This window comes from Priestia sp. YIM B13489 (genome assembly GCF_042787645.1).
Classification (GTDB): Bacteria; Bacillota; Bacilli; order Bacillales; family Bacillaceae_H; genus Priestia; species Priestia megaterium.
This window is the reverse complement of the sequence record NZ_JBHZOQ010000036.1, coordinates 319,939-376,446: the sequence shown is the minus strand read 5'-3', so window position 1 is coordinate 376,446 and position 56,508 is coordinate 319,939. Positions and strand designations below refer to the sequence as shown.

63 protein-coding genes, 1 other RNA gene and 1 other annotated feature (1 of these 65 only partly in view) are annotated in these 56,508 nt (G+C 37.8%); of the genes, 28 read left to right on the top strand and 36 right to left on the bottom strand.

Annotated elements, in window-relative coordinates; genetic code table 11:
- Positions 1-135: 135 nt before the first annotated feature.
- A complete protein-coding gene (locus ACFX4W_RS03785; protein WP_098524887.1) occupies positions 136-717 on the bottom strand; it encodes a TetR/AcrR family transcriptional regulator in 582 nt (193 codons plus the stop codon).
- 330 nt (positions 718-1,047) lie between these two features.
- Here ACFX4W_RS03785 and ACFX4W_RS03780 point away from each other — a divergent pair, with 330 nt between their 5' ends.
- Both ACFX4W_RS03780 and ACFX4W_RS03775 read left to right on the top strand, forming a co-directional pair.
- Entirely contained in the window at positions 1,048-1,707 is a 660-nt protein-coding gene (locus ACFX4W_RS03780) for an SDR family NAD(P)-dependent oxidoreductase (RefSeq protein WP_028408948.1), read from the top strand.
- A gap of 843 nt (positions 1,708-2,550) precedes the next feature.
- The gene (locus tag ACFX4W_RS03775; RefSeq protein ID WP_043978993.1) at positions 2,551-3,906 is read left to right on the top strand and encodes a purine-cytosine permease family protein; all 1,356 of its coding nucleotides are present in this window, start codon (positions 2,551-2,553) and stop codon (positions 3,904-3,906) included.
- Positions 3,907-4,220: 314 nt separating this feature from the next.
- Here the strand turns inward: ACFX4W_RS03775 and ACFX4W_RS03770 are convergent, their stop codons facing one another.
- From ACFX4W_RS03770 to ACFX4W_RS03755, 4 genes are all read right to left on the bottom strand, one after another.
- Complete coding sequence (locus tag ACFX4W_RS03770) at positions 4,221-4,901, bottom strand: deoxynucleoside kinase (RefSeq protein ID WP_013054832.1); 681 nt, start codon at positions 4,899-4,901, stop codon at positions 4,221-4,223.
- Positions 4,901-5,536, bottom strand: coding sequence for a deoxynucleoside kinase (locus ACFX4W_RS03765; protein WP_043977092.1), 636 nt, complete (start codon positions 5,534-5,536; stop codon positions 4,901-4,903). The genes ACFX4W_RS03770 and ACFX4W_RS03765 overlap by 1 nt, the downstream gene beginning before the upstream one ends.
- 143 nt (positions 5,537-5,679) lie before the next feature.
- Entirely contained in the window at positions 5,680-6,981 is a 1,302-nt protein-coding gene (locus tag ACFX4W_RS03760; protein WP_043977089.1) for a glycoside hydrolase family 18 protein, read from the bottom strand.
- A gap of 56 nt (positions 6,982-7,037) precedes the next feature.
- Positions 7,038-7,580 carry a cysteine hydrolase family protein gene (locus ACFX4W_RS03755; protein WP_043977087.1) on the bottom strand — a complete coding sequence of 181 codons (543 nt, stop codon included), beginning with the start codon at positions 7,578-7,580 and terminating at the stop codon, positions 7,038-7,040.
- Between the two features lie 79 nt (positions 7,581-7,659).
- On the opposite strand from ACFX4W_RS03755, the gene tadA reads away from it, so the two are divergent.
- The 7 genes from tadA (at position 7,660) to ACFX4W_RS03720 (ending at position 11,893) form a co-directional block, all read left to right on the top strand.
- Positions 7,660-8,130: a tRNA adenosine(34) deaminase TadA gene (tadA, locus tag ACFX4W_RS03750; protein WP_080781572.1), complete on the top strand. Its 471-nt coding sequence runs from the start codon at positions 7,660-7,662 to the stop codon at positions 8,128-8,130.
- Between the two features lie 102 nt (positions 8,131-8,232).
- Positions 8,233-8,497: signal recognition particle sRNA large type (gene ffs / locus ACFX4W_RS03745), an RNA gene on the top strand.
- Between the two features lie 130 nt (positions 8,498-8,627).
- On the top strand, positions 8,628-10,316 hold the full coding sequence (dnaX, locus tag ACFX4W_RS03740; RefSeq protein ID WP_043977084.1) for a DNA polymerase III subunit gamma/tau: 1,689 nt from the start codon (positions 8,628-8,630) through the stop codon (positions 10,314-10,316).
- A gap of 19 nt (positions 10,317-10,335) precedes the next feature.
- A complete protein-coding gene (locus ACFX4W_RS03735) occupies positions 10,336-10,656 on the top strand; it encodes a YbaB/EbfC family nucleoid-associated protein (protein ID WP_013081327.1) in 321 nt (106 codons plus the stop codon).
- 15 nt (positions 10,657-10,671) lie between these two features.
- Positions 10,672-11,268 carry a recombination mediator RecR gene (gene recR / locus ACFX4W_RS03730; protein ID WP_013054839.1) on the top strand — a complete coding sequence of 199 codons (597 nt, stop codon included), beginning with the start codon at positions 10,672-10,674 and terminating at the stop codon, positions 11,266-11,268.
- A 14-nt stretch (positions 11,269-11,282) separates the two neighbouring features.
- Positions 11,283-11,507: a YaaL family protein gene (locus tag ACFX4W_RS03725; protein ID WP_013054840.1), complete on the top strand. Its 225-nt coding sequence runs from the start codon at positions 11,283-11,285 to the stop codon at positions 11,505-11,507.
- Between the two features lie 116 nt (positions 11,508-11,623).
- Positions 11,624-11,893: a pro-sigmaK processing inhibitor BofA family protein gene (locus ACFX4W_RS03720; protein WP_043977073.1), complete on the top strand. Its 270-nt coding sequence runs from the start codon at positions 11,624-11,626 to the stop codon at positions 11,891-11,893.
- A gap of 394 nt (positions 11,894-12,287) precedes the next feature.
- On the opposite strand, the gene serS is transcribed toward ACFX4W_RS03720, so the two are convergent.
- The 5 genes from serS to guaB all read right to left on the bottom strand — a co-directional run bounded on the left by serS (position 12,288) and on the right by guaB (position 18,546).
- A complete protein-coding gene (gene serS / locus ACFX4W_RS03715) occupies positions 12,288-13,565 on the bottom strand; it encodes a serine--tRNA ligase (RefSeq protein ID WP_013054831.1) in 1,278 nt (425 codons plus the stop codon).
- Between the two features lie 52 nt (positions 13,566-13,617).
- Positions 13,618-13,830: a binding site (T-box leader), on the bottom strand.
- Between the two features lie 57 nt (positions 13,831-13,887).
- Complete coding sequence (pdxT, locus tag ACFX4W_RS03710) at positions 13,888-14,475, bottom strand: pyridoxal 5'-phosphate synthase glutaminase subunit PdxT (RefSeq protein WP_013081320.1); 588 nt, start codon at positions 14,473-14,475, stop codon at positions 13,888-13,890.
- Between the two features lie 21 nt (positions 14,476-14,496).
- Positions 14,497-15,384, bottom strand: a complete 888-nt coding sequence (gene pdxS / locus ACFX4W_RS03705; RefSeq protein ID WP_013054829.1) for a pyridoxal 5'-phosphate synthase lyase subunit PdxS — start codon at positions 15,382-15,384, stop codon at positions 14,497-14,499.
- Between the two features lie 190 nt (positions 15,385-15,574).
- Positions 15,575-16,930 carry a serine hydrolase gene (locus ACFX4W_RS03700; protein ID WP_028410382.1) on the bottom strand — a complete coding sequence of 452 codons (1,356 nt, stop codon included), beginning with the start codon at positions 16,928-16,930 and terminating at the stop codon, positions 15,575-15,577.
- A gap of 149 nt (positions 16,931-17,079) precedes the next feature.
- The gene (guaB, locus tag ACFX4W_RS03695) at positions 17,080-18,546 is read right to left on the bottom strand and encodes an IMP dehydrogenase (RefSeq protein WP_013081319.1); all 1,467 of its coding nucleotides are present in this window, start codon (positions 18,544-18,546) and stop codon (positions 17,080-17,082) included.
- 116 nt (positions 18,547-18,662) lie between these two features.
- Between guaB and ACFX4W_RS03690 the strand changes: the two genes are divergently transcribed.
- Entirely contained in the window at positions 18,663-19,628 is a 966-nt protein-coding gene (locus ACFX4W_RS03690) for a YaaC family protein (RefSeq protein WP_043977100.1), read from the top strand.
- Between the two features lie 261 nt (positions 19,629-19,889).
- Positions 19,890-20,324, top strand: coding sequence for an HIT family protein (locus ACFX4W_RS03685; protein ID WP_014461670.1), 435 nt, complete (start codon positions 19,890-19,892; stop codon positions 20,322-20,324).
- A gap of 102 nt (positions 20,325-20,426) precedes the next feature.
- On the opposite strand, the gene ACFX4W_RS03680 is transcribed toward ACFX4W_RS03685, so the two are convergent.
- The 3 genes from ACFX4W_RS03680 to ACFX4W_RS03670 form a co-directional block, all read right to left on the bottom strand.
- Positions 20,427-22,322: an acyltransferase family protein gene (locus ACFX4W_RS03680; RefSeq protein WP_043981713.1), complete on the bottom strand. Its 1,896-nt coding sequence runs from the start codon at positions 22,320-22,322 to the stop codon at positions 20,427-20,429.
- Positions 22,323-22,625: 303 nt separating this feature from the next.
- Entirely contained in the window at positions 22,626-23,069 is a 444-nt protein-coding gene (locus ACFX4W_RS03675) for a GNAT family N-acetyltransferase (protein ID WP_013081678.1), read from the bottom strand.
- A 17-nt stretch (positions 23,070-23,086) separates the two neighbouring features.
- Positions 23,087-23,641: a PadR family transcriptional regulator gene (locus tag ACFX4W_RS03670; RefSeq protein ID WP_025752934.1), complete on the bottom strand. Its 555-nt coding sequence runs from the start codon at positions 23,639-23,641 to the stop codon at positions 23,087-23,089.
- Positions 23,642-23,894: 253 nt separating this feature from the next.
- Here ACFX4W_RS03670 and serC point away from each other — a divergent pair, with 253 nt between their 5' ends.
- Both serC and ACFX4W_RS03660 read left to right on the top strand, forming a co-directional pair.
- Positions 23,895-24,992, top strand: coding sequence for a 3-phosphoserine/phosphohydroxythreonine transaminase (gene serC / locus ACFX4W_RS03665; RefSeq protein ID WP_043981712.1), 1,098 nt, complete (start codon positions 23,895-23,897; stop codon positions 24,990-24,992).
- A gap of 124 nt (positions 24,993-25,116) precedes the next feature.
- Entirely contained in the window at positions 25,117-25,647 is a 531-nt protein-coding gene (locus ACFX4W_RS03660) for a tryptophan transporter (protein ID WP_043981711.1), read from the top strand.
- Positions 25,648-25,904: 257 nt separating this feature from the next.
- On the opposite strand, the gene yhzF is transcribed toward ACFX4W_RS03660, so the two are convergent.
- On the bottom strand, positions 25,905-26,078 hold the full coding sequence (yhzF, locus tag ACFX4W_RS30695; RefSeq protein WP_472797451.1) for a membrane protein YhzF: 174 nt from the start codon (positions 26,076-26,078) through the stop codon (positions 25,905-25,907).
- 118 nt (positions 26,079-26,196) lie between these two features.
- On the opposite strand from yhzF, the gene ACFX4W_RS03655 reads away from it, so the two are divergent.
- Both ACFX4W_RS03655 and ACFX4W_RS03650 read left to right on the top strand, forming a co-directional pair.
- A complete protein-coding gene (locus tag ACFX4W_RS03655; RefSeq protein WP_013055314.1) occupies positions 26,197-26,592 on the top strand; it encodes a YtxH domain-containing protein in 396 nt (131 codons plus the stop codon).
- A gap of 113 nt (positions 26,593-26,705) precedes the next feature.
- Entirely contained in the window at positions 26,706-27,302 is a 597-nt protein-coding gene (locus tag ACFX4W_RS03650) for an HTH-type transcriptional regulator Hpr (protein WP_014461677.1), read from the top strand.
- Between the two features lie 3 nt (positions 27,303-27,305).
- Here ACFX4W_RS03650 and ACFX4W_RS03645 read toward each other — a convergent pair whose 3' ends face one another.
- The gene (locus ACFX4W_RS03645; RefSeq protein WP_013081673.1) at positions 27,306-27,650 is read right to left on the bottom strand and encodes a DUF1878 family protein; all 345 of its coding nucleotides are present in this window, start codon (positions 27,648-27,650) and stop codon (positions 27,306-27,308) included.
- A 476-nt stretch (positions 27,651-28,126) separates the two neighbouring features.
- Here ACFX4W_RS03645 and ACFX4W_RS03640 point away from each other — a divergent pair, with 476 nt between their 5' ends.
- A complete protein-coding gene (locus tag ACFX4W_RS03640; protein ID WP_013055312.1) occupies positions 28,127-28,306 on the top strand; it encodes a hypothetical protein in 180 nt (59 codons plus the stop codon).
- A 35-nt stretch (positions 28,307-28,341) separates the two neighbouring features.
- Here the strand turns inward: ACFX4W_RS03640 and ACFX4W_RS03635 are convergent, their stop codons facing one another.
- Positions 28,342-28,437, bottom strand: coding sequence for a YjcZ family sporulation protein (locus tag ACFX4W_RS03635; protein WP_016762974.1), 96 nt, complete (start codon positions 28,435-28,437; stop codon positions 28,342-28,344).
- Positions 28,438-28,473: 36 nt separating this feature from the next.
- A complete protein-coding gene (locus ACFX4W_RS03630) occupies positions 28,474-28,563 on the bottom strand; it encodes a YjcZ family sporulation protein (protein ID WP_016762973.1) in 90 nt (29 codons plus the stop codon).
- 307 nt (positions 28,564-28,870) lie between these two features.
- Between ACFX4W_RS03630 and ACFX4W_RS03625 the strand changes: the two genes are divergently transcribed.
- A complete protein-coding gene (locus ACFX4W_RS03625) occupies positions 28,871-29,794 on the top strand; it encodes a peptidylprolyl isomerase (RefSeq protein WP_013055311.1) in 924 nt (307 codons plus the stop codon).
- A 42-nt stretch (positions 29,795-29,836) separates the two neighbouring features.
- Here ACFX4W_RS03625 and ACFX4W_RS03620 read toward each other — a convergent pair whose 3' ends face one another.
- The 4 genes from ACFX4W_RS03620 to ACFX4W_RS03605 form a co-directional block, all read right to left on the bottom strand.
- A complete protein-coding gene (locus ACFX4W_RS03620) occupies positions 29,837-30,019 on the bottom strand; it encodes a sporulation YhaL family protein (protein WP_013055310.1) in 183 nt (60 codons plus the stop codon).
- A gap of 65 nt (positions 30,020-30,084) precedes the next feature.
- Positions 30,085-31,026 carry a 3'-5' exoribonuclease YhaM gene (gene yhaM / locus ACFX4W_RS03615; protein WP_013055309.1) on the bottom strand — a complete coding sequence of 314 codons (942 nt, stop codon included), beginning with the start codon at positions 31,024-31,026 and terminating at the stop codon, positions 30,085-30,087.
- Positions 31,027-31,518: 492 nt separating this feature from the next.
- Entirely contained in the window at positions 31,519-32,772 is a 1,254-nt protein-coding gene (locus ACFX4W_RS03610) for an ABC transporter permease (RefSeq protein WP_028410273.1), read from the bottom strand.
- Complete coding sequence (locus ACFX4W_RS03605) at positions 32,765-33,664, bottom strand: ABC transporter ATP-binding protein (protein ID WP_013081670.1); 900 nt, start codon at positions 33,662-33,664, stop codon at positions 32,765-32,767. The genes ACFX4W_RS03610 and ACFX4W_RS03605 overlap by 8 nt, the downstream gene beginning before the upstream one ends.
- Positions 33,665-33,805: 141 nt before the next feature.
- Here ACFX4W_RS03605 and ACFX4W_RS03600 point away from each other — a divergent pair, with 141 nt between their 5' ends.
- Positions 33,806-33,991, top strand: a complete 186-nt coding sequence (locus ACFX4W_RS03600; RefSeq protein ID WP_013055306.1) for a YhzD family protein — start codon at positions 33,806-33,808, stop codon at positions 33,989-33,991.
- A gap of 40 nt (positions 33,992-34,031) precedes the next feature.
- On the opposite strand, the gene ACFX4W_RS03595 is transcribed toward ACFX4W_RS03600, so the two are convergent.
- From ACFX4W_RS03595 to ACFX4W_RS03570, 6 genes are all read right to left on the bottom strand, one after another.
- Positions 34,032-34,304, bottom strand: coding sequence for an HU family DNA-binding protein (locus ACFX4W_RS03595; protein WP_013055305.1), 273 nt, complete (start codon positions 34,302-34,304; stop codon positions 34,032-34,034).
- A gap of 112 nt (positions 34,305-34,416) precedes the next feature.
- Complete coding sequence (locus ACFX4W_RS03590; RefSeq protein ID WP_043981710.1) at positions 34,417-35,220, bottom strand: enoyl-CoA hydratase; 804 nt, start codon at positions 35,218-35,220, stop codon at positions 34,417-34,419.
- Between the two features lie 5 nt (positions 35,221-35,225).
- Entirely contained in the window at positions 35,226-36,839 is a 1,614-nt protein-coding gene (locus ACFX4W_RS03585) for a long-chain fatty acid--CoA ligase (RefSeq protein ID WP_043981709.1), read from the bottom strand.
- Positions 36,840-36,954: 115 nt separating this feature from the next.
- On the bottom strand, positions 36,955-38,457 hold the full coding sequence (locus ACFX4W_RS03580; protein WP_170943847.1) for a coproporphyrinogen III oxidase: 1,503 nt from the start codon (positions 38,455-38,457) through the stop codon (positions 36,955-36,957).
- Between the two features lie 439 nt (positions 38,458-38,896).
- Positions 38,897-39,775, bottom strand: coding sequence for a Cof-type HAD-IIB family hydrolase (locus tag ACFX4W_RS03575; protein ID WP_013055300.1), 879 nt, complete (start codon positions 39,773-39,775; stop codon positions 38,897-38,899).
- 180 nt (positions 39,776-39,955) lie between these two features.
- On the bottom strand, positions 39,956-40,306 hold the full coding sequence (locus ACFX4W_RS03570; RefSeq protein WP_013055299.1) for a YlbF/YmcA family competence regulator: 351 nt from the start codon (positions 40,304-40,306) through the stop codon (positions 39,956-39,958).
- A 187-nt stretch (positions 40,307-40,493) separates the two neighbouring features.
- On the opposite strand from ACFX4W_RS03570, the gene ACFX4W_RS03565 reads away from it, so the two are divergent.
- From ACFX4W_RS03565 to ACFX4W_RS03535, 7 genes are all read left to right on the top strand, one after another.
- Positions 40,494-41,837: a YheC/YheD family endospore coat-associated protein gene (locus tag ACFX4W_RS03565; RefSeq protein ID WP_043981708.1), complete on the top strand. Its 1,344-nt coding sequence runs from the start codon at positions 40,494-40,496 to the stop codon at positions 41,835-41,837.
- The gene (locus ACFX4W_RS03560) at positions 41,834-42,916 is read left to right on the top strand and encodes a YheC/YheD family endospore coat-associated protein (protein ID WP_241771385.1); all 1,083 of its coding nucleotides are present in this window, start codon (positions 41,834-41,836) and stop codon (positions 42,914-42,916) included. The genes ACFX4W_RS03565 and ACFX4W_RS03560 overlap by 4 nt, the downstream gene beginning before the upstream one ends.
- 4 nt (positions 42,917-42,920) lie before the next feature.
- The gene (locus ACFX4W_RS03555; RefSeq protein WP_013081661.1) at positions 42,921-44,270 is read left to right on the top strand and encodes a YheC/YheD family endospore coat-associated protein; all 1,350 of its coding nucleotides are present in this window, start codon (positions 42,921-42,923) and stop codon (positions 44,268-44,270) included.
- Positions 44,267-45,427, top strand: coding sequence for a YheC/YheD family endospore coat-associated protein (locus ACFX4W_RS03550; protein WP_043981706.1), 1,161 nt, complete (start codon positions 44,267-44,269; stop codon positions 45,425-45,427). The genes ACFX4W_RS03555 and ACFX4W_RS03550 overlap by 4 nt, the downstream gene beginning before the upstream one ends.
- A 66-nt stretch (positions 45,428-45,493) precedes the next feature.
- Positions 45,494-45,703, top strand: coding sequence for a YheE family protein (locus ACFX4W_RS03545; protein WP_043981705.1), 210 nt, complete (start codon positions 45,494-45,496; stop codon positions 45,701-45,703).
- A gap of 29 nt (positions 45,704-45,732) precedes the next feature.
- Positions 45,733-46,635, top strand: coding sequence for a PucR family transcriptional regulator (locus tag ACFX4W_RS03540; RefSeq protein WP_043981704.1), 903 nt, complete (start codon positions 45,733-45,735; stop codon positions 46,633-46,635).
- A gap of 139 nt (positions 46,636-46,774) precedes the next feature.
- Positions 46,775-47,884, top strand: a complete 1,110-nt coding sequence (locus ACFX4W_RS03535) for an ABC transporter ATP-binding protein (RefSeq protein ID WP_025752961.1) — start codon at positions 46,775-46,777, stop codon at positions 47,882-47,884.
- Between the two features lie 23 nt (positions 47,885-47,907).
- Here ACFX4W_RS03535 and ACFX4W_RS03530 read toward each other — a convergent pair whose 3' ends face one another.
- Complete coding sequence (locus ACFX4W_RS03530) at positions 47,908-48,072, bottom strand: hypothetical protein (RefSeq protein ID WP_013055291.1); 165 nt, start codon at positions 48,070-48,072, stop codon at positions 47,908-47,910.
- 371 nt (positions 48,073-48,443) lie between these two features.
- On the opposite strand from ACFX4W_RS03530, the gene ACFX4W_RS03525 reads away from it, so the two are divergent.
- The gene (locus ACFX4W_RS03525) at positions 48,444-48,662 is read left to right on the top strand and encodes an alpha/beta-type small acid-soluble spore protein (protein WP_013055290.1); all 219 of its coding nucleotides are present in this window, start codon (positions 48,444-48,446) and stop codon (positions 48,660-48,662) included.
- Positions 48,663-48,727: 65 nt separating this feature from the next.
- Here ACFX4W_RS03525 and ACFX4W_RS03520 read toward each other — a convergent pair whose 3' ends face one another.
- Positions 48,728-49,993 (bottom strand): hemolysin family protein, encoded by a 1,266-nt coding sequence (locus ACFX4W_RS03520; protein ID WP_043981703.1) that lies wholly within the window; start codon positions 49,991-49,993, stop codon positions 48,728-48,730.
- Positions 49,994-50,178: 185 nt separating this feature from the next.
- On the opposite strand from ACFX4W_RS03520, the gene ACFX4W_RS03515 reads away from it, so the two are divergent.
- On the top strand, positions 50,179-50,799 hold the full coding sequence (locus ACFX4W_RS03515) for an NAD(P)-dependent oxidoreductase (RefSeq protein WP_013081655.1): 621 nt from the start codon (positions 50,179-50,181) through the stop codon (positions 50,797-50,799).
- A 38-nt stretch (positions 50,800-50,837) separates the two neighbouring features.
- Here the strand turns inward: ACFX4W_RS03515 and ACFX4W_RS03510 are convergent, their stop codons facing one another.
- Positions 50,838-51,035, bottom strand: coding sequence for a hypothetical protein (locus tag ACFX4W_RS03510; RefSeq protein WP_016762958.1), 198 nt, complete (start codon positions 51,033-51,035; stop codon positions 50,838-50,840).
- A 180-nt stretch (positions 51,036-51,215) separates the two neighbouring features.
- Here ACFX4W_RS03510 and gpmA point away from each other — a divergent pair, with 180 nt between their 5' ends.
- Complete coding sequence (gene gpmA / locus ACFX4W_RS03505; RefSeq protein ID WP_013081653.1) at positions 51,216-51,941, top strand: 2,3-diphosphoglycerate-dependent phosphoglycerate mutase; 726 nt, start codon at positions 51,216-51,218, stop codon at positions 51,939-51,941.
- A 30-nt stretch (positions 51,942-51,971) separates the two neighbouring features.
- On the opposite strand, the gene thiD is transcribed toward gpmA, so the two are convergent.
- The 6 genes in view from thiD to ACFX4W_RS03475 are tightly spaced (at most 22 nt apart) and all read right to left on the bottom strand, a layout consistent with a single transcriptional unit that may run on beyond the window.
- A complete protein-coding gene (thiD, locus tag ACFX4W_RS03500) occupies positions 51,972-52,781 on the bottom strand; it encodes a bifunctional hydroxymethylpyrimidine kinase/phosphomethylpyrimidine kinase (RefSeq protein ID WP_043981702.1) in 810 nt (269 codons plus the stop codon).
- Positions 52,782-52,803: 22 nt separating this feature from the next.
- The gene (locus ACFX4W_RS03495; protein WP_043981701.1) at positions 52,804-53,823 is read right to left on the bottom strand and encodes a thiazole biosynthesis adenylyltransferase ThiF; all 1,020 of its coding nucleotides are present in this window, start codon (positions 53,821-53,823) and stop codon (positions 52,804-52,806) included.
- A complete protein-coding gene (locus ACFX4W_RS03490) occupies positions 53,820-54,587 on the bottom strand; it encodes a thiazole synthase (protein WP_013055283.1) in 768 nt (255 codons plus the stop codon). The genes ACFX4W_RS03495 and ACFX4W_RS03490 overlap by 4 nt, the downstream gene beginning before the upstream one ends.
- Positions 54,588-54,592: 5 nt before the next feature.
- Positions 54,593-54,796 carry a sulfur carrier protein ThiS gene (gene thiS, locus ACFX4W_RS03485; RefSeq protein ID WP_013055282.1) on the bottom strand — a complete coding sequence of 68 codons (204 nt, stop codon included), beginning with the start codon at positions 54,794-54,796 and terminating at the stop codon, positions 54,593-54,595.
- Complete coding sequence (gene thiO / locus ACFX4W_RS03480) at positions 54,793-55,920, bottom strand: glycine oxidase ThiO (protein WP_043981700.1); 1,128 nt, start codon at positions 55,918-55,920, stop codon at positions 54,793-54,795. Before thiO ends, thiS begins: the two co-directional genes overlap by 4 nt.
- A protein-coding gene (locus ACFX4W_RS03475) for a thiamine phosphate synthase (protein WP_043981731.1) crosses the window boundary here: on the bottom strand, positions 55,904-56,508 show its 3' portion. 19 nt of this gene lie beyond the right edge of the window; the window shows 605 of its 624 coding nt (coding positions 20-624); its start codon lies beyond the right edge, outside the window — the gene reads right to left on this strand; its stop codon occupies positions 55,904-55,906. The genes thiO and ACFX4W_RS03475 overlap by 17 nt, the downstream gene beginning before the upstream one ends.

Genomic DNA, 56,508 nt, shown 5'->3' with positions numbered 1-56,508 from the left:
ACCAACGTTTTTTCAGTAAGCGATTAGTGAAAGAATGAATAAAAAGTGCACCTTTTATTCATATGCTTGTACGGTAAAATATAGTCTATATGGAGACTGAACCCCAAAAAGAATTGATATTTAACATAAGTTTCATTAAAAGAAATACTTACTCATGCCATTTTTAAATATAGGTAGGGTCTTAGTCACTAGCTCTTCTGGTGAAATAGGTCTTCCATCTTTATTCCATGAGTATGTAGCTCCGTATATACTCCAACTCAGTATAGTAGATAGGGTCGTTACCAATTGTTTGTCCTCTAATACAATGGTATTTTTAGTGCCTTTTAGCACAAGATCAGCTATTAGCTTTTGTAACTCTTCTTTAATTTTACTTTCTATAATAGTTCCTAAAGAATTGTAACCTTTAGGACATAAGTCACTTAACTCTTTATGGTGATCACACATGGCTAGAAAAATATTTGTAATGACTTCTTCATTGAATCCCTCGTGACCATTTAGTCCTTTTTTCAATTTGTCTGTAAAAGTATTGGTGATGGTGGAATGTAATAAATCAAATTTATCGTCAAAGTGCGCATAAAATGTAGCGCGGTTAATAGTAGCCTTTTCAGTGATATCACGTACCGTTATATTGTTGAAATCTTTTTCACTAGCTAACGAGATAAAAGAGTCTACAATCAATTGTCTTGTACGAAGTATTCTCGGATCTTTTTTTGGCATAATCAATTTTTTCTTCTCCTTTTTAGGCTACACAATGGTGTTTAAAAACGACAATTCAATAGAAGTGTTGTGTAAACAACATATTAGCCATTTTGGTGGTTGTTAATAGTTCTTTTTCATCTTATCATCAACTATACAACGCGCGTTGCTTAAATAACACATGTTTTTGTGGAAGGGTTTTTGATCAAGTAAATTGTTGTGACCATTCAGAATCATACCCAAAAGATTGAAAATACGATTGGTTCTTAATAAATAAAGTAGTACCTATTGTAACAAATGAACTCTCTTAGAAAAAAGAATTAGCTAAGAAGTTATGGAGGGAATTATATTATGAAAAATATTGTAATTGTTGGGGCAGGACCAGGATTAGGAATGTCTATTGCGAAGAAGTTCGGAAAAAACGGATTTCGTGTAGCGCTTATAGCCCGTAATGAAGAAAAGTTGAACCAACTGGTTATTGAACTAGAACAATTAGGCATTGAAGCAGCATCATTTCAAGCTGATATATTAAATAAAGATCAAATTAGTTTAGCTTTCACAACGATCAAAGAGAAATACGGATTTATTGATGTGGTTGAATACAGTCCAACTCCAAGTATCGATACAGTAACAAACGCATTAGATGTAACAGAAGAAAATGCGCTATACCAATTTCAATTCAACGTTTTAGGTGCGATATCGAGTATTCGAGAAGTGCTTCCGGATATGTTGGATAAACAAAGTGGAGCTCTGTTATTTACGACAGGTGGAGCCGCAGTCAATCCAGTACCAATGATGGGCAATGTCGGAATTGCAGTTTCCGGTCTTCGTAATTATATCTTCAATTTGAATAGTGAATTAAAGGACAAAGGTATTTATGCAGGGCACATTTCGATCGGAATCTGGATGCAGCCGAATTCGGGAGTTCAAGACAAAATTGCCGACATTTGGTATGACATGTACACCAAAAGAGATCGAGTCGAAGAATTTATTACGGAAGATAAAGTATGAATCGGGTAGATTAAAAATTAATCATCTCGGGTATAAATCCGGCATCAATCACCAAAAAGGTAACCGTTTTTGATGTGAGAAACGGATACGCTGATCGAAGCACATAAAAACGCATTAACCCCAACTCTACATGTAGAGTTGGGGTTAATGCGTTTTTATGTGTCCGTACATGTATTTTATTTTATTTACTATGATAATTACTTTAACGTCTTGTAATAGAATTGAATATATCGTTCGCAAAAGTATACCTTTACGGACTTTTATTTTATATAAGGAATCTATCACTTTGATCGTTCGTTTTCGTTTTAAAGCAAATTACGAACGTCTTCATATGTTTATGCACTTTTATGAACGTTTTTGATTAAATAAAAAGAAGTTTGATATTTGAATAAATAAGTTAGATTGGAAAAGCTGGCGCAGGGAAAGCAACTTCAATACCTCAAGTAGTATTGGACGGTCCTAAAGAAATTGTTGATAGAAGATGCATCTATGTTATTATGTATACTAATGCTCTAAGAGACCGTATAAAAAATTATCAAATTAAATAAGAAGATACCTAAGCAGTTAGATACTAAAACCTTGCAGTTCCTCTTATTAAGAAAGTTTATCCCTCCATTGCACCACCTTTTTTATGAACAGCAATTTATAAAAGGAGCACAGATGAAATTGTTACTTAATTAAACGTAGCGAAGTCTTATATAGCTGTTATATCAAATGATTCAAGGGAATACATGTTAATTATACGAATGATTCATCACCTACTATAAGTAAGTATTAAAACGTTGAATTATATAGTTTGACTTAGAGTGCAAGCGGCAAATATCTTACAAGGTGGTATATCTATTGAAAGTTGAAACACGTAGCGTTGAATTTGTTCCAGTAGACGAACGTCATGGAAAAGCAAAAGGTTTGTTCCCCATTTGGTTTGGAGCAAACATGCACATTACAACTCTTGTAACAGGTGCATTACCAATTAGTTTAGGTCTTAATTTATTTTGGAGTTTCGCAGCTATTATACTTGGAACCTTATTGGGTGCTATTTTCATGGCTTCACATTCTGCTCAGGGACCTAAACTTGGAATTCCTCAAATGATTCAAAGTCGAGCACAGTTTGGAGTAATCGGAGCTATTTTCCCGTTATTTCTTGTAATGTTTGTGTATTTAGGTTTTTTCGCAAGTAGCAGTGTGCTTGCAGCACAAACATTAAACAGTTTAATACCCATTAATCAAAGCTGGGCTATAATAATCTTAAATATTCTTTGTTTTATTGTTGCAATTTTTGGCCATGATTTAATTCATAAAATGCAGAAAGTATTATCATGGTCTTCATTTGTTGTGTATCTAGCAGCAACAATTATTATATTTCAGTTACCACTTCCGACAGGAAGTTTTTCATTAAGTGGTTTGGATTTACCTGTATTTTTACTCGCTATCAGCATTGTAGCAACATGGCAATTAGCATATGCACCATACGTAGCAGACTATTCACGCTATCTGCCCGTTAATACATCAACTGCACAAACCTTTTGGTATAGTTACCTGGGTACATTTGTAGGAACTGTATGGATGATGATTTTAGGAGCAACTTTAACAACTACTATTCCTAATTTCCTTGATCATTCTGGTGGGAATTTAGCTCACTTATTCGGAAGTTTTGCTATCTTTATGTATTTGATCATTATTTTTGGTCAACTAGCTATTAATGTTTTTAATTTATATGGTGCTTTCATGTCAACCATTACAACTATAGAGCCCTTTTGGAAGCTGAAAGTAACACAAAAAGTTAGAGTAGGGATGATGTTTTGTGTTACATTGGCAGGTACTATCCTATGTTTATTAGGCCAAAGTAATTTTCTATCATTTTTCTTAAATTTTATCTTTTTCATTAGTTATTTCTTGATTCCTTGGACGTCTATCAATCTTGTGGACTACTACTTATTACGCCGTGGTCAATATAATGTAAAAGATATCTTCGATGTAAATGGTCAATACGGAAAAATAAACGGAATCACTTGCATGGCATTTGCTGTATCAATTATTGCAGAGGTTCCTTTTATTAACACATCATTCTACATTGGTCCTATAGCAAAGGCATTCGGGGGCGCAGATATTGCGTGGCTAATTGGAATAATAGTTCCTGCAATCTTATATTATTTTCCGATGAAACAAAAGTTAAATAAAGAGGTTTGTAGTAACTGAATTCGAAAGAAAGGCCTGTATCTAAACAGATACAGGCCTTTCTTTAACCCATGAAAAGAGAATAAACATTCTTTTTTTATGTAACAAAAACGAGATGCAAACGATTATGCATCCCGTNCGGCTGAAGGGATCGGTCTTGAAAACCGACAGGGGTGTTAAAGCCCGCGGGGGTTCGAATCCCTCTTCCTCCGCCATATTTGACTTATAATGCAATTAACATAGCGCGATAAATTGGAGATTGGAAAACCGTTACTTATAAGTAACGGTTTTTTATTTGTTAAAAATGCCGCTTTATCTATTAAAGCGGCATTTTTTTATAGATGACGACGTTTTAGCTTTTCATTATGTTGTAAAAAGCGAGCCACTTTTTCAACAATTGATTCAATTGAATCAGGATCCTTGATAAGGTCGTATTCTCTAATATCTAAACGAAGAATAGGGCAAGCCGTAAAGTTATTAATCCAGTCTTCGTATCGGGCGTGCATCTCTTTCCAATAATCAAGAGGCGTTTGCTGTTCCATTGGTCGCCCTCTTTCTTGAATGCGATCTACAATATCTTCGAAGCTGCCTTCCAAATAAATGAGCAGATCCGGATGAGGAAAATATGGAGTCATAACCATCGCATCGAACAAGCTTGTATATGTTTCATAGTCTACTTTAGACATCGTTCCTTTTTCAAAATGCATCTTAGCAAAGATACCGGTATCTTCGTAAATGGATCTGTCTTGGATGAAGCCGCCGCCATACTCGAAAATTTTCTTTTGTTCTTTAAAGCGTTCTGCTAGAAAATATACCTGTAGGTGGAAGCTCCAACGTTCAAAATCTCCATAAAATTTGTCCAGGTAAGGGTTGGAATCTACTTTTTCAAACGATGTGCGAAATTGGAGAGCATCAGCCAATGATTGAGTCATTGTAGATTTCCCAACTCCAACTGTACCCGCTATCGTCAACACAGCATCATTAGGAATGTTGTATTTCGATCGTAAGTTTACCATTACATACTCCTTTTTAACATACTCTCTTGAACCTCTGATAGGATTCTATTTAAGTGTTGTTTATTTTGTACAAAATCTATTTCATCACCGTCATAACGTAAAATGGTTACATCAGGGTTATTTTGTTCAAACGCCGTCATAGCTTTTTCATAATCATCACTTAGCCTCGCAAGGTAGTGAGGATCGATGTTTCGTTCAATTTCTCTTCCGCGCATTTTAATACGCTTTAACAAGGTATCTAAGCTGGCATTTAAATAAATAATAATGTTCGGAGCTGGCATATCAGCCGTTAAGATGTGGAAGATTTGTACATATTTTTTATACTGTTCATCTTTTAACGTTTGCTCAGCAAAAATCATGTTTTTCATAATATGATAATCTGCTACAACAGGTTTTTTATAAGATAAGAACCCTTTTTGAATATCCTCCAACTGCTTATACCGATTACATAGAAAAAACATTTCGGTTTGAAAACTCCACTCGTTGATATTTTCATAAAATTTCCCGAGAAATGGATTTTCATCTACGATTTCTTTTAAAATTTCGAATTGAAATTCTTGTGCAATCTCTTTAGCTAGAGAGGTTTTTCCGACACCGATGGGTCCTTCTACTGAAATAAAAGGTGTGCCTTGCATTCATTTGCCTCCTTCATGACCACTCGTTCAAAAAAAACAGACAAAAAATATTTTAACATAGAGAAGGAGAATAAGGGGAAAAGAAATTTCTTTCAGTAAGAAGAATAACAAAAAGCCTACTGTTAACAGTAAGCTTTCCCTATTTATGGCTGTGTCACTCTTTTTGTAATCTTGAAATTGTCTTCAATCAAGAGCCAGTTTTGCGGGAAATCTAAGCCTAGTTTCCAGTAGGCCATTCCTCTAAGTTTTAATTCTTTGATTAAATCAAACTTGGCCTGAATAGACCTAGCGTCTTCAAACCATACTTCGTGGGTGCGCTGCTGCTCATCTTTATACCGGAAGAAAGGAGCTTGTGCTTTATTGTCGTATTGAATAGCTACTTTATAGCGAGCTGCCAACTCAATAGCTCGTTGAGGACTAATGGCTTTGGCATATTCTCCTCCTGGTTTGTAAGGAAGTGTCCAATCGTAACCGTATAGGTTTTGGCCCATGATAATTTTTGAACTAGGTATTTCAGATATTGCATATTCTAAAACATCACGTACGGGACCAATAGGAGAGACGGCCATAGGAGGCCCACCGCTATATCCCCATTCGTATGTCATCGGAACAACGAAGTTAGCAATCTCTCCAATGGCTTTATAATCATGTGCTTCATACCATTTGCCTTTTTGATCTCGACTTGTCTTCGGAGCTAAAGCGACAGACATAAGAAGTTGCTCATCTTGAAGACGCTTTTTTGCTTTCTGTAAAAATGCAATATAGGCTTCTTTATCTGCCGGACGCAAAAATTCGAAGTCAAAGTGAATGTCTCTGAAATTTTGTTCTTTCGCTGTTTTTACAATATTATTTAAAAGCGTATCTTGAACGTCTTTATTAGTTAAAATTGCTCGGCCGACTTCGTCACTAAATGCGCCGTTTTCAATATTAGCCAATACCATTAAGAAAATGACGTCATTTTCTTTAGCAATAGAACCTAAATTGTTAAGTGGAGGTGCCTTTAGAGAACCGTCTTTTTGCACTTCGAAGTTCGCTGGCCCGAGATAAGTAAGGTATTTTGCATTTTGATTAATCATCTTCTCTGTTTGAGGAGTGATTTTTCGATTGCTTGTTTCAACATACCCTAAAAACTCACCGTTTCTTTTGTTGGGGGAAGGGGGAATTAAGATGCGGCGGCCAGGGGTTAAGGGTGCTGTAACTGAAACATTGTTCGCATTGGCAATAGCCTGATAGCTAACGCCTAATTTTCTTCCTACCTTCCATATAGTGTCCCCAGCTTTTACTGTGTAGTAAGTACCATTGATTGGAATAACCATAGATTGCCCGATAACGAGTTGATTTGGGTTAGGTAATTCATTTGCTCTTATAATTTTCCCTGCGTCAATGCGGAACTGTTTTGCAATACTATATATACTGTCACCTGCTTTAACAGTGTAAATTTGCATAATAAAAAGCCTCCATTTCATATGACTTACTTCCATCATATGAGAAGGCTTTTTACTTAATTCATCAACTCGGTATGTTTGCAAATACGAGCATTTAATACGTTATGCATCATTCTCAAAGCAAAGGTATTGTCTTCATCTGCGTTTGAAGCAATACAATCTTCAGGCACAATTAAGTTATACTCACGCATATAAGCATCGTTGGCTGAAAAAAGCACGCATATATTTCCCGCAATTCCTGTTAAAATAAGTGTATGGACATCGAGCTGTGATAGCAAAATATTCAAAGCTGTCCCATAGAAGATAGAATGCTTTGGTTTAATTAAAAAGTAATCAGCGTTTTGTGGTGAAATGTGATGTAGAATGGGTGAGCTTATCTCATTTGTGCAGTGTGTTAAAATGGTTTCTAAGTTTGCTTGCCATAGCTTATAATGGTCATTTACATAGATAATAGGGATATGTTGAGACGATGCGTACTGTTTTAACTGGGCAATGTTTTGAGCAATGGTTAAAGATTTTTCAGCAAGTATTTTGCCGTTTTTAAATTGAAAATCGTTTAGCATATCGATAATAATTAAAGCAGTTTTAGCGTTCTTCACACAAGGTATCTCCTTTTCCTGATGTACATAGTAAATAGTTTGACTCAGAAAAAATATAATATGTAAGGTTGGATAAAAAGTGTTAAATGATGAAAAGTATATGAGGTTGGCAATTGATGAAGCATTAAAAGCCAAAGATAAATTAGAGGTTCCCATTGGAGCAGTTATTGTTCAAAATGATGAGGTGGTTGCTTCAGCTTATAACTTACGAGAAACAGAACAGCGATCAGTTGCTCATGCAGAACTTTTAGCAATTGATGAAGCATGTAAGAAATTAGGAACATGGAGATTGGAAGACGCTACGTTATATGTCACCTTAGAACCATGTCCGATGTGTGCAGGTGCTATTGTATTATCAAGAGTGAAAAGAGTTGTGTTTGGAGCTTATGATCCTAAAGGTGGCTGTGCGGGAACATTGTTAAACTTATTAGAGTTTGAAAAGTTTAATCATCAAGCACAAGTAGTAGGAGGTGTGCTAGAAGAAGAATGCGGGAGCCTCTTAACGACCTTTTTTCGTGAGTTGCGTCAACGAAAAAAGTCTGGAAAATAGCGCTAAAAAAGTAAGTTTTCTATAGCGGTTGCATTTTTGAATGAAAAGACGTATACTTGTAAATGCATCAACTTGATGCCCAAACTATTGGTTTCAACTTTGCCGTGCTAAGCGGGGAGGTAGCGGTGCCCTGTACTCGCAATCCGCTCTAGCGAGGCCGAATTCCTTCTTGAGGTTAGCTCATCTTAGGGCCTGCCTTAAGTAAGTGGTGTTGACGTTTGGGTCCTATGCAATGGGAATCTGTGAACCCTGTCAGGTCCGGAAGGAAGCAGCAGTAAGCAGAACCTCTCATGTGCCATGGGGTCGCCTGAACCGAGCTAACTGCTTAAGTAACGCCTGGGGTGGCTAATCGACGGAAGGTGCACGGCAGTTATATACATAAGTTTAGTCTACTCTGTTGGAGTAGGCTTTTTATTTTATCTCTCACTATTTTGAAAAAAAACCTCATAATACGCTATAATGATAACTAATGAATTATATTAAAAGGAGAGGATGTAGTGGCATATCAGGCTCTGTACCGTGTATACCGTCCTCAAAGCTTTAACGACGTAGTCGGTCAACAACATATTATCAAAACACTTCAAAATGCCCTTGTCCAAGAGAAATTTTCGCATGCGTATTTATTTTCTGGGCCTCGGGGGACAGGAAAGACAACAGCTGCTAAAATTTTAGCGAAAGCCGTTAACTGTGAAAAAGCACCCATTGCTGAACCCTGTAATGAATGTGCAACTTGTCGGGGAATTACTGATGGTTCCATTTCTGATGTAATTGAAATTGATGCAGCTTCTAATAATGGAGTCGATGAAATTCGAGATATCCGTGATAAAGTAAAATATGCACCTAGTGCTGTTCGATACAAAGTGTACATTATTGATGAAGTTCATATGCTTTCAATTGGAGCTTTTAACGCTTTGTTAAAAACGTTAGAAGAACCTCCTGCACATGTTATCTTTATTTTAGCTACAACAGAGCCGCATAAAATTCCATTAACGATTATCTCTAGATGTCAGCGCTTTGATTTCAAACGCATTTCGCCAGAAGATATCGTATATCGAATGAAGGAAGTATTAGGTTCTGAAGAGCTAGAAGTAAGCGAGGATGCTCTTTACGAAATTGCGAAAGCTTCAGAAGGCGGCATGCGTGATGCACTTAGTCTTTTAGACCAAGCTATCTCGTATAGTACGGAGAAGGTGAGCTTAGAGGATGTTCTATCCATAACAGGAGCAGTATCACAGTCTTTTATTGTGAAGATCGTCCAAGCTATCTTTAACGAAAACATTGTAGAAGCGCTAGACTCTGTTGAAAGTTTGATTAAAAACGGAAAAGACCCAGCGAGGTTTGTAGAGGACCTCATCTTCTATTATCGTGATGTTCTGCTTTATCAAGCTTCTGAAGAAAATGCATATTTACTTGAAAAAGCAGCGATTAACGAAGAGTTTAAAGAACTCAGTTCAAAAATGGATAGTGCTTTTATTTATAAAGTCATTGCTGAATTGAACCAAACTCAGCAAGAGATGAAATGGAGCAATCATCCTCGAGTGCTACTTGAAGTAGCTTTAGTAAAATTAGCTCAAAGTTCTACAAGTCAAGAGAGTGCTCTTCCATATCAAGACATTTTGCAAAAAATGAATCAAATGGAAGCAGAACTGCAGCAGTTAAAAGAAAAAGGCATTCAAGTTGATCATACAGCTCAGGCAGTGCAAACAGAGAAAAAACAGACAAGACAGTCCAGAAGTCAGTACAAAACGCCTGTTGGGAAGGTAAATGAAATTTTAAAAAATGCCACTCGGCAGAATTTAGAAACGATTAAGCGATCTTGGGCGCAGGTGTTGGACACATTGAAACAACAAAATAAAGCTTCACATGCAGCGTTGTTATCTAACAGTGAACCGGTTGCGTCTTCAGATCAATCATTTATACTTAAATTCAAATATGAAATTCATTGCAAAATGGCTTCTGAAAATAACAACAATGTACGTGATAATTTAGAGAATATCTTATATACTTTAATTGGCAGCAAGCGTGAAATGGTTGCAATTCCAGAAAGCGAATGGGATAAAGTAAGAGAAGAGTTTCTTCAAGGACAGCAAAGTGATGGGTCATCAGGTCAACCACAGGAGGAAGACCCTGTGGTTGCAGAAGCGAAAAAGCTATTTGGAGAAGACTTAATCGAAATTCAAGAGTAAATTTAGGAGGAATGTTCATATGATGAAAGGCATGGGCAATATGCAAAAAATGATGAAACAAATGCAAAAAATGCAAAAAGATATGCAAAAAGCGCAGGAAGAGTTAGCTGAAAAAACTGTTGAAGGTACAGCTGGCGGCGGAATGGTGACAGTTGTAGTTAACGGTCAGAAACAAGTAATTGATGTAAATATTAAAGAGGATGTAGTAGATCCTGAAGATATTGAAATGCTACAAGATTTAGTACTAGCAGCAACAAATGACGCATTAAAACAAATGGACGATTTAACAAATAACACAATGGGTCAATTTACAAAAGGTTTAAATATTCCAGGACTTTAATAAGGTGGTTGCCACGTGCATTATCCAGAACCAATATCAAAGCTTATAGATAGTTTTATGAAGTTACCCGGCATTGGTCCAAAAACAGCTGTTCGCTTAGCGTTCTTTGTTTTATCTATGAAAGAAGATACAGTATTAGATTTCGCAAAAGCATTAGTCAATGCGAAGCGAAATTTAACCTATTGTTCAGTTTGCGGACATATCACAGATCAAGATCCTTGTTACATTTGTCAAGATCAGCGCAGAGAGCGAAATGTGGTATGCGTCGTGCAAGACCCTAAGGATGTCATTGCAATGGAGAAAATGAAAGAATATAACGGCTTGTATCATGTCCTGCATGGCGCAATTTCACCTATGGAAGGAATAGGGCCTGAAGATATCAAAGTACCAGAGTTATTAAAAAGACTTCAAGATGATGAGATTCAAGAAGTGATTTTAGCCACTAACCCGAATATAGAGGGCGAAGCTACGGCTATGTATATCTCTAGGCTCTTAAAGCCGACAGGAATTAAAATTACTAGAATTGCTCATGGGTTACCCGTTGGAGGAGATCTTGAGTACGCAGATGAAGTAACATTATCTAAAGCCCTAGAAGGTAGAAGAGAAGTATAACGAGGTACTTGCATATGTTTTTTAAAAGAAAAGGTTGGTTACGCAAAGAGTACGATGATGAATTTGTGAAGACTTTTATGCAAGTAAAGCAGGAATGGAGTCACAAAACTTCAATGGTAGAAAGAAGTGTAGATCCTTCAGAAGAGGTAATGGTAGATATTCGATTAGCCAAAATGAAGTATCTTTTTCTATTAAAAGAAGCCAAGCATCGAAATATTTCAATTAACAGGATGTCATAGAGGCATCCTGTTTTGTTGTCTTTATAAAATAAGGATTTCCCTCCGTGAAGTAGTGCTTTTTTTGAATGCTTGGACATACATATAAGATAACTTATCTGCTTTAAGAAGGAGGCAACATGCTAAATCATCCCATTGTAGTTGTGTCTTTTTTAACAGGGCTAATCATTCTACTCTTAGTAACAGGTGGTGTTGAAAAAATGCTTCGAGTCATTGGAAATTTATCGATCAAGCTTATTATTGGCGTTCTGCTGCTTTTCTTTATTAACATCTTTGGCGTACAGTTTGGTATTCATATCCCTATTAATTTCCCCACAGCCATTGTTTCAGCTATTTTAGGTATTCCAGGCATAGCTGCCTTACTTGTTATTAGTAATTTCATATTATAATTTGGAGGAATATCCAAAATAAAAGTTTTCTGGAATCTTTTCGAGAAAACTTTTATTTTTTTTTGAAAAAGTTGTTGACCAACAAGTTAACAGATGTTATATTTATATACGTCGCTAAGACAACAACAAAAAATAACTCGAAAATAACTTAATGAAAAAAGTTGTTGACAAGTTATTCTTGAGGTGGTAAGATTAAAAAGTCGCCTTGNCGAACCCCCGCGGGCTTTAACACCCCTGTCGGTTTTCAAGACCGATCCCTTCAGCCGGACTTGGGTATTCCTCCGTATCGACAAGTATTAATTTATCATATATAAATAATAAAGTCAACTCTTTTATTGATGTTTTTAAAAAAGATGTTCATTAAGAATTAATTCTTAATGAACACCTTCTACTTTTATTTAGAGATAAATTCTTTATTTCCCATATATGGACGCAGCACTTCTGGAATTTGAATTGATCCATCTTCCTGCTGGTAGTTTTCTAAAATTGCAGCTACCGTACGACCAATTGCTAAGCCAGAACCGTTTAGTGTATGAACATGTTCTGGTTTTGCTTTTGTATCACGGCGGAAGCGAATATTAGCACGGCGAGCTTGGAAGCTTTCAAAGTTTGAACAAGAAGAAATTTCACGATAAGTTTCATAACTTGGAATCCAAACTTCAATATCATACTTTTTGGCTGCTGTGAAACCTAAGTCAGCTGTACACATGCTTAGAACTCGGTAAGGTAAACCTAATAGTTGAAGAACCTTTTCAGCATGGCCCGTTAATTTTTCTAATTCATCATAAGAATCTTCTGGCTTAACAAAGCGAACGAGTTCTACTTTATTAAACTGATGCTGACGAATAAGACCACGTGTATCTCTTCCTGCAGAGCCTGCTTCTGAGCGGAAGCAAGCACTATACGCTGTATAAGCAATTGGAAGCTGATCTCCGCTTAAAATTTCATCACGATGTAAATTTGTAACTGGTACTTCAGCTGTAGGAATTAAGAAATAATCTTCTTCTTTAATCTTGAATGCATCTTCTTCAAATTTAGGAAGCTGCCCTGTTCCTGTCATGCTTGTGCGATTCACCATATATGGAGGAAGGATTTCTTCATAACCATGTTCATCCATATGTAAATCCATCATAAAGTTAATAAGAGCGCGTTCTAATCTTGCACCTAACCCTTTATAAAATACAAAGCGGCTTCCCGTTACTTTCGAAGCTCTTTCAAAATCTAAAATATTTAAATCTGTTCCTAAATCCCAATGCGGTTTTGGTTCAAAATCAAATTGTTTAATTTCTCCCCATTTGCGAACTTCTACGTTATCATCTTCAGTTTCACCTACAGGCGTACTTTCATGTGGAACGTTAGGAATTGAAAGCAGCAATAGTTCTAATTCTTCTTCAACGCTGCGAAGCTCTTCATCCAATTGCTTTACGCGGTCTCCTACTTCACGCATTTCAACGATTAAATGATCAGCATCTTGTTTTTCACGCTTCAATTGTGCAATTTGCTGTGATACTTCATTTCGCTTGCTTTTTAACTCTTCTGTTTGAGCAATTAGCTCACGGCGTTTTGCATCTAACTCTTCAAAGCGACCTAAGTCCGTTAAGTCCTCACCACGAAACTTGAGCTTTTCTTTTACTTCATTAAAATTAGCACGTAAAAATTTTAAATCTAACATATTTAGTACCTCCTTTAGTATAAAAGGGCAAAATAAAAACTCTCATCCCCATGAAAGGGACGAGAGTTTACCCGCGTTGCCACCCTAATTGAAAGCTAAAATAAGCCTTCCTCTTAAACCAGATAACGGATGAACCGAAACTGCCTACTACTTTTTCGACAGCTTGCTCCAGGACGGATTCATAAGAATTGATTATCGATTCACACCAGCCATCGACTCTCTTGAAATCAAAAATCTTATTACTATTTCCTATCAACGCTTTATACCAATATCATTTTTATTAATCATAATGTACTACAAGTCTTTACAAGATGCAATTCATTTATACAGGTTTTTTTGAAGCTTCTTCAACCATTGCTACAAAATACTGCGCCATGCGAGCATCATCTGTCAATTCTGGATGAAACGAACATCCCAAGAATTGACCTTGTCTTGCCGCAACAATTCGGTCGTTATGCATTGCTAAGACTTCAACGTTTTCTCCTACTTCTACAATATGCGGAGCACGTATAAATACGCCTATAAAATCTTCACCGATATCTTTAATATTTAGGGCAGCTTCAAAGCTATCCCGTTGACGCCCAAACGAGTTTCGAGCTACCGTAATATCCATAACACCCAAATGGGGCTCTTCACGGTCAACGACTTGTCCTGCAAGTAAAATTAAACCGGCACACGTACCAAATACCGGTTTACCTGCTTGTGCAAACTGGCGAAGGGGTTCCATAAAGTCATATTTGTCGATCAGACGACGCATCGCTGTGCTTTCGCCGCCCGGTAGGATTAAACCATCTATTTCGTTTAGCTGTTCAACTTTTTTTATGATAATGGCTTCAGCGCCTGCTGCTTCTAATGCTTGTGCATGCTCGCGAAAGGCACCTTGTAATCCTAAAACGCCTACTTTTACCATTTTGTCAAAACTCCCTTTAAATTACCATCCACGCTCTTGCATGCGGTTTTCTGGTAATAATGATGAAATTTCAATCCCTTTCATTGCACTTCCTAACCCTTTTGATAAGTTTGCAATAAGCTCATAGTCTTGATAATGTGTTGTTGCTTCCACGATTGCTCGCGCAAACTTTTCAGGGTTGTCTGATTTGAAGATTCCTGATCCAACGAACACGCCGTCTGCTCCAAGCTGCATCATTAACGCTGCATCTGCTGGTGTTGCTACACCGCCTGCTGCAAAGTTTACAACCGGTAAACGACCTTCACGTTTAATTTGCAGTAATAACTCATAAGGTGCGCCTAATAATTTAGCTTCTGTCATTAACTCATCTTCGTCCATACCCACAACTTTACGTACTTGAGCGTTTACTTGACGCATATGGCGTACTGCTTCCACGATGTTTCCTGTCCCTGGTTCGCCCTTTGTACGAAGCATTGCAGCTCCTTCAGCAATACGACGAGATGCTTCGCCAAGATCACGGCAACCGCACACAAATGGAACCGTAAATGTATTTTTATTTAAATGAAACTCCTCATCAGCTGGAGTCAACACTTCACTTTCATCGATGTAGTCTACACCCATCGCTTCTAGCACGCGTGCTTCAACAATATGGCCAATACGAGCTTTTGCCATAACTGGAATGGACACAGCATTCATCACTTCTTCAACAATTGTTGGGTCTGCCATACGAGACACGCCGCCTGCTGCACGGATATCAGCTGGAACACGCTCTAATGCCATAACGGCAACAGCACCTGCTGCTTCTGCAATTTTTGCTTGCTCTGCATTGATCACGTCCATGATAACGCCGCCTTTTTGCATTTCCGCCATTCCTCGTTTTACACGATCAGTACCTGTAATGTTATTCATGTTTGTCTTCCTCCTGTATCAAGTGTTTCACAATAATTTTTAGTGTATATACAAAATTCAAAACTTAGTGTCTATTTTACCGCATTTTTCGGAAAATTCCTATCTAATTTATAGATTATATACAAACAAATCTAAAAATAAAAAGAAGAGATACTCTCTTGTAGTATCTCTTCTTTCTCTTGAGTTATCATTAAAACCAGTTATTCACTGTATTTGCAGCATTCATCCAAATATCGCTGAAGAAGTTGCCAATACTGCGGATAGCGAGAGAGAACCATCCAGCTTTTTCAACAGATTCGTTTGTCACAACCGGCGTCATGCTATCTGTAGTTTGACCTCCTACATAGCCTAAATCTTTAAGATTGCTGTTTGTTGCACTGACATAAGCAACTGTTTCTCCTTTTTTAATAGGAGCAACAACTTTTTGATCGTTCATAACTTTATCGTTTAACTTAAAGTTGATTTTAGTATGATCTTTTTGACCTTTTTCGGTAATAATCTTTACCGAATTCTTTGGAGAAACGGAAGCTTCTTTTGACTTTCCTTTAGCAACATTAATTGTTTCATGCCCTTTAATCTCGCCGTTAGCAGGCACTACTTCTTTTAACTGAAAATGACTAAAAGCATAATCCAATATCTTTTTTGTTTGGGAAAAACGAGCAGCTTCCGTAGACTTGCCGTTTTCCTTAGCATTCATTACAACTGTTATGTATCTTACCCCGTTACGCTCTGCAGTCCCAGTGAAACATTGACCTGCAAAATCTGTATGGCCAGTTTTTAAACCGTCTACGCCGCTGTAGGCAGCTGAAAAACCTGGGAGCATCTTGTTCCAATTGTTCATTTTTGTTTCCCCTTGTTGCCCTTGTCTAAACATCTTAGAAGGAGTTTTAGCTACTTCCAAAGATTCTGGATAATCATGAATTAAGTGATAAGCAAGGGTAGCAACTGCCCGAGCCGATAGAAGGTTCTCATCTTCTTCCTTCGTTCCTTTTGGATACATTCCTTTTAACAGAGAATTAGAAAGACCTGTGGAATTGACAAATTTTGATTCACCCATATTTAATCTTTTTGCCGTTTCGTTCATTAACTTAATAAAGTTTTCTTCAGAACCACTGACAGCTTCAGCTAAAGCAATTGCAGCTCCATTAGCTGAGTAAATAGCCATGGCATCATATAATTCTTTCACCGTGTATTTTTGGTTTTCAATTAACGGTACATTCGATAATCCATAATCTTGAGAAATTTTAGCTGCATATTTACTAACTGGCACACGTTGATCCCAAGATAATTTCTTATCTTTTATGGATTCTAATACTAGGTATTCTGTCATCATTTTTGTCATGCTTGCAATACCTAATAAAGCATCCGTATTTTTCCCGTATAATACTTTCCCCGTACTTGCCTCTACTAAGATCGCTGCATCTGCTTCAACGCCAATATCATCTGTTTTAGGAGCAGCTGATGCTTGTGTAGAGACAAAAAATACGCTGGCCATTAACATAACAGCAATGACACAAATTAATTGTTTCTGTACTGCGTTTCTCACTCTATACCCTCCAAACGTAAACTCACATAAATGTAATTTTATCATACTAAAATTTAAAAAAATAGATAAAGAAGTACTGTTACATTCATGATCCATGACATAAAAAACACGTTTCCTAATAGGGAAACGTGTTTTTTTAACATTCATGATTATCTCATAGAATAGTTAGGAGATTCTTTTGTGATTTGTACATCATGTGGGTGGCTTTCTCTTAAACCTGCTCCAGTCATACGAATGAATTGTGCCTGTTCACGTAACGCTTCTAAGTTAGCTGAACCACAGTAACCCATTCCTGCACGTAAACCGCCAATCATTTGATATAAAGTATCTGCTACAGGTCCTTTGTAAGGCAAACGTCCTTCGATACCTTCTGGAACTAATTTTTTATTATCTTCTTGGAAGTATCGATCTTTACTTCCTTTTTCCATAGCTCCTACAGAGCCCATTCCACGGTACACTTTAAAGCGTCTACCTTGGTAGATTTCTGTTTCTCCAGGACTTTCTGTCGTTCCTGCTAGAAGGCTTCCTAGCATTACTGTATGTCCACCAGCTGCAAGTGCTTTTACAATATCTCCAGAGTATTTAATACCGCCATCTGCGATAATAGCTACACCGTGCTTACGAGCTTCAGTTGCACAATCATATACTGCTGTAATTTGTGGAACGCCTACACCAGCTACAACACGAGTTGTACAAATTGAACCAGGTCCAATTCCTACTTTTACTACGTTTGCTCCTGCTTCAATTAATGCTTTTGTACCTTCAGCAGTTGCTACGTTACCAGCAATAATATTTAACTCTGGATATGCCTCGCGAATGCTGCTTACCGTATCTAAAACGCCTTGTGAATGTCCATGCGCTGTATCAATAACGATAACATCAACGCCAGCTTGTACTAATTTTTCGATACGAACGTTTGAATCAGCTGTTACGCCAACAGCTGCTCCAACTAATAATCGACCTTGTTGGTCTTTAGCTGCATTTGGAAACTCAATTACTTTTTCAATGTCTTTAATTGTGATAAGGCCTTTTAATACGCCATTGTCATCTACAAGAGGTAACTTTTCAATTTTGTATTGCTGTAGAATTTTCTCTGCTTCTTCTAAAGTCGTTCCTACTGGAGCAGTAACCAATTCTTCTTTTGTCATTACATCAGCAATTTGCATTGAATAATCTTGGATAAAACGCAAGTCGCGGTTTGTAAGGATTCCAACTAGTTTTTGTTCTTCTTCGTTGTTGACAATCGGCACACCTGAGATACGATATTTGCCCATTAAATGTTCAGCGGCAAATACTTGGTTTTCAGGAGTTAAAAAGAAAGGATCCGTGATAACACCACTTTCAGAACGTTTTACTTTATCAACTTGTTCTGCTTGCTGTTCAATCGACATGTTTTTGTGAATGATACCTAAACCACCTTGTCTAGCCATCGCAATAGCCATTTCAGCTTCTGTAACTGTATCCATTCCTGCACTGATGAACGGCACCTTTAATTTTAATGTTTTTGTTAGTTCAACACTCATATCAACGTCTTTAGGCAGTACCTCAGATTTTGCTGGCACCAGTAAAACGTCATCAAATGTTAAGCCTTCTTTAGAAAATTTGCTTTCCCACATTATAGAATCCTCCTTTAAACGACAGAATATTATTAGTAGATTAACAAGCAGATATGTACCTGTCAATAACTTCACTAGATATCAGATAATTCTAATAAAAAGAAAAGGTGATTTAGTTGCATAAATTTAATGATGTTTGGACGTCCTACAATTTATTTTTCTCCGTTCCTTTTGTACAAGACTTTTTAAAAAAGCGCTATCAAAAATTGAATTATAGCGATGCAGAGCAACATAGCTTTAAAAACAGTTACCCATTTATTTATTATTTGGAACACAGTAAAAATTATTATCAAGTTGCGGCACAATCTCCTGTATCAGTTCAACCAGTTTTATTATTTTATGGAATGTCACAGCTGTTAAAAGCCTGTTTGTTAACGCAAAACCCAGTATATCCAGAAAATACAGCGGTGTTAGCACATGGAGTATCAACACGAAAAAGAAAAAAACAAAGTTATGATTTTCTAGATGATGAAGTTAAGATCCAAAAAAGCGGTTTGTTTTCACAAGTAGGAGAAGAATTGTTTCATGTGAAACAACTAGAAGGTAGTAAATACACAATGAATTATCTGTTGTCGTGCGTACCGGAATTAGATACATTATTTGTAAATTTGGGTACTAGGTCATTTTCCCATTTAACAACTATTGGATCGCTTCCAGCTGCCTCTTTGTCTATTCCTGAACAAGTCACACGGTGTTATCATATGAATCACGAAAGGCTCTACTCTTTTTTAAAAGAGCGTTCCCGCCTATCATTGTCTCTGTCAGAAGATCAGGTATGTATTCTTGATCCTTCAAGCTGTTTATATAATTGTTCACCTTTTATGTACAATTTCCAAAATAACACGCTGCATGCACCTTTGGAAAAAGATAGCTGCTTATATTTCCCTGAGATGTTGGCACATTATTTATTACTTTATAATTTAAGTATGATTTCACGTTATGAAACAGAGTGGTGGTATGAATTATTGCATACATACTCTTCGAAAGATTACCCATTTATCTTGAGGTTCCTTGAAGTTACGGCTCAAAAGATTCCTTACTTAATTTCTTGTTACTTAAATGAACATACAAAAAAAGACTAGCTAAAATAGCTAGTCCTTTTTCAANTACTGTTTCATTAGGCAATGCAATTACGTAAATGAGGTGTTCCTTAAAGATCATATGCTGCATTAAAAGCTATTTTTTCCTTCTTCACATGACGGGATGCATAATCGTTTGCATCCCGTTTTTGTGTATAAAATGCCAGCAGCTATTTCTTGTCTGCTGATTGCATTCCTACTTTGTGGTAAAATAAACGTACATGTATACCCATACATTTATATTGGTAACGGAAGGTGAATATAATGAGCACACATGATGAAAACTGTATTTTTTGCAAAATTATTCGCGGTGAAATCCCAGGTGCAAAAGTATTTGAAAATGAACATGTATTAGCTTTTTTAGACATTAGTCAAGTAACAAAAGGGCATACGCTGGTGATTCCAAAAGTACATAAAAAAGACATTCACGAACTAACGCCGGAAATTGCGCGCAATTTGTTTGAAGTGGTTCCTCAAATCGCAAATGCAATTAAAGAAACATACAGCCCAATCGGCTTAAACATCTTAAATAATAATGGTGAAAAAGCTGGTCAATCCGTGTTTCATTATCATATGCACATTATTCCTCGCTATGGGGAAGGCGATGGATTCGGTGCTGTATGGAAAGAGCATACAAGCGAATACACGCCTGAAAAACTTCAAGAAATCGCTGGCAATATTTCTTCTCGCCTTTCTTGAAACAAAAAAAGCTTACACATGTAAGCTTTTTTTGTTTTATCTATTCATTTAACACATGTTTAATCAGTTTGTGATACAAAACATCGTACAGCTTTTCACTTATTATGAACGACTTTCCGCCTTAACTTCTAAATTCATACGTTCTTCAATCAATTTTGTTAATGCTCTTGATCCTTCAGGTACCAAGTGGACACCATCTGATGTAAAGTATTCAGGGTGCTTAGAAGCCTCTGAGTACCAATCTACGAGCGTGACGTGATCAAACTTTTCAGAAGCAGCTTTCAAGTTCTTGTTCACGGTGCTTTCCCACGAACGAGGAACGCGCGTATTCACTAAGTAAACATCCGCGTGTGAAAAAGCTTTTAACAGTTGTTCAAGTTCTTCATTTGTAAAATAGCCGTTTGTTCCTAACTCAATAATCACTGCGCTGTTCGGATTATTAAATGCTTGATAGCTAGGAGTTAGCTGCAGTGCTTCATTGAGCTGCCTTCCTACTTTTCCGTCAATCGTAATACTAAGCGGCATCTCTTTAAGATTAGGAGCAATATCCAGCATGACCGAGTCTCCAATCGCAAGGACATCTCTGTAAGAATTCGGCTGCTGTTTTTCTTTGGCATCAGATTTTTCTTCCCCGGAACTCTTTTCCGCGTTCTCTGCTTTTTTATCATCCGCTTTGTTCTTGTCTTTGACAGAAGTTGAAGCATTTTCTTTATGATTCGTTTGAATTTTAACCTCTGTCTCTTTCGCTGTCGTTTCATCCTTTTGCTGCGTACTAATAGCAAAGCTTGTCATATCCGCTGTAAACAGCGCCAAAAAGAAAATGAGACTGCCCAAAACCGCTTGTCTCGAACGAGAGAGATTACGCCATTTAAAAAGCTCTCTCGGATGGTAGTGCCGGAAATAATAGCGAAAGCCGCGTGTGCGGATAGGCACTTCGATGTAACGGTAAGAAAGTTCAGCAATGATAAATGTAAGGCCTACTTGTAGCAGCGCATGCCAATAGACCGGGCGGCCAATCTCGGATACAGGTGTTGTAAGAACAATAACCGGATAATGCCACAAATAGATGCCGTATGATCTAGTACCAAGCCAGCGAAGCGGCTTAAACGACAGAGCTTTTCCTAAAAAACTACTAGGATGACTAATCGTTGCAACCAGTACAGCAGCGTTTAAACAAATCAGCAGCATTCCACCTTGATAAAGAAAAGATGCATGAGTATACTCATCAACGCTCCATACGCAGAGAATAAATACAAAGAAACTCACCATACTTACCGCGTTTAATACTTGCTTGCCTACGGCTGGAAGATTTTTTGATGATAAACGATACATCGGCCAGGCAAATGCAAGTAAACAGCCGATTAAAAGGGCAAACAGCCGAGTGTCGGTTCCATAATAAATGCGGCTAGGATCTCCTCCTGGCTCATATAAAAAAGACATTAGAATAGCTGAGGCCATTACTCCAGCTAAAATGAATAGAGAAAGAATTCCTCTCTTTTTGATAAATTTTAAACCCAACAATAAAACAAGTGGCCACACAATATAAAACTGCTCTTCAATAGCCAGTGACCATAAGTTCTTTAATGGTGACGGCGACCCAAAACTATCAAAATATGAAACTTTATGAAAAATAAACCACCAGTTACTCATATAAAAAATAGACGATAATGCATCGCCTCGTAGCGTTGTTAACAATGGCCGGTTAAATAAAATAACCCAAGCTGCAGTTAATACTACCATCACATACACAGCTGGAAGAAGTCTTCTCGTTCGGCTAATCCAAAAATGCTTCAAATTTTTCAAAGGATTTTCCCAAGATTGCACCAGTAAAATCGAGGTAATTAAATATCCTGATAATACAAAGAAAACGTCAACTCCTAGAAATCCTCCAGATGCCCATCCAAATCCTAAGTGATATGCAATGACAGACATAACAGCGAAAGCTCGAAGTCCATCCAAACTATATATATACCTATTTTTCTTTTCCTTTGCACTCATAAAAATGCCTCCAAGCAATATGTACAACAAATTTCTTTCTGAACCAATATTAAGAATATTACGTAATTGTTACATTTTTGTTACAAAAATCATTATATACAATATTATTACTTTCTTCAATATATCACTTACTTAAAATCAAAGAATAAGCAAAAAGAAACAAATTCATTATCTATCTTATTCATAAATTACTAATTTAGTAGTAGTCATATCGATTCTATCTGCGCAATACTAAAGCCTAACATCTTTCTTTCACCTTACCCGTTTCAGAAATAGAAAAACTTCACACAATTGGTGAAGTTTCTAAGGTGTCTTTAGCATATCTACGTGGGGAAGCCCTTCATCTGAATAAATATCGGAAACAGGTCTAAAACCAAACGATTCATAAAATGTTTGAAGTCTGCTTTGAGCTTGAATTTTAATTGTCTTCTCGTGCAATTCATTCTCTAAAAAATCAATTCCTCTTGCTACTAGTTCTCTTCCGAGACCCGTACCGCGCTGCGCTTGTTTTACAATAATGCGCCCAAGAGAAGCTTCCTGGTAGCTAATTCCTTTTGGTAAAACTCTAAGATATGCGATAATTTTCTCATTCTCTTTTTTGAACAAGTGATAAGCAAGTTTGTCTTTTCCATCTACTTCTAAGTAAGCACACTTCTGTTCGACAACAAAAATAGCGGTGCGAACCTGTAGAATTTCATAAAGCTCATCGTTTGTCAGCTCTTGAAATGATTTTATGCACCAAGTCATGATCCGCTCACCTTTTCTTATTGTTCTTTTTCAATTAAATTCAGCGTACGTTCAAGCCAATTGATATAGCTTGTCTCCCGGTCTTGAGCGCGAGATAGCACCAAATAATGACCAAATTGAGGAGACGAAACGGTAATGTGATGATTAACTTGTTCCAAAAGGTCATCCATTCGTTTCTTTAAAAAAGTTAGCTTCACTTTCCTGCTGGATAGCTGGTTATCTATTTGTTGCTTTAACTCTTCTATTGACATGGATGAAGCAAAATAAGCTTTTAACATAAATTCATCTTTAGTTGTTTCAGGAATAGGATCAATCGTAGTGAGCCACTTGCTTAACTCAGCTCTTCCTTCTTCCGTTATCGAATACATCTTTTTTTCTAATTTCTTGCCTTGAATCACGGTTTCATAGCGAATAAATCCCTCTTCTGTTAATCGCTTTAACTCGGGATAAATCTGGCTGTGCTTAGCACTCCAAAAATTACCGACCTCTTCTTTAAAAAGTCTGGTAATGTCATACCCGCTGAGCTCCTTCTGATCTAAGAGCCCTAATATGGCATATTTTAATACTCTCATTCTGTTCCTCCACATTATTTCTTCCATCAGTATAGCATATAAACATTTCATTTACATGTTTGCCAAAACATGTTTGCGTATACTTTTTATTTATCTTTTTTCTATTATTTTCTCTTTACAGATTAATTTAAATTTTTGAAAAGTTACCTCCACAATCAATGGTTTTCATGATAGTATAATGATATTCTTTCTGACATCAGTCATTAGCCATTTTGTATGATGAGTGTTCGAACTAATTTGAGGAGGAATTAATGTGATTACGTTAAACAGAGCTTATAATTTTAATGCAGGTCCGTCTGCGCTTCCCCTACCTGTCTTACAACTTGCTCAAGAGGAGCTAGTTAATTTTAAAAATACAGGTATGTCTGTGATGGAATTATCACATCGCAGCAAAGAGTTTGAAGATGTATTAACACATGCTAAAGAAACACTCACGGAATTGCTTAACATTCCAGATACACATGAAATTTTATTCCTGCAGGGCGGAGCAAGCCTGCAATTCTCTATGATTCCAATGAACTTTTTAGCTCCCGATCAAGTCGGTGCATATGTACTAACCGGATCATGGTCGGAAAAAGCATTAAAAGAAGCAAAGAAACTTGGAAAAACAGCAGTTGTTGCTTCTACTAAAGAAGAGAACTACCGCTCTATTCCAGCTTTAGATGACGTAAAGCTTCCAAAAGAAGAGATTGGGTACTTGCATATCACGTCCAACAATACCATTTTTGGTACACAATGGGCTGACTACCCTTCTATCGAAGGAGTAGACTTAATTGCCGACATGTCAAGCGACATTCTTTGCCGTCAAATTGATGTATCTAAGTTCTCACTCATTTATGCTGGTGCTCAGAAAAACCTCGGACCATCTGGTGTCACGGTTGTCATTTTGAAGAAAGAATTGCTTAAACGTATTCCTGAAGGTTTACCAACAATGCTGAATTATGAGACACACGTAAAGAGCAACTCTCTTTACAACACTCCTCCAACGTTTGGCATTTACATGCTTTCACTTGTTTTAGATTGGATTAAAGAACAAGGTGGCGTTAAAGCAATTGAAGCCCAAAATCATAAGAAAGCTAAGTTACTTTATACAAGCATGGAACGTTCAAATGGTTTCTATACCCCTCACGCTACAGAGGAAAGCCGATCAATTATGAACGTAACGTTTACTTTACCAACCGATGAGTTAACTGCTGCGTTTTTACAGCAAGCAAAAGAAAAAGGCTTCGTAGGATTAGCTGGACACCGTTCAATCGGCGGATGCCGCGCTTCTATTTACAATGCTGTACCGCTTGAAGCGTGTGAAGCTCTTGCCGTCTTTATGGATGAATTTGCACAGGCAAACGCATAATTGGCAGAATTAACTGATCTTTTTTTCACATAAATATGTTATAATCAGTATGTAAATATATGCAATGGGCATAGACGCACTATTGGTATATTTCGAGCTTAGCTTAGAAGAGGAGAGATGAGAAATGAATACAAAGGTTTTAGTTTCTTTAGCTTTATTAGTCGGAATTGGAGCGGTTCTCCACACGGTGGTACCTCCTATTTTATTTGGAATGAAGCCAGATATGATGTTAACAATGATGTTTTTAGCAATCCTGTTGTTTCCTAGCGTAAAAAATGTTGCATTGGTTAGCTTAACCACAGCGGTTATTTCTGCTTTAACAACAAGCTTTCCTGGCGGACAAATTGCAAACTTGATTGATAAACCAATTACAGCATTTGTTTTCTTTGCATTATTTATGCTTGTGAAAAAAGCAATAGGCATTAAAACACCCGTTGCCGCTGCTTTAACAGCTGTTGGCACACTCGTATCAGGAACCGTATTCTTGTCTGCTGCCGCGCTAATCGTCGGCTTACCGGGCGGAAACAGCGTCATGGCGCTTGTTGCTGCGGTTGTATTACCTGCAACAGTAGTGAACACAATCGTTATGGTCGTTATTTATCCAATTGTTCAATCCGTTCTAAAACGCACAAGCATCAAAGCAAAATTATCGTAACGTCAAGAGCCTGATTTAATTAAGAATCAGGCTCTTTTTTTACACCAAAAGCTCAGGCTCGCCAAAGCGTGGCGGGCCTTTAGATAAAACGGTTCATTTATAGTATGTTGCTGATCTTTTAGAAACAATCTACAGTTCGACTCTTAACTTTTTGTTTAAAAAGAAATGGTACAGAATGCTTTTCACTTAAATTTCATTTGCAGCTCATACAATAGGTATGAAGACTTACTATGTAATAAAGGTTTAAGTTCTCCATCCTAGGTTACATAATAAAGTATAAGCGCCAATAAAAAACTCGCAAAAGCCACTGTCGCACATGTAAGAGACTTTTGTTTCAGCACATGTTTAGGTGGATATGATGCCGTTCTAGTCGTAAGGCTAAACCATTTAAAGGCAGCCAGAAAAAAACTCAGGCTAATTATCAAAAGAATGAATAAAGCTACCCCATGTTGATAACCTCCTTCTTTTGTATAAATCTATGCTATTTTTTTATGATTATGTCAGAAGGAAGTGTTAGCAATTACTTTACTACATAGGAGGAAATAAATAATGAGCAGAATGAAAAAACTAGCAGCTGGAGCAGCAATCGGAAGCACCGTAGCCGCTATTACAACGCTTCTTGTTACTCCATATTCAGGACGAGAACTTAAACAGCGTGTCAGCTCTCGAAAAGACCGAGTTAACGCTTCACAACAAGAGCTCTCAACAAAAATAAAAGCTGTTTCTCAACAAGTACAAATGACCGCCAGAGAAGGAAATACTATAGTGAAAAATATCGCAAGTGACCTTTCTACTACCCTTGGTCAGTTTAAAGAAGAAATTGTCCCTCATAAGGAATCCCTTCAGCATCATTTGAAAGAAATCCAAAATTCTTTGTCAAACCTTGAGGAACATGTACAGACAACTAAAAATCCCAATGAAAAAATTGACAAAAAAGAAGGTTGAAACGCCTTCTTTTTTAATTTTTTAAAATTTTGTAAATTTACATCTTTATAATTTTTTATTTTATTGGCATAATAGAAGATAAATAAAAAAAGAGACTAAGTAGGTGGGAGAAGATGAAGAAGACTAGTGATCAAGATTACAGTTTGAAAGAAGCACTTCTATTTAGCCAACGCATTGCCCAATTAAGTAAAGCCCTTTGGAAAACCGTAGAGAAGGATTGGCAGCAATGGATTAAGCCTTATGACCTTAATATTAACGAGCATCATATTTTATGGATTTCATATCATTTAAACGGGGCTTCCATTTCCGAAATTGCCAAGTTTGGAGTTATGCACGTTTCTACTGCATTTAACTTCTCCAAAAAACTAGAAGAACGAGGTTTACTTGAGTTTTCTAAAAAAGAAAGCGACAAGCGAAATACGTACATTCAGCTGACAGATAAAGGCGAGGCCATTTTATTAGATTTAATGGAACATTACGAACCTTCTAATAATTCAGTGTTCAGCGGCGCACTTCCGTTGCGCGACTTGTACGGCAAATTCCCTGAATTTATGGAACTGATGACCGTCATCCGCAAAATTTACGGTGAAGATTTTATGGATATCTTCGAGCGATCTTTCCATCATATCGAAGAAGAATTCACTGAAGAAGATGGCAAGCTCGTCAAGAAAGACAAAGAGAACCACCAGGAGACTATTTCAAACTCTTAATGGTTAGTCCCTTATCCATTGAATAATTTCAAAAAATTCATTCATCACATCTTGATAAGAAGGTTGATAACGAAGCGATTCGACCGTCTCTCTGGGAGTTAATTTATAATTCAGCATGCCAACAAATTGTGTAAGAAGCGGAACAAAGTCTGTTAGACCTTCCGCTTTTTGCTCAATATATTCGTTTTTTGTATCTTCACACAGAATTAAAATTTCCTCTACTTCCTTCTTTGTAAGCTGATTTCTTACCACTAAATCAATAAATGGTTTAGCTTCTTGTTCAGATGTCCCAGATAACAGTTTTATGTAATATTCTAAACGTGATACTCGAGATTCTAAAGTTTCCATCCGCTTCCCCTACTCCTTCAACGTTCATATACCTCTACTCCATATTGTACATGATTCATTCATGTTCTTCCAAATAATTCTTTCTGCGTCATTCACATTTCCTGTTTAAGTAGCACCGTATAAAGATTTTCATATACTGATTATGTACTCACTGCATATATTAATATAAATCCCTCTGTCTTTTTTAACAATCCTTTTGCACAATGGGTAATTGTTACTCATTTCTTATCCATTCACTTTGCTATTTCGTTTAAAACCTATTTCTCAACTTCTTAACTACCCTTTATAAAATAAAAACCGCATTTCTGTGTAAATACCTTTTGAAATTCTTTGCTCAACTGTATATATAACTATCTATTTTACCGCTTTTTTGGTAATGTTAATATAGATATTTGTAAATTCATACAAAGCTGTACTATATAAATGACTATAAGACTTTTTGTCTTCGTCACACTGATTTTGTTAGGGGGATTTTTATGTACATATTCTTTATTGTATTTGCACTATTCATTTTATTCTACATCAATGCACTAACAAATACATTGTGTATTCAAAAAGAAATTCCAGCTGAAAAACAGCCTAAAGTTTTTCGTACGATTAATGTATTAATTACCATTTTATTAGTTTCATCTTATATTGAAGTATCATTTACATAAAAAACGGTGAGATGTCTCACCGCTTTTTTATAGGCTTAGCAAAAACAGCTAGCTCCGATGATAACTAATAAGATGAATAATACGACTAATAGCGCAAATCCACTGCCGTATCCGCATCCGTAAGAACCCATATCTATCGCCCCTTTCCTTTTATATTCATCTGTTTCCTAGTGGTAACATGCACAACCAACAATGACTAATAAGATAAACAGTACAACTAATAGTGCAAAACCGCCTCCATATCCGCCTCCGCTCATTTGAGCACCCCCTTTGTTTACTAATACTGCATCTTATGCATCAGCTCAAAAAACGTCTAGGCTTTTAGCCCAAACTCCATAATTTATTTCTCTTGCTTCTCGTTTGGAAATTACTCTGTGAGTTTGTCCACCATTTTGAAAACGCTTTATAAAAAAGCCATCATAAGCGTATAATCACTTCATGCTTAGTGGAAAATAAATGTAAATTTACGTGGTTTTAACTTCATTTGCTAACATCAGGAAATGTGATATAGTAAATCTTGAGTCAAGCTACATAAGTAAAAATGATGAGTAGGAGTGTTTACGTATGAAAAAAAGCTTAGTTGCACTAACAACGGCAGCCAGCCTCGTTGCTTTATCAGCATGCAGTGGGGGAAATGATGCTTCAAATGCAAACGATTCTTCAAAAGTAATTGTAGAAACAAAAGCAGGCAATATCACTCAAGGTGATTTGTATAAGCAAATGAAAGATACAATCGGACAAGACCAATTTAATACACTCGTACGAAGCGTTACCGAAGAAAAAGTATTGAGTAAAAAATATAAAGTAACGGATAAAGAGCTTGATCAGCAGCTGAACATTCTAAGAGAACAATACGGTGATCAGGTGGATTCAGTTATTAAGCAAAAAGGCGAAAAAGAAGTCAAAGATATGCTAAAAGTGGATATTCTCCGTGAAAAAGCTGCTACGGCAGGCATTAAGGTATCGGACAAAGAGCTGAAAAAAGCTTATGATGAATATAAAGCTCAAAAACCTCAAATTCGCGCAAGCCATATTTTAGTAAAAGACGAAAAGACAGCAAATGAAGTAGAAGCGAAAATCAAAAAAGGCGAGGACTTTGCTAGTCTAGCAAAAGAATATTCAACGGATCAGCAGTCTGCAGCTAACGGCGGCGATTTAGGCTACTTCGGTGAAGGCCAAATGGTTAAAGAATTTGAAGAAGCGGCTTACAAGCTGAAAAAAGGTGAAGTAAGTAAACCAATCAAAACAGAGTACGGCTACCATATCATTAAACTAGTCGATAAAAAGAAAGTAGAATCGTTTGAGAAAAAGAAACCTGAACTTGAGCAGCAAATCAAACGTTCAAAAGTAGATCAAGCAGAAGCGAACAAGAAGATTCAAAAAGAGCTTGATAAAGCAAAAGTGGAAGTCAAAGATAAAAATGTAAAACCAATTTTCGAAGAAGGTGCGACAGATAGTCAATCTGGCGTAGAAACTCCTCAGCAGTAATGCTAAGAGCCTGTCACTCATGTGACAGGCTCTTTTATATAATCAGATGGAATCGCTGTTGCGTCTTTCTTTTTCCACTTGCATTCTTTCGATGAAGACTTGTCCTTCTTTTTCAATAAACGAATCATCCACTTGCTTATCATGTTGTGCAGCACGAATCGCCATAAATCCACTAAAGAAAATGCCTGCTACAACTAAATAAATCCAAATTGGTAGTGTCACCATATATTGATCCCCCATCACAGTTATTTACAACCACTATATGCGAAGGAAGAAAGACTTATACCTTTTTAATCAATCGTTGGTTTATAAAATGAGCGATTATCAAGTGCAAAAATACGCTCTGTAAACTCACCGGGCTTCACTTTTGTTAATGCTCGGTCCAGCATATTCATTTTAGCGTCTACATTGTCAATCAAATGAAGCATCTCAGCCTCTTTAATTAACGGCTTTTTCGGACTTCCCCACTCTTCCTTACCGTGATGCGATAATACAAGATGCTGAAGAAGCATAACCTCTTCTCCTTCAATCGCTAATTCTTCTGCGGCTTTTCCAATTTCATTCACCATAATCGAAATATGGCCAAGCAGGTTCCCTTCGACTGTGTATATCGTCGAAACAGGACCTGAAAGTTCAAATACTTTGCCAAGGTCATGAAGAATAACTCCAGCGTACAGCAAGTCGCGGTTTAAGCTTGGATAAAGGGTTGAAAATGACTCAGCCAGCTTCAGCATAGACACCACATGATAGGCAAGTCCCGATACAAACTCATGGTGATTTTTAGTTGCTGCCGGATATTCTAGAAATTCCGTTTGATATTTTTTAAACAAATGACGAGTAATGCGCTGGACATTCGAATTTTTCATTTCAAATATACTCTTTGTAATATGTTCGACCATTTCTTCTTGAGATAAAGGCGCCACTTCTAAAAAGTCAGATGTGCGCACTCCGTCTTGGGGCTGTGCAGGCCGAATGTTGCGTATTTTCAGCTGGTTGCGTCCGCGGTAATTCATTACTTCTCCAGCAGCTCGCACAATCTTTTGAGCAGCATAATTTTCCTCGTCATCTGGGGAAGCATCCCACAGCTTGGCTTCAATATCACCTGTTTTATCTTGCAGGATTACCGTTAAAAATGGCTTTCCATTGCTTGCAATTCCTCTCGTTGAGGATTTAATTAAAAAATAAAGATCAACTTGCTCTCCTACTTCGTATTGAGCAATTCCTTTTGTCATGATCTTTTCCTCCTTACCACTTCATTCTATGTATTTGATAACGAAGCTCTTATCGCTTCGTCCGCTTATTTACAGCTCTTTACATTTCATTTTACCATCGCTTGCCACCGAATGCACGGGTAGACGCTTTTTCATAAAAGATGAGATTGCGACATAACAAAATCAATCCAATCTAAAGATGAACAAATTGGATAAAAGAGCTGAACTGCTTGAGACACCGCTGTTGATTTCCGTGCAAGACTTCGCTTTCCCCGAGCGGGCGCTGAGCCTCATCGTCCCTTCCGCTCCTGCGGGGTCTCACCTATTCCGCTTTTCCCGCAGGGGTCTTCGTCTTGCTCTCCAATACACAGCTAGAAGCAGCCACATATATGAAAACTATGGTCACTATAGCAATAAAAAAATCCGAACGAGTTGGATTCTCCCTCAAAAATCTAGGTTGTTCGTTCGGATCTTCCTTCAACTAAACTACTTTTATCTCAGCCTCTCACTTCTTTATGTTTCTTTTTTCGTTAGCTGCAGCGCCTTTTTAATATCTTTAAAAGAGGTAGATTGCCCATACATAAGGACTCCTCCTTTATACACACGGGCACCAAATATAGCTAAAGCCGTAATCGTCACAACTAAAATCCCTATCGATACACTCACTTCCCACACAGGAACATTTAACATACCTACACGCAAAAACATAATCATCGGAGCAAAAAATGGGATAAAAGATGTGACCGTAATGATTGTGGTTTCAGGATCACCAAGTCCAAACATAGCAATTAAAAAAGCAGCCACAATCACAAGGGTCATAGGCGTAATCATTTGCTGTACATCTTCAATACGGCTCACAAGAGAACCTAAAAAAGCCGCGAGCGTAGCAAAAAGGAAGTACCCCAATATGAAGAAGACAAATGCATACACGAATGTAGTCAGCGGAACATCATTAAATCCGAGATAAGAAAAGATACCGTTATGATTTGTTTCCACACTGGCTTTTAACGATGTGTAGCCCACGCTCAGTATCACTGCAAGCTGTGTTAAGCTGAGCAGTGCAATTCCAATGATTTTAGCAAACATTTGTGTAATAGGTGATACGCTCGATACAAGGATCTCCATAACGCGGGATGATTTTTCAGTAGCTACTTCCATCGCAATCATGCTCCCATACATGATAACGGCAAAATAAATAACAAACAGCAGTACATACACAAGACCTCTTGCTTGATTTAGCTCTTGTTCTGTTTTGGCATTTTCAACTAACGCTTTCTTTTTAAATGAAACAGGGCTGTAAAGCTGATCAATTTGCTTTTCTTCTAAACCGATTTTTACTGTAGCCATAGCCACTTTTGTTTGCTGTACAGCCTGTTCTAAGGTAGAAGAAAGGTTTGATTCAGCCAGAGAGTTAGCTTTGTACACAGCTTGAGGCAGCTGCTTATCGTTTAAAGATAAAAGTAAATAGCTATCGAGCTCCCCGCTTTCTACCGCTTGTTTTGCCTTAGACTCAGACGTAAATTCTTTTAAATGAATGTCTTTATCCATGACATTTACATTTTGTTTGAACAACGTATATACGCTTTCCACTTCATAGATGACACCCACATTTGTTCCATTATCGTCTGAATTAAAAACGTCGATAATTTTCTCCATATTTGTAAGAGCAACTAGAATAAGAGCAGTAATAATCGTTGTAATAATAAAAGATTTTGTTTTTAATTTATTAAGATATGTATGAAAGACAATGACCCAAAATTTATTCATAGGAAGCACCTACCTTTTCAATGAAAATATCATTTAATGAAGGCTCTTCCACTGCGAATTTAGATACAAATGAAAAGTATTTAAGTTCTTGAAAAATGAGTTGTGATACGGATTCATGTTGAATTTGAACAATCATGCCCTCAACCGTTTTTTTTACCTTTACAACGCCTTCAAGCTCTGTAATTCTCTCAAACGGACCTTTTCCGTGTACAATGACGTTTTTCTTTCCAAATGAACGTTTGATCTCGGGCAGCCTTCCATACACTACAGGCGTGCCATGATGCATAATACATAAATATTCACAAAGTTCTTCCACATGTTCCATTCGATGACTTGAAAAAACAATCGTCGTTCCGCGTTTTTTCAAATCAAGCACCGCTTCTTTTAATACCTCTACGTTTACAGGATCTAAGCCGCTAAAAGGCTCGTCTAAAATAAGCAGCTCGGGTCGATGAATAACAGAGGCAATAAATTGAATTTTTTGCTGATTTCCTTTGGATAGCTCTTCTACTTTTTTGGAAGCATATTGAGGAATATTGAATCGAGATAACCAGTGCTCCATTTCTTGCAGCACGTTCGCTTTTTTCATTCCGCGCAACCGTCCAAGGTACACAAGCTGATCTTTGACTTTTAATTTCGGATACAGTCCCCTTTCTTCTGGAAGGTAGCCAACTAGATGACTTCTACTGTAAGTTAAAGATTTATCATTCCATTGGATGTGACCTGAGGTTGGTTCAATGAGCCCTAAAATCATTCGAAACGTCGTCGTTTTGCCAGCACCGTTTGCACCTAAAAAACCGAACACTTCGCCTTTTGGAATTTGCAGGGATAGCTCGTTTACAGCTGTAAATTCACCGTACCTTTTTGAAACTTCACGGATAGAAAGAGACATTTAATTCCTCCTTTGTAAATAAACCTATGTTTATTGTATGGAAAAAAATGATATCTGTAAACCTTAGCAGGATTTAAGGGAATAGGACGAGAAATATGTTGAATACGCTTACAATTATACTATAAGAGGAGAGTAGATTTTATGAGTACTTACACATTAACCGCTTTTGAAAAGACTGGGGAAAAATTAATAGATGAAAGTTTTGAAGCAGCTTCTGAGACAGAAGCAAAGACTATCGGCACCAAGAAGTTAGAAGAGCTTTCCTATTTAGAAAAAACGCATCGATGCGTTAGCTCTAGCGGAAAACTTGTATTGTTTCATCGTTAATACAAAACGCCGGAAAGTTTTAGCTTTCCGGCGTTTTATATTACTTTACAGCTTCTTTTAGTTCTTTACCAGCTTTAAATGCCGGTACTTTTGATGCTGGAATTTGCATTTCTTCACCCGTTTGAGGGTTACGGCCTGTACGAGCAGCACGCTCGCGTACTTCAAATGTACCGAAGCCGATTAACTGAATTTTTTCACCTTCACCTAGCGTTGATGAAATTGTTTCTAGTAATGCATCAACTGCTTTAGATGCATCTGCTTTTGTTAACTCTGATTTTGTTGCCACTGCGTTTACTAAATCTGTTTTGTTCATTTCCAATCACCTCATTAGTTTCTACATTATCTTGTGTTACCACTGTTTTGCAACTTTTAAACATGCTCTATCAATATGATAGACAAAAATATTGGCTTTTAAACTAGTTCACTTAATTTTCGGAAATATCTTTTTCACTTTGATTAAAAACAGGCGCTCGCTTTTCCAGAAACGCACGTACACCTTCCTTATGATCCGAACTTCGGCTCATAGCAAACTGACTTCTTTTCTCAAGCGCAAGCACTTGCTTTAATTGTGAAACAGATGTCTCCACATAAATTCGCTTTGTTTCCTTCAAAGCACATGAAGGTTTTTTTAGCCAATATGAGAGATAATCTTCTACATGCTTCGCCAAATCTCCTTCTTTTATTTCATCAATTATGCCAAATTGATGAGCTTCCTCTGCTTTTAACGTCTTTCCTTCCCAAATTAGCTGTTTTGCACGATGAGCACCGATGCGCTTTTCTAGTAAAAAGTGACCGCCTCCGTCTGGAATTAGAGCAATACCGATAAAGTTCATCGCAATTTTTGTGTGTCTTTCTGCAATAATATAATCAGAGGCAAGCGCGATGCTCAGCCCTAGCCCTGCTGCCGCACCGTGCAGTACACTTATCGTCATTTGAGGGAGGCTGTATAAAGTCAGCACGGCTTCATTAATCAAATCCATTACCTGCTCAAAACGTTCTGATTGTGAAGGTGACATCATCATATTAATATCTCCGCCTGCTGAAAATACTTTTCCGTTTCCTTTTACTATTAAAAAGTCCGCTTCACTTTCTTCGACAACTTTTAAACATTGAATAAACTGCTCTAGCACTTCTTCGTTTAATGCATTTAACGCATCCGGCCTGTTAAACGAAATTGTGGCGATACGCTCTTGCAAAACTAGTTCTACTACTTTTAATTCGACGGTCATCTTACTCACCCTTTCTGATAATGATTGAGGACTTGTTCACGAAGCCTACGTTTTAAGAACTTTCCTACCGTTGTCTTCGGGATCTCATCCATAAATAAAATGTCATCTGGAAGCCACCATTTTGCGAACTGCGGCGTTAAAAATTCGAGCAGCTCTTCTGACGAAACGATGCCTTTGTATGCATCTTTTAACACGACACAAGCCACTGGACGCTCTTGCCACACCTTATGAGGGACTGCTATTACACAGGCTTCGAAAACAGCTTCATGGGCAATAAGCGCGTTTTCTAGATCAACCGATGAAATCCATTCTCCTCCGCTTTTAATTAAATCTTTTGTTCGGTCTACGATTTTGATCGTTCCCTCTTCGTCAACCGTCACAATATCTCCGGTGTACAGCCAGCCGTCTTTAAACGTATCTTCTGTTCTTTTATCCTTGTAATATTCAGAAGCTACCCATGGGCCCTTTAGTAATAGCTCACCCATTTCCACTCCATCCCAAGCAATTTCTCCATTTTGACCTATTACTTTCATTTCAACGCCAGGAACTAAGAAACCTTGCTTAGCTTTTACGTTGAGCTGATACTCAAAGTCTTCGCTGTACTGATAGCTTTTTAAGCGGGAGACGGTCACCACAGGGCTTGTTTCTGTCATTCCGTATGCATGCATAAATTCAATTTGATATTTTTCTTGAAATTCTCGAATAACGCTTTTTGGGGCCGCTGATCCGCCGCATAAAATAGCTCGCAAACTATCGACTGCGTAAGGCCTGTTTTCTATCTCTTGTAAAAAGTTTAACCAAACGGTAGGTACTGCTGCAGCCAGAGTTACTTTCTCTTCTTCAATCAAAAAAGCAATCGTCTCTGAAGTACAAAAAGCACCCGGCAGCACAAGCTTTGTTCCAAACCAAACGGCAGCAAAAGGAATTCCCCATGCGTTCACGTGAAACATTGGAACAATAGGCATAGCGGTATCAGCTTCTGATAATCCAGCACTATCAGCAAGCCCTAGCGCCATACAGTGCAGATAAATAGCGCGATGAGAATATACAACGCCCTTTGGCTCTCCTGTAGTAGCAGAGGTATAACAAAGACCTGCTGGTTCTTCTTCGTTTAAATCTTGAACAAAAGAATGCGATGCATCCCCTTGCTTAATCCAATTTTCGTAATGATAAACTGGCAAGTCTGTTTCTGGCAGCTTATTTTCATCTGACATAATGATATAGGCTTCAACATGTGGAAGCTTTTGATGAATGCTTTCAAATAAAGGTAAAAAACATTCATCAAATAAAATGACTTTATCGCGTGCATGGTTAATGATGTATACAATTTGCTCAGGATCTAACCGGATATTGATGGTGTGAAGAACAGCGCCTATTCCGGGCACGGCAAAATAAGCTTCTAGATGTCTATGATGATTCCATGCAAACGTCCCGACTCTTTCTCCTCGCTTCACTCCAATTCGTTCTAGCATACTAGAGAGCTGCCGAGTCCGTTTTATTAACTGATTATAAGTTAAACGCTGAATTCCTTTTGAAGATTTAGAAATCACTTCTTTTTTACTAAACAGCTTTTCAGCTCTTTCCATCATAGATGGTACGGTTAACTGTACATTCATCATTAAGCGGCACCTCGCATCGCCATAATAAGAAAACGCTTACAACTTTTTTATATATTCAACAGATTCCGACATTTCCCTGCCGAAAATAAAAAAAGATCACTAAAAAGTGATCTTTTTATTTCCTAAACAATTCATCTAAAATCTTGAGTTTCTCTTGTGTGTAGTGCTCGAATCCATCGTTGTACGATTTTGGGTCTTTTGGATTCGCAAACCTTGTGATAATGCCTGTTTCTGGATGCACGAACTTACTAGATGCCCCGCATCCAAGACCAATAATCGTCTGCTTTTCTTCCATGATCATAATATTGTACAGGCTCTCTTGACCGGGGAATGAATATCCAACGTTCTCTAAATTACCTAAAATATTTTTTTGGCGATATAAATAATAAGGTTCATACCCTTGTTCTTGAGTCCACTCAGTCGCTAAATCCATCATTTTACCAATTTCATAGCGATCTGCCACTTTGTATTTCCGTTTATTTTGAGTCATTTCAGACGCGCGTTTAAATGATAGCGTATGAACCGTTAAAGATTCAGGAAGCAATTTTTTAGATTCGTCTAGCGTATGCTGAAATTCTTCTACACCTTCATTTGGAAGCCCAATAATTAAGTCCATGTTAATGTTATTCATCCCCATTTTTCGAGAAAGATGAAATTTATCAATAGTTTCTTCAACTGTATGATGACGTCCAATAGCTTTTAAGGTTTCTTGAATATAAGACTGCGGATTTACACTAATCCGGTCAATATTCCATTTGTTCAAAACAGCTAGCTTTTCTTCCGTAATCGTATCGGGTCTTCCTGCTTCTACCGTAATTTCACGGATATTTTGTACATCCGGGAACGATTCATACATTTCTTCATACAGCATGTCCATTTCTTCAGCGGTAATGCTCGTTGGTGTGCCTCCACCATAATAGACGGTTGTAATCTTGACGTTATTGTCTTTTAGCCATTTTCCTACTTCACGCATCTCATAATGCAAGCCGCCTAAAAATGACGTAACGGATCCTTGACGTCCGTTAATTGCATAGGCTGGGAATGTACAGTATGCACACTTTGTCGGACAAAACGGAATGCCTATATAAATGCTTACCTCGTTCTTTAACTCATGTAAATCTGGAATAGCTGCTAGTTGACGATCCACAATATGCTGCATTAAATTAATTTTGTCATCGGTAATTAAATATTCTTCCTTTAGCTCACGATGGGCTTGTTCTTTACTTTTGCCTGACTGCAGTTTCATATGAAGCAGTTTCGTCGGACGAATACCGGTCAAAATACCCCATTTTTGAACAATGCTTGTATACTCCTGTAGCACAGATAAGTAGACGCGAAGCACCACATTTTTTATTTGCTTAAATTTTTCTTTTTCTGTTTCATACGGCGTAAACGATTTAGCAAGCTCTTCGGTAAACACCTTGTCCGTTTCAGCATCATGCAGCACTGCTTTCGCATAAATTTCTTCATGAACTTTTAGCTCTACTTCGACTTTCAGCTGAGCTTCGTTATCATCCTCAAAGGAGACATTGCTTTCTTCAAAAAACAAATCTGAAATTCGGTGAAGCGGACGTAAAAAACGCTCATCTTCTATACCTTTTATATAAATGTTCAATATAATCACCTTTCAAATCAATTCTATCTAAGTAATCAGTTTACAAAACCTACGTATGTCCGGTCAAGGTGCTCAGCTCAAGGGAATGCGCGGACAGGAAACAAACGGAAAAAAAGATTGAGCCATAGCTACATTAATTCAATCTAAAGACGAACAAATGAGATACATGAGCTGAACCGCTTGTTACACTTTGTTGATTTCGGTGCAAGGCTTTGCTTTCCGCGGGCGGGCGATGAGCCTTCTCGTCGCTTGCGCTTTTCGCTCAGAAACCTTCGCCTTGCCCTCCAATCAAAAGCTAGAAGCACGTACATATATGAAACCTACGTTCACTCTTCCAATAAAAAAATCCGAACGAATTGGATTCTCTATCAAGAATCTCGATTCATCGTTCGGATCTTCCTTCGGCTAAACTGCTTTTGTACTAGCCTCTTTTTTCCTTTATTTATTTTAAACGAAAGCTGTCAATTTGATGAAGATAACCAAGGCGCTGCTGCTTTCTAAATAGTTCTTTTACCATATAGGCTACACCATTTTCATTATTAGAACGAGTAACCCAATCCGCAAGCATTTTTAATTCTGTTGGTGAATTGCCCATGGCCACACCCATTCCCGCATGTTCAATCGTTTCTAAATCATCATAACAATTTCCAATTGCTACTACGTCTTCCATTGGTATCCCTAGACGATTTGCTACATAACGAACGCCGGCAGCTTTTGTGGCTCCTTTTGGCGTAATATAACATCTATTTTCATTTGGATACGAAAACCATTCAATATCTGGAACTGCACTAGCGATTGTTTGCTCGGCATATTCTTTTTCTCTACGATCTGCAAAATACACTTCTATTTTTGGCGTAGAAACAGGTTCATCACGAAGTGTATCTCCTAATGAATCTACGAACTGCACGGGATAAAAGAGCGGTTCTCCCGTTTTCAACACGCTTTTAGCTACGATATTATTAGGAAGCTTTACACGATTTCCAATTGAAAACCTTTCATGTAAAATGCGGACATGACAATTAAAATTTTCAAAAAGCTGAATGAGATTAAATGTTTTTTCCTCGCTAATTCTCTTATCTAGTATCGGTTTGTCTATCGATGTTCCGATAAAGGCACCGCTATGAGTAATGAGCATTGCTGGATGAACTTTAAGTGACCGAGCAATTTTTTTAGCAGACGGAAAATGCCTGTTTGTTACTAACGTAACGTAAACCCCTTTATTTTTAACGAATTGAATTGCGTCTTTCGTTTCTTTTGTAACGCGCCCTTGGCTATTTAAAATGGTTCCATCAATATTCAACGCTAGCAATCGATAAGCCATATGAGAACCCCTTCTTTCATAGATGTCTAATCCGTTAGGATACGGTTATAAATGACCTTTTCATGATAGTCGGCATGTGTAGCCTTGTTACTAAGCTTATGAGCAGAACTGCACAATTAGAAGGAATTTCCGCATAAAAAAAAGAGGAAAAGATTTCTCTTTTCCTCTTTCCTCTATCTCTTATTCAGCCGCACCGTAAAGTTCTTCAAGTGGCTTCATGATAATTTTGTTTAATTCACCAATTACCATGCTCATACGTTGCTCAGCTTCCATTAGCTTCGCGATATTTTGATCTTGCTGAACGATTGCAACTGTTTGTTGAGCTTGCTGAACTTCTTCTTCAGTGATTTCTTGGCCCATCATTTGCTTTTGTTGCAGCTCCATTTGCATTGTACGGAAACGCTCAAATAATTGTTTTGAACCTTGATCAGCGTTTACTGCTGCATATAAGTTTTTTAAGTTTGTGTAATCGTCGCTTTGACGAATTGCTTTTTCTAAATCATTTGCTACATCATGTAAGTTTACAGACACGTTAAGTTCCTCCTAATTAAGTTCTATAATTTCTTGACTTCCCTAACTATAACAAATTATTATATAAAATTCAGCTTAAGACCTTTATTTTCTTAGAAAACGATAAATTCTCTTCACAGATTGGGCTAATTCCTCATAGTATATATCAGCATTCGCCTACTAAAGGAAAGAAAAAGAGGATTCGTTTATGAATACTTTTACCATTTCTCTAAAACCACTAGAGAACCATATGAGCAGCGACATTTACATTAGTTCTGCTCTGTTCTCACGTGTGAAGTGCAAGCACGAGTTTACGTTAACAGTAGGTTCCATCACGAAAGAAGTCGAAGCCACCGTGTTTCAGCATCGAGAATGCTGTTTCATGATGTCAGAAGCTCTATTTACAGACTTTCGCTTTCCGTATGAAACACATCAGCTGAGAGGCATTTATGAAGAGAACACGTTTAGGTTGGGACCCGTAATTAGCATCGTAACAGAAGTTCGAGAAGATGAAGAACTCTTTGGCTCCATTTCTGTATTTTGTAAGGAATTTGTTCAAGCTTGCAAGGAGTTAGGGTGTTTTTGCTATGTGAGCAAATTAAGCGACGTGAAGTCATTATCCCCTAAAGGATATGTTTATCGCGCTGATCGATGGGTTTATTCAGACGTTCCCTTTCCTGGAATCGTACACAATCGGATTCATGCCAGGAAAACGGAGCAAACCGCTGATTTTCAAACCTTTAAAACATTTTTAAAAGAACATGACGTTCCTTTCTTTAACGCACGCTACTTAAATAAATGGACGGTTTTTCAACAGCTTAAAGATGTCGTACACTTGCTTCCATATTTGCCAAAAACGTATCAGCTTCGTTCACGTCAAGATCTTCTTGACGCTTTGGAACTTCATGACGATGTTTTTTTGAAGCCTGTTCATGGTAGCCAAGGAAAAAATATTTTTAAAATTTCAAAAAAAGAGAAGTATATTTTAGACTATACAACGTTTACGCAGACATATGAAAAAGAATATGAATCTCTTTATGACTTATTTGAAACGCTTTATAGTCAATTAAAAAGGCAAGGATTTCTCATCCAAGAAGGAATTTCACTGCAGACATACAAACAGTGCCCTTTTGATTTCCGCATTCTCTGTCATAAAAAAGACGACTTGACGTGGAAAATCACGTCCATTGTCACACGTGTATCAAAACCCGGCAATTTCGTCTCAAATCTTGCCCGTGGAGGAGATATTCATCCTCCTCAGCAAGTGTTAACTCAGCTCTATGATTCAAAAACTACGCGCCATATCCTTTCACTTTTAAAAGAGATTGCGATTGAAATTTGCACGCAGCTTTCTCATCCGTCTGAACTTTATGCCGAATTCGGTATTGATTTAGCGATTGATCAAGAAGGAAAGCCTTGGATTATTGAAGTAAATGTCAAACCTTCCAAACAATCTGATTCAAGCGCTTTCTCTGTCCGTCCATCAACAAAAGCACTGCTTGATTATTGTCTGCATGCAACGAATTTTCAATTTCCCAAGGAGGATTTATGATGATTTCATTAGGCTTTTTAACGATTCACCCACAGCAAGAAGTGGAGTACGTGACCGAAATTGCTAAACATGCTTCTGAGTTTTCGATTGAAATATACCGTTTTACTCCTTTTAACATTCATCCTAACACCGAAAATATTGAAGGCTTCCGCTACGATTTACAACAAAAGAAATGGATAGAAGATTCCTTCTTACTTCCTTCGTTTATTTACGATCGCTGCTTTTATCGAAAAGACTCTCTGTCTAAAAAGGCTCGCCCTATTGTAAACTGGCTTAAACAGCGGGAAGATGTTACATTTTTAGGCCATGGATTACCCAATAAGCTAGATGTCTATGAAATAATTAAAAAAGATAGCTATTTATCTTCATATATTCCTCCTACCACTCCAATCGAAAGTGTAGAGCAACTTGTTCAGCTGCTTCGAACAAACGATAGCCTAATGATTAAACCTGCCAACGGCTCACAAGGTAAAGGGATTGTGAAATTAAGACAGCGCGGACGTGAAATTGAAGCTGCATATCAACAAAATGACATTGTAAACACCATTCTATTTTCCTCTTTTCAAGAGTTTAAGAACTGGTTTACGAAAACCACCCGTGATGTACTGTATATTGCTCAGCCCCATATTTCATTTTTCCCTTATGAACGCACTCCTTTTGATATAAGACTGCTATTACAAAAAGGAAACGATGGCGCTTGGAAAGAAATTGGAAGAGGCATTAGACAAGGTGAACGGGACTCTATCGTAACAAATGTAAGTTCAGGAGCATCTATTGTACCTTTTGAGAACTTGCTGCCTCGCATCCCTCGCGTTCATCGTCAATATGTAATGGATGAAATCAACACCATTTGTAAAACGATTCCGTCCGTGCTGGAAAATCACTTTCCTTCTCTTTTTGAATTAGGTATTGATTTATGTATCTCGAGAGACTTCAGCATCTGGATTCTAGATTTAAATTCGAAACCGGGAAGAAAAGTAGTAATGGAAACAGCACCTGAACAAAAAGAAGTCATGTATAAAAATGTCCTGTCTTACTGCGTCTATTTAGCTAACACACTATCGTATCGTAAGGAGTAATGCTATGAAAAAAACTCTTACTCGCCTTGTTGTAGTAGAGCAGCTAGGCTGTGATCTTTCTGTTCCTGCATCTCTTTACAAAGACTCCTTGAAACAAGCAGCTTTTGGAACAATGACAGCTCCATGCCTTATACAATCTTCAGAACGTGAAGAAATTCAGATTTCAGCTGAGCTAATGACAAAACTTCAAATTCCTTTCGCCCATATGATGCATCCTATTATTGTGAATGAGACCATTCACTTAGGACCTTTAATCGGTGTGTTATCCGCTGGTTTTACTGGTTCTCTGCTGCGGCCAATTGGAAAGCGTTCCCTTCACTTAGCTAAACTTCTTTCTACTGCAAGTATAACAGGGGGCCTGCCTTTTATTTTTGGAACTCATCATATCAACTGGGAAACCGGGACCATAAACGGCTATTTTTATGAAGAAAGCGGCTGGACACAGCATGAAATCCCGCTTCCTAACGTTGTATATAATCGTTTGCCAAATCGAAAAACAGAAGGGTTAGCTCCTTTTAAGTTCATTAAAGAAAAGATGATGACTGATTATGGCATTCCATTTTTTAATCCTGATTTTTTCAACAAGTGGGAAATTCATGAGCTTTTAAAACTGAACGAGCAGACAGCCTATTTGTTACCTTACACGGTTGAAAGTCCTTCGTGTGAGCAAATAAAAAAACTTCTGCTTCTTCATCAAACCGTTTATTTAAAACCGAAAAACGGAAGCTTAGGCCGGGGCATTTATACCCTATCTTTTAAGGATTCCATGTACACGCTGACTTACAAAGGAGAAAAAGGTCTTCATGTTCAAGAAAAAGAAACCTTAGAGGATCTATTATCAGAATTTGAATATTTACTTACTAATCCTTCCTACATTGCTCAGCAGGGTATTTCATTAATCAAAAAAGAAAAGCGCTGTGTAGACTTTCGCGTGCATACAAATAAAGACGGGAATAACCAATGGGTGCTTACTGCTCTGGCTGCTAAAGTAGCGGGTCCCAACAGCATCACTACGCATCTTGATTACGGCGGAGAAATTGAAGCTACAGCTAAAATATTCACCAACCCTTCTTACAAAAAAGAAATTGAAAATAAGCTAAAAGATGCCGCTATCTCAATTAGTCATGTGCTTGAACAGGAGTTGAACGGATTAATTGGAGAGCTTGGATTCGATTTTGGAGTGGATTATCAAGGCAACGTATGGCTGTTTGAAGCTAACTCCAAGCCCGGTCGCTCTATTTTTTCACACCCTGCCTTACGAAAAGCGGATCAACAAACTAGAAAACTTTCTCTAGAATATGCGATTTACTTATCTGGATACTATCTAAATACACCTGAAGGCATCAGCATATGATTACAATTTACTATCACAAAGAAAAGCAGCAGTGGTTTCATCATAACCCTTCAGCGTCTTACACATGGGGAGTTCAAGAAATTGAACTTCCCTTTACTCAAAACATTTCTTCTACTCAAGCTTTTCTTCGTTTAAAAGGAGAAAAAGTCGGTCCTATTGTGGGAGTTTTAACGAACAAAGCGGTTTTGGAAAAACTGAATGTAAAACAGCGCCCTTTATTGGAACTCTTACATCATACCCTGCAAGAAAAAGGCGGCCTTCTTGCTTTATTCGCTGAAGAAACAATGTCTCATCACTTCTTTGAAGGGTATTGCTTTGACAGTGCAAAAAAGCAGTGGATCAAAACAACTTTGCCGCTGCCAAACGTTATATATAATCGTTATCCAGGAAGAAAATCAGAAACTAAGAAGCTGACATCTTTACATCAAAAAATTAAAGGCAAGCACATTCCACTTTTTAACTCCGCTTTTTTTTCAAAATGGAAAGTATATCAATTATTTTCAAAGGATCAACTACTATCTTCTCACCTTCCTAAAACCTATCGTTTAACACCAGAAATTGATATTGCTAAGCTCCTGCAAAAGCACTCTTCCCTTTACTTTAAGCCTATTAACAGCAGTAAAGGTGCTGGAATTTTTCGATTATCTTCCCATAAGCATACGATTATTTACCAAGATCATAAACGCAAAGAAGAATTTTCTTCTTTACAAGCAATTGACCTTCCCAGGTCTGCTTATCTCATTCAAGAAGCGATTGAGACGCAACCATTCAAAGACAGGCGCTATGACTTACGTATTTTAGCGCATCACAAAGATAGCGGATATGTTATTAGCGGCGTCGGTATTCGACATAGTCCCTATCAATCCATTACAACACACACGTTAAACGGCGGCAGCATTTCACCTTTTCAAGATTTTGAAGATGAAGTAGATACTTCCTTTCTTTCGTCCTTTGTAAATACGTGCGGGCAAGTCCTTCAAAAGTCCTTCCCTCTAGTTGAAGAATTTTCTCTTGATATGGCAAAGTCAGCCCAAGGGCAGTATTATCTGTTTGAAGTGAATGCAAAACCAATGATTTTTGATGAAACAGATATTCAAACGCAAGGTGCTAAACACATATGCAACATATTTTACAAATTAACAAAATTTTTAGATTAAATGATTTTTCATCTCCTTTTCTCATGGTAAGCTTATAATAACTAATTGAGAAAGGAGATTTTCTTTATGGTTGCACATTTTCAGATTAAACCGCTGTATCAAAATAATCGAATGCCGGGCTGGCACATCTCGTTTTATATGAATCAGGTTTATTATGAGGCTGATTATTTAAAAGATGGACAAATTGTATGGAAAACTGCGCTTTCTAATCAAATAGATGAAACACAATTAATTGATTATATTCATGAGCTTATGCTTTTTCACGTTTATGAATAGTAAGCTTTCACCGAAGGGAACGAGCACAGATGAAACAGCTGCACACACTATTTGGGGATAAAATGATTAAGGCTAAAATCCCTTCTCAATTTGAACGTTACAAATGGTTTTCATGTGATGAAGGCTTCATTGGAATTGAACACACGGCTTTATCTCAAAAAGAGCAGGCGTTACTTTCTGCTTTTTTAACCCCTTATGATGAGAAAGTTTCTTTACTAACGCCAGAGCAATTGTATTGGTCAAACCTGTTATTTGAAGCACCTGAAAAAGTCATTCACTCTCATCATACGCACCATTCTTTTCGCTTCACCCAGTTTTTAATTAAACGTTTGTTTGAACAAAAAATAGAGTTTGAAAATGCGCTTCACGCCTTGTATTCTACCTCCATTACTGTGTTGTGGATTGATAAACAATCAGGTATCGTTATCGAAACCTTTAATGATCCTAATGACTTAACTGAAAATTTATCAGATTCTATCGAGGTGCTATGTCATGATTTTGAAACTTCGATTCAGTTCTTTGAAGGAAAAATTCACTTTTTTCCGTCTTCACCGCAATTAATTTTTGAGCGTGAAAAGAAATGGTTTTATCAAATTAAGCATACAGTCGAACAAAACCATGTTATTCATTTTGCCGACGTTTTACCCCATTTGGTTCTGCAAGAGTCTTCAGAGGCAATCCAAAATCATATGATACATTTACTTGACTTAGTAAAAGATGATGGAGATCTTTTAGAAACGATTAAAGTTTATTTAGAATGTAATTTAAACGTATCTCTTGCTGCTAAGAAATTGTACATGCATCGCAACAGCTTGCAGTATAGAATTGAGAAATTTATTGATCGCACACACCTTGATATCAAACACTTCACAGGAGCTGTGTCTGCTTACTTAGCCATTCTTGCTTTAAAAAATTCGCAAGATGGAGAATGAAATGAAAGGGTTTTCGTAAATAGTGCACGAAAACTCTTTCTTTTTTTTGTGCATGTTTGCCATTTACCGTTTCATTTAAAAAAATTACACTAGAGTTAAGAAAACGGTTTCACAGAGTACATACAAGGGGGAAATGGAAATGGCTGAATTACGTTTAGAACATATTTATAAAATGTATGATAAAGATGTGACGGCGGTAAAAGATTTTAACCTTCACATTCAAGATAAAGAATTTATTGTATTTGTTGGGCCTTCAGGCTGCGGAAAATCGACAACGCTTCGTATGGTTGCAGGGCTAGAGGAAATTTCCAAAGGTGATTTTTATATTGACAGCAAGCGTGTAAATGATGTTGCTCCAAAAGATCGCGATATTGCAATGGTATTCCAAAACTACGCATTGTATCCGCATATGAGCGTATATGACAACATGGCTTTCGGCTTAAAACTTCGTAAATTACCAAAAGATGAAATCGAACGCCGCGTAAAAGATGCCGCTCGTATTTTAGGACTTGAGCAATACTTAGAGCGCAAGCCAAAAGCATTATCCGGCGGACAGCGTCAGCGTGTAGCCCTAGGTCGTGCAATCGTTCGTGATGCTAAGGTCTTCTTAATGGACGAACCTTTATCAAACTTAGACGCGAAATTACGTGTGCAAATGCGTTCTGAAATTGCGAAGCTTCACCAGCGTTTGGGTACAACGACAATTTACGTAACACATGACCAAACCGAAGCAATGACAATGGCTTCTCGTCTGGTTGTTATGAAAGATGGGATTATCCAGCAGGTTGGTACACCAAAAGAAGTATATGAAAAACCTGAAAATGTATTTGTAGGCGGGTTTATTGGTTCTCCTGCTATGAACTTCTTAACCGGAACGTTAAAAGACGGAAAGGTTCAAGTAGGCGATTCTCTTCTTGCAGTTCCGGAAGGTAAAATGAAAATACTTCGCGAGCAAGGATATTTAAACAAACAAATTATTTTAGGCATCCGTCCTGAAGATTTCCATGATGAGCCTGTATTTATTGAATCTTCACCTGGCACAAAAGTTACAATCAAAGTCGATGTATCCGAGTTAATGGGAGCTGAAACCATGCTTTATTCTAAACTTGGCGGACAAGATTTTGTAGCACGCGTAGATTCAAGAACAGATATTAAACCGCTTCAGTCTCTAGACTTAGCATTAGATATGAACAAAGCGCATTTCTTTGATGCAGAATCTGAACAGCGCATCCGTGCTGAACACGAATAAAAAAGACCCCCAGGGGTCTTTTTTTATTCCTGTATTTGCTTCAATTCTTCACTGTGACAAGTAGAACAGTAAAAGAGATGAATACATTGGTGATTTGCTAAATCACTAGGATACCCATTTTCTACTTTTAACTGATCGATTTCCATGTAAGCACTGTAATCATCAAAATAATCGCTGACTTTTCCCATATCCCCCAGCACTCCTCCACATGTTTTGCACGTCATTTGTACATCACTAAACCCATTACATAAGGAACAAATCGACATCCGCACACCTCGCTTTACCTGATCAATATGTACCTATAATATGCACGGAATAAAACTCTCTTACTCTTTATCAAACTCTACACAAAAAATTCTATAAATTACCAATAATTTTCTATGTATATGTTTTTTTCCCTTTCGCCATAATACTAGTAACAACCGAGCACAACAGCTCGCAAGCATTGAGTTACGCCGCGGTAGGCAAGCAGATCTAATCGATGCATCTGCTCGGCTGGTTCAACTCCAGCTAACTCAACCATTACAATCTATTTTATCTAACGAGGAGATGAATACACATGGCAAATTATCAAAACGCATCAAACAGAAATTCATCAAACAAGTTAGTAGCGCCTGGTGCTCAAGCTGCTATCGATCAAATGAAGTTCGAAATCGCTAGTGAGTTTGGTGTAAACTTAGGACCAGATGCAACAGCTCGTGCGAACGGATCTGTTGGTGGCGAAATCACAAAACGTTTAGTACAATTAGCTGAGCAAAACCTAGGCGGAAAGTACTAATATTAACTAATTTCATATTATGGCTTTAGCGCTCCAAGATTTCTTGGAGCGCTTTCTAGTTTCTTTTAATCAGCTTCCTCATTCTTATTCCCAAATGATTTTACGGAAACTTTGCGAATACGTCGATTTTCTACTTCCTTAATGGTAAACAATATCTCTTCATATGAGAAAAAGTCTCCTTTAGCAGGGATATGATCAAACTGCTCATATATCCATCCCCCTAAGGTATGGCACGTACTGTCAGGAGAACTAACCGCTATATAGGTTAAAAATTCATCAATAGGGATGTCGGCGTTAAATTCGTACTCCTTTTCCCCTATCTGGTGTACATACTTAACAGCTTCATCATGTTCATCCCAAATCTCTCCTACAATTTCTTCTAATATATCCTCTAAGGTCACAAGTCCGGCCGTTCCACCAAACTCATCAACTACAATTGCCATGTGCACCTTACTTTTTTGGAGCTCTGGCAATAGAATAGATATTTTCATGGATTCTACTACAAAAATAGGTTGTCTCAACAAATCACGAATAGAAATTTTTTTTCTTTGGATTAAACAGGTTAAAAATTCTCTTTCTGATAAAATGCCAATAATATTATCAATATGATCTTCATATACAGGCACTCTCGAATATCTCTCTTCAAGAAACATTTGACAAACCGAATCAATATCGGCATTTACGTCAACTGCTGTGACATCTATTCTAGGTTTTAAAATTTGCCCCACCACAATGTCATTAAAATTGAGTGAACGATGAACTAGCTCTTTTTCAATATTATTAATCGTTCCTTCTTCTTCGCTTAAATCTACCATCACTTTAATTTCATCTTCTGTAATCGTTGGTGTAGGAGCAGACGTTAACAAGTGAGAAGTTCCTTTTTTTACCTGTAAAAATAAGAAGGAAATCGGGGTTAACAATTTAATAATAATAAATAACAAGGAAGAAATCATCAGCGCAAAAGATTCGGCATGCTCTTTAGCTAACGATTTTGGCAAGACTTCACCAAAAATCAAAATGATGATGGTCATAACGATGATACTAATCACAAGTGCTAGGTTTCCTTTAAACATATCGAGGGCAATTTTAGCTGCCAAAGAGGACGCAGCAATGTTTACGACAACATTTCCTACTAAAATTGTCGATAGCGTCTGCTCAAAGTGTTCAGCAATATGCAGCGCTTTTTTACTTCCCCGATATTTTTTCTCAGCGTAATGTTTTAAACGAATTTTATTTACGCTTGAAAAGGCTGTCTCAGCAGATGAAAAGAAAGCTGATAACATAAGCAAAACGACTAGTATCATCATTTGATTCAGAGGCAAGTCTCCCAAAAGACATTCACTCTCCTATTTTTTTGATTTTTCTGTCTTTTTATCATATCAAATTTTTTTGTTGTTGAATATTTCATTCATCAACTTTGTATTACTTTATGCTACGCATGCTTTTTATTATGAATAAGTATACAGATTGTATATCCTAAAGAATAGATGCTATCTTTTATAGAGGGGTGTAGCCAATGAAAATTTTACTATTAGGCTCTACAGGGCGAGTTGGACAGTCTTTATTAAAAATGATGCTAAAAGATGAAAACGACGTTACTGTACTTGTTAGAGACCGCAATAAGCTACAGGTTAGCCATCCAAACCTACATATCTTACAAGGCGATGTACTTCATCAAGAAAATATCAACTTTGCCCTCAAGCACCAAGATATCGTAGTCAGCGCGTTAAATACAGATGGTGCAGAGACAATTTCAAAAAGTATGCCGCTTATTATAAACAGCATGAAGTATTACGGCGTTCATCGTATTCTTACCATTGGAACTGCAGGCATCTTACAATCACGAACAGAACCAGAAAAGTATCGTTTTCAATCAAATGAATCAAAGCGTAAAACGACCAGAGCAGCAGAAGATCATTTAAAAGGATACTTACACTTGAAGGAAAGTGATCTAAACTGGACGGTTATATGCCCAACATACTTGCCTGAGGGTGAAATAACAGGCACGTATCGAGTGGAAAAAGATATTTTACCAGCTGATGCCGTTAAAATCTCAACGGGAGATACCGCTCACTTTACCTACCATGAGATATGGGCTCAAAAATTTTCCAAATGCCGCGTTGGGATTGCTTATTGAAAAATCAGGAGAACTTTTCGTTTTCAAAACGAGAAGTTCTACATCCAGAAAATACCGATTATAGCTAATCCACCTAGAACAAAACCTCCTATTTGACCAACGAGAGCCGGTGTCAAAACAGGCTTTCCTTTTTCTTTCTCTAATGTGCTAATATCAAGCTTCATCTGATACATTTCTTCTTTTAAATCTTCAATCTGGCCGTGCAGCGCTTGAATCTGACGTTCTTGGTCACTCATCCACTATCTTCCCTTCCCTTTTTTATTTTTATCATATGCGTAAAAAAGTTAAAGCTTTACTTTTCGGCATCACTTTTTCTAAATGATAAAAACTCCTTTCCCCGGCTTTAGGATAAAAAACTCTTTCCTTCTCATAATAAAAAGAATAGAGTCCTTAGTCACTGTTGAAAGGAGAACACGATGATAAAACTTGTGTTGATTCGGCACGGACAAAGCGTGTGGAATCTTGAAAATAAATTTACAGGCTGGACGGATGTAGATCTTTCTAAAAATGGATTGCAAGAAGCGCGAGAAGCTGGAAAAGTACTAAAGAAAAACGAATATACTTTTGATATTGCCTATACTTCTGTTTTAAAACGATCCATTCGCACTCTATGGATTGTCTTACATCAAATGGACTTCATGTGGATTCCCGTATATAAATCTTGGAGGCTGAATGAACGGCACTACGGGGCTCTTCAAGGTTTGAACAAAGAAGAAACCGCAAAAAAATTTGGAGAAGAGCAAGTGCATTTGTGGAGAAGGTCGATGAACGAACGCCCTCCTGCTTTAGAGACAACAGATATTCGTTATGAAGCTTCTAACCCTAAGTATAAGGAATTAGCTAAGGGACAATTTCCTGTAACGGAAAACTTAGCCGATACAGAAAAGCGGGTTCTAGAATACTGGGACGAAACTATTGCTCCTTCTATTAAAGCTGGAAAAAAGGTTATTATTTCCGCTCACGGTAATACGATTAGGGCTCTAATGCAGTACTTGGATAACATTTCGCCTGATGGCATTGCGAACTTGAATATTCCTACAAGCGTGCCGCTTGTTTATGAGCTTGATGATAATTTAAAGCCCCTTAGACATTATTATTTAGGCATCGATGGAGAGATTCCTACCCATATTCCTTCTTCATAAAAAACGTGCCTAGATTGTAGGCACGTTTTTTTATATGTTTGAACGAAAGTATTTTCCATACGCCCAGTGATTAGTAGGACCGTGTCCGGAACCAATTTCAAGCGTGTGCTTAATCGCATAGTGAACAAAATCCGAGGCAGTTTGAACTGCTTCAACCACGCTTTTGCCTTTCGCTAGTTCAGCTGTGACGCAAGCAGCAAACGTGCATCCCGTTCCATGTGTATGCTTTGTATTCATCTTTTCATGCGTGATTTCAACGTACTTATGACCATCATACACTATATCAATCATATCTTGATGAGATTGATCATGTCCGCCTTTAATTACCACGTGCTTTACACCTAGCTCATGAATCTGTTTTGCCGCTTCTTTTCGGTCTTCGATCGTGTGAATTTCTTTACCCGTGATGACTTCCGCCTCCGGTATGTTCGGCGTAATGACTTCACAAAGAGGCAACAATTCTTTTAGAGCCTGTACGGCTTCACTTTGAAGAAGAGACTGACCGCCTTTTGCAATCATAACGGGATCAACTACAACATTTTGCAGTCCGTACTGTTTGATTTTACGAGCCACTGCGTAAATAATATCAGCACTGAACAACATACCTGTCTTCACTGCATTAGGAAATAAGTCAGTGGCAATTGAATCTAACTGAGTTTCAACTGCTTCTACTTCTAAAGGATAAACTCCTTGAACGCCAACTGTATTTTGTGCGGTCACAGCTGTAATAACAGACATGCCAAAAACGTCACGCTCTTGAAATGTTTTTAAATCTGCTTGAATGCCTGCTCCTCCACCGCTGTCTGATCCAGCAATGGTTAATGCTTTTGGTACTGTCATGCTTGAAACCTCCATCTCTTTCTTACCCAATATACCGATGATAAAGTGACTTTGCTTCTACTATATCGTTTGTTCCATGGACAAAGACGCGCCCATCTTGAAACATAACTAAACGGTAATCATCTACATAAAAAGAAAGCAGATACGGATTCTGTTCAATTTTATATCCTTTTTCTTTTAATCGTTCACCTAAAGACTGCAGCGGCTGCTTGGCTGATTTGCCCGGACGGATTTGTACCGTGTTTCTTCCGCATAGCACAGCTGTTTTCGTTTGATTTTCATATTGTAAAAAGGGATACGTTTGTTCACTGCCGCATGAGCGGCAAGCAGATTTGCGAAACACGTTCACATTGATGCTCGTATACTCATTTTTCCATACGTCAAACGAAACAAGTTCCCTCCTGAGCGCATTCCAGTCTCCAACTAATATTTTTAACACTTCTGTTACTTGATGAGCGACTACCATTTGAACAGCAGGACTAATAATCCCCACTGTATCACATGTTAACCCTCCAAGCGGTACAGATTCAAGCAAACAGGATAAACACGGTGTTTCACTTGGTATAATAGTATAACTAATTCCATAACTTCCTACACATGCTCCGTAAATCCAAGGAATATCATATTTTTGTGATAAATCATTCATTACAAGGCGTGTGTCAAAATTATCGGTTGCATCAATCATAACATCTACCCCCTCAACAAGCTGTTCTAAAACTTGAGGGGTACCGTCTGCTACGTGCGCTTCTACTTTTACATCGTGATTAATATCGTGAAGCCGTTTTTTAGCGGCAATTGCTTTTGGAATTCTTTTATCAGCATCTTTTTCACTATACAATTGCTGCCGCTGAAGGTTGCTCCATTCTACATAGTCCCGGTCAATGAGCGTTATTTTCTTTATCCCCGCTCGCGCAAGGGCCTCCGCGTTCCCTGTTCCAAGAGCACCTGCTCCTACAATCAGAACATGCTTTTCTTGAATTTGCTGCTGTCCGCCTTTTCCAATAGGTTGAAACAATTCTTGGCGGGAATAACGATTAATCAACCGATACTCATCCCTTCTGTTGGACTGCTTGCCGTTGCATATTGTTTCTTTTCAATACGTCCTGCTTCAAATGCTGCTCGTCCTGCTTCAATCGCTAACTTCATAGCACGAGCCATTTTCACAGGATCTTTTGCTCCTGAAACAGCTGTATTTAATAACACACCATCTGCTCCTAACTCCATAGCTTGAGCTGCGTCTGAAGCCGTTCCAATACCTGCATCTACAATTACTGGAACAGTTGATTGTTCAATGATAAAACGCATGTTCAACGGATTAATAATACCTTGACCTGAACCGATAGGCGAAGCTCCTGGCATAATGGCATGTACGCCTAACTCCTCTAAACGACGCGCAAGTAAAACATCATCTGATGTGTAAGGTAAAACGGTAAAGCCCTCTTTTAACAGTTCTTCACTGGCTTTTAATGTTTCAACTGGATCAGGAAGCAGCGTTTTATCACATCCAATTACTTCTACTTTCACCATGTCACAAAGTCCAGAAGCCTTTGCTAATTTAGCAATACGTACGGCCTCTTCTGCATTTTTTGCTCCAGCAGTGTTAGGCAAAAGAGTGAAACGCTTCACATCAAGCGCTTCTAATAAATTAGGCTGATTTTGATCAAAAATATCCATTCGTCTCACAGCAAATGTTAAAATTTCTGTTTCTGACTCTTCTACCGCTTGACGCTGAGTCGTAAAGTCCGGAAATTTCCCTGTCCCTAATAATAAACGTGAATTAAATGTATATTGTCCAATTTTTAACATACTCTTCATCCTCCTCCGACAAATGAAACAACTTCTAATATATCGCCATCTTTTAAGCATGCATCGCTATGTTCTTCTTTTTGCAAAATGTTCTTGTTTAGCTCAACAATTACCACTCGTTCATGCAGGTTCTGAGCCTGCAACAAGTGCTCGACCGTTTCAATTTCATCTCCAAAAGTAACGGTCTTACCATTAATGATTAGATTCAATGAACTCCCTCCATTACTCTTGTTAGCTGAAATGATGTAAAAAATGAATGATTCAGCTTTTTCCCTAACAAAGCATCAGCCATAATTTTTCCAGTTGCAGCACTTAATAAAATACCGTTTCGGTAGTGGCCAAACGCCATGTGTAGATTCGCTATTTCAGGATGCTCTCCTAAATAAGGCCAGCCATCATTTGTTTGTGGACGAAGACCAGCCCATGCTTTTTCAAATGTGGCTTCTTTAATAGCTGGCAGAAGCGCCGAAGCTTTATTCAGCAAAAATTGAATACCTTGTGCAGAAACCGTCTTGGTAAAGTCATGCTGTAGCTTAGTTGCCCCGATTACGATTCTTCCACCAGTCTTAGGCACTAAGTAAAAACCCTCATCTAAAAAAATCGTTTTAGAAAGCAGCGGCTTATGACTTCGAAGAGCAATACACTCCCCTTTTACGGGAAACACGCGACCTAAATGTTCAGAAGAAATAAAGCGTTTAGCCCATGAGCCTGCTGCAATAACTACTTTTTCTCCGTAAAAAGAGCCTTTGGACGTCTGTACACCTTTTACTGTTTCATTTTCCATAATAAGAGAATGAACATCACAGTATTCGAATATATCTGCTCCGTGATACAAGGCTCCATGAGCAAGAGCTTGCGTTAACTTAGCCGGAGCTAGCTGGCCGTCCCCCGGTATTGTAATGGCTCCGTATATGTCTGGAGAGAGCCCGGGTTCTAACAAACGCGCTTCTTTTACATCGATCCATCTTACATGTTCATCCCATCGGTGGTGCTGAGCAGCTTTTTTCTTTAATACGTGTGCATCTTCTTCTGTTACAGCGACTTTTAATAAGCCTTTTTGAATGAGCTCTACGTCGATGGCCGTTTTTTCTTTTAGTTCCTTCACCAGCTCAGGAAACATGCTTCTGCTCTTAATAGCAAGGTCTAAAAGAGGACCTTCTTCATCAATTTCAGCTTGAGCACCTAAAATACCAGCTGCTGCACTTGAAGCTTCACAACCAATTTGATTTCGTTCAAGAATGGCCACTGATGCTCCTTGTTTTGACAAATGATAAGCGATAGAAGAGCTGATTATGCCTCCTCCGACTAACAGTACATCATAATGCTGCTTCATTTTCTCCACCTCCAGATGTCCATATATGAGAATATTGTTTAATCGCTTTAAGGGGATTTTGCGCAAGCATGACACCAGACATCACAGCTATACCGTGTGCTCCTGTTTGAAGCACCTCTTTGGCATTTACAGGTGTAATTCCTCCAATGGCAATAACCGGTATCTGTACAGCATCTACTACTTCTTTTAGTGCTGCTACCCCTCGACTTTTTAATCCTTTTTTTGAATGTGTTGAATAAATATGTCCGTATAGAATGTAGTGAGCACCATCTTTTTCAGCTTCTAAAGCCTCTTCCACAGAGTGAACTGATTTTCCGACAATAAGAGAAGGAAATACGTCTCTAACACACGAAACATCTAAACTATGATAGGCAAGCTGTACGCCTTTTGCTTTTAAAGCATGCGCTACATCAACTCGGTCATTTACAATAATTTTAGAGAGACAAAATGGCAGGCTTTCTAGCAAACATTGAATCTGCTTTGCCGTTTTCTTTTTTTCTCTAATATGAATGGCACCCGCAAAAGGCTCAATAGCCGTTAAAATGTCCCGAACCTCTTCAATTGGCTGCTTATCTGTTGTAACGACAT

Coding starts and splice junctions, on each gene's coding strand:
- ACFX4W_RS03595 (WP_013055305.1), bottom strand. CDS start 34,304: ATGAACAAAACAGATTTAGTAAACGCAGTGGCAACAAAATCAGAGTTA.
- ACFX4W_RS03770 (WP_013054832.1), bottom strand. CDS start 4,901: ATGGTAAACTTACGATCGAAATACAACATTCCTAATGATGCTGTGTTG.
- ACFX4W_RS03490 (WP_013055283.1), bottom strand. CDS start 54,587: ATGTTAAAAATTGGACAATATACATTTAATTCACGTTTATTATTAGGG.
- ACFX4W_RS03780 (WP_028408948.1), top strand. CDS start 1,048: ATGAAAAATATTGTAATTGTTGGGGCAGGACCAGGATTAGGAATGTCT.
- ACFX4W_RS03735 (WP_013081327.1), top strand. CDS start 10,336: ATGATGAAAGGCATGGGCAATATGCAAAAAATGATGAAACAAATGCAA.
- ACFX4W_RS03575 (WP_013055300.1), bottom strand. CDS start 39,775: ATGGCTTATCGATTGCTAGCGTTGAATATTGATGGAACCATTTTAAAT.
- ACFX4W_RS03530 (WP_013055291.1), bottom strand. CDS start 48,072: ATGGGAAAAGTCAGCGATTATTTTGATGATTACAGTGCTTACATGGAA.
- gpmA (WP_013081653.1), top strand. CDS start 51,216: ATGATAAAACTTGTGTTGATTCGGCACGGACAAAGCGTGTGGAATCTT.
- ACFX4W_RS03600 (WP_013055306.1), top strand. CDS start 33,806: ATGAGTACTTACACATTAACCGCTTTTGAAAAGACTGGGGAAAAATTA.
- ACFX4W_RS03635 (WP_016762974.1), bottom strand. CDS start 28,437: ATGGGTTCTTACGGATGCGGATACGGCAGTGGATTTGCGCTATTAGTC.
- thiD (WP_043981702.1), bottom strand. CDS start 52,781: ATGACAGTACCAAAAGCATTAACCATTGCTGGATCAGACAGCGGTGGA.
- ACFX4W_RS03550 (WP_043981706.1), top strand. CDS start 44,267: ATGATTACAATTTACTATCACAAAGAAAAGCAGCAGTGGTTTCATCAT.
- ACFX4W_RS03670 (WP_025752934.1), bottom strand. CDS start 23,641: ATGAGAGTATTAAAATATGCCATATTAGGGCTCTTAGATCAGAAGGAG.
- ACFX4W_RS03565 (WP_043981708.1), top strand. CDS start 40,494: ATGAATACTTTTACCATTTCTCTAAAACCACTAGAGAACCATATGAGC.
- ACFX4W_RS03590 (WP_043981710.1), bottom strand. CDS start 35,220: ATGACCGTCGAATTAAAAGTAGTAGAACTAGTTTTGCAAGAGCGTATC.
- ACFX4W_RS03660 (WP_043981711.1), top strand. CDS start 25,117: ATGAATACAAAGGTTTTAGTTTCTTTAGCTTTATTAGTCGGAATTGGA.
- ACFX4W_RS03640 (WP_013055312.1), top strand. CDS start 28,127: ATGTACATATTCTTTATTGTATTTGCACTATTCATTTTATTCTACATC.
- ACFX4W_RS03535 (WP_025752961.1), top strand. CDS start 46,775: ATGGCTGAATTACGTTTAGAACATATTTATAAAATGTATGATAAAGAT.
- ACFX4W_RS03545 (WP_043981705.1), top strand. CDS start 45,494: ATGGTTGCACATTTTCAGATTAAACCGCTGTATCAAAATAATCGAATG.
- ACFX4W_RS03650 (WP_014461677.1), top strand. CDS start 26,706: ATGAAGAAGACTAGTGATCAAGATTACAGTTTGAAAGAAGCACTTCTA.
- ACFX4W_RS03630 (WP_016762973.1), bottom strand. CDS start 28,563: ATGAGCGGAGGCGGATATGGAGGCGGTTTTGCACTATTAGTTGTACTG.
- ACFX4W_RS03620 (WP_013055310.1), bottom strand. CDS start 30,019: ATGGTGACACTACCAATTTGGATTTATTTAGTTGTAGCAGGCATTTTC.
- ACFX4W_RS03555 (WP_013081661.1), top strand. CDS start 42,921: ATGAAAAAAACTCTTACTCGCCTTGTTGTAGTAGAGCAGCTAGGCTGT.
- ACFX4W_RS03655 (WP_013055314.1), top strand. CDS start 26,197: ATGAGCAGAATGAAAAAACTAGCAGCTGGAGCAGCAATCGGAAGCACC.
- ACFX4W_RS03720 (WP_043977073.1), top strand. CDS start 11,624: ATGCTAAATCATCCCATTGTAGTTGTGTCTTTTTTAACAGGGCTAATC.
- ACFX4W_RS03675 (WP_013081678.1), bottom strand. CDS start 23,069: ATGACTTGGTGCATAAAATCATTTCAAGAGCTGACAAACGATGAGCTT.
- serS (WP_013054831.1), bottom strand. CDS start 13,565: ATGTTAGATTTAAAATTTTTACGTGCTAATTTTAATGAAGTAAAAGAA.
- ACFX4W_RS03685 (WP_014461670.1), top strand. CDS start 19,890: ATGAGCACACATGATGAAAACTGTATTTTTTGCAAAATTATTCGCGGT.
- ACFX4W_RS03510 (WP_016762958.1), bottom strand. CDS start 51,035: ATGAGTGACCAAGAACGTCAGATTCAAGCGCTGCACGGCCAGATTGAA.
- ACFX4W_RS03525 (WP_013055290.1), top strand. CDS start 48,444: ATGGCAAATTATCAAAACGCATCAAACAGAAATTCATCAAACAAGTTA.
- ACFX4W_RS03585 (WP_043981709.1), bottom strand. CDS start 36,839: ATGATGAATGTACAGTTAACCGTACCATCTATGATGGAAAGAGCTGAA.
- ACFX4W_RS03760 (WP_043977089.1), bottom strand. CDS start 6,981: ATGCAAATTTACACTGTTAAAGCAGGTGACAGTATATATAGTATTGCA.
- ACFX4W_RS03515 (WP_013081655.1), top strand. CDS start 50,179: ATGAAAATTTTACTATTAGGCTCTACAGGGCGAGTTGGACAGTCTTTA.
- ACFX4W_RS03605 (WP_013081670.1), bottom strand. CDS start 33,664: ATGTCTCTTTCTATCCGTGAAGTTTCAAAAAGGTACGGTGAATTTACA.
- ACFX4W_RS03725 (WP_013054840.1), top strand. CDS start 11,283: ATGTTTTTTAAAAGAAAAGGTTGGTTACGCAAAGAGTACGATGATGAA.
- pdxT (WP_013081320.1), bottom strand. CDS start 14,475: ATGGTAAAAGTAGGCGTTTTAGGATTACAAGGTGCCTTTCGCGAGCAT.
- ACFX4W_RS03625 (WP_013055311.1), top strand. CDS start 28,871: ATGAAAAAAAGCTTAGTTGCACTAACAACGGCAGCCAGCCTCGTTGCT.
- ACFX4W_RS03785 (WP_098524887.1), bottom strand. CDS start 717: ATGCCAAAAAAAGATCCGAGAATACTTCGTACAAGACAATTGATTGTA.
- pdxS (WP_013054829.1), bottom strand. CDS start 15,384: ATGAATAACATTACAGGTACTGATCGTGTAAAACGAGGAATGGCGGAA.
- guaB (WP_013081319.1), bottom strand. CDS start 18,546: ATGTGGGAAAGCAAATTTTCTAAAGAAGGCTTAACATTTGATGACGTT.
- ACFX4W_RS03680 (WP_043981713.1), bottom strand. CDS start 22,322: ATGAGTGCAAAGGAAAAGAAAAATAGGTATATATATAGTTTGGATGGA.
- yhaM (WP_013055309.1), bottom strand. CDS start 31,026: ATGACAAAAGGAATTGCTCAATACGAAGTAGGAGAGCAAGTTGATCTT.
- thiO (WP_043981700.1), bottom strand. CDS start 55,920: ATGAAGCAGCATTATGATGTACTGTTAGTCGGAGGAGGCATAATCAGC.
- ACFX4W_RS03765 (WP_043977092.1), bottom strand. CDS start 5,536: ATGCAAGGCACACCTTTTATTTCAGTAGAAGGACCCATCGGTGTCGGA.
- ACFX4W_RS03540 (WP_043981704.1), top strand. CDS start 45,733: ATGAAACAGCTGCACACACTATTTGGGGATAAAATGATTAAGGCTAAA.
- ACFX4W_RS03645 (WP_013081673.1), bottom strand. CDS start 27,650: ATGGAAACTTTAGAATCTCGAGTATCACGTTTAGAATATTACATAAAA.
- ACFX4W_RS03610 (WP_028410273.1), bottom strand. CDS start 32,772: ATGAATAAATTTTGGGTCATTGTCTTTCATACATATCTTAATAAATTA.
- ACFX4W_RS03560 (WP_241771385.1), top strand. CDS start 41,834: ATGATGATTTCATTAGGCTTTTTAACGATTCACCCACAGCAAGAAGTG.